This is a genomic window from Arthrobacter sp. NPDC093125 (assembly GCF_044754225.1).
GTDB lineage: Bacteria > Actinomycetota > Actinomycetes > Actinomycetales > Micrococcaceae > Arthrobacter.
In genome coordinates, this window is sequence record NZ_JBIVOQ010000005.1 from 226,736 (window position 1) to 284,406 (window position 57,671).

Here is a 57,671-nt window from a genome sequence, read left to right on the forward strand (position 1 = left end):
TTTAATTTCACCGCGGACATCATTGTTAACACCACGGGTGCCTGGGTGGACCTCACCAACCAGGCAATGGGTGCGGCTTCCGCCTTCATGGGCGGCACCAAGGGCTCCCACATTGTCCTTGACCACCCCGGCCTCCTTGCAGCCTGCGGCGGCCGCGAGATTTTCTTTGAACACACAGACGGCCGGATCGTGCTGATCTACCCCATGGGTGACCGCGTGCTTGTTGGCACCACCGACGTGGACGCCGACATGGCGGAGGATGCAGTCTGCACCGAAGCCGAGATCGACTACTTCTTCGACCTCATCGGCCACGTGTTCCCCGACATTGCGGTGAGCCGGGAACAGATCGTCTACACCTTCTCCGGCGTCCGGCCGTTGCCCAGGCACGATGCCACCCAGCCGGGCTTCGTCTCACGCGACTACCGCATCGAGCGGCGCGCCCCCGAAGCCGGCGGCAGCGGCGCCGTCGTCCTCAGCCTCGTTGGCGGGAAATGGACCACGTTCCGGGCGCTTGCCGAGCACCTCAGCAATGACGTCCTCGCCGAACTGGGCATGGAACGGAAAGTCTCGACGGCGAAACTCGCCATCGGCGGCGGCGCAGGCTTCCCGGAGTCTGAAGCCGGTGTCCAGCACTGGATCAAAGCCCAGATGAGCGGATCGCGCGATGCCGACAGGACCGCCGGCCTGCTGACCAGGTACGGGACCCGCGCCGAGGACGTCATCCGCTACCTCGACGGCGGCCCCGACCGCCTGCTCCGTTCAACCCGGGAACTGAGCACACGGGAGCTGGAGTTCATGGCGGCCAATGAGCAGGTGGGCCATCTCGTCGACGTCCTGATCCGGAGGACATCCCTGGCCTTCCGCGGGCTGGTAACGGGCGAGCTGCTGAACGAGGTTGCCGACATCCTGGCGGAACCGCTCGGGTGGGACGCGGCCAGACGCGCCGCCGAAATAGATCACGCTCAGGAGGTGCTTAAGCGGTACCACGGCGTCGAGGTTCACAGCCTCGTCGCCTAAGACCTGTGCACGGGCAGGGCAGCCCGTGCGTAAGGGGCAGGGGCGGGTCCTGCTGGGCCTGCCACTGCCGCCATCAGGGCCAAATCCCTGGCGGCACAGCCGTCCTTCAAACTCCCGAAGGACTTACAACAGAAAACAAGGAGTCAAAGATGTCTCTTGGATTGGTTTTTCTTTCCGAAGTATTCGGAACCGCCATGCTGACCCTCCTGGGCTGCGGCGTCGTGGCGAACGTCGCGCTCAAGGGCACAAAGGGCAACAACGGCGGTTTCCTGATGGTTACGTGGGGATGGGGCATCGCGGTTTTCGCCGGCGTCTACGTTGCCGCCAGTTCCGGCTCCCACCTCAACCCGGCTGTAACCCTGGGCCTTCTCGTCAACGGCAAGGAGGAGTTTGCCTCCGGCGTTCCGGTTAATGCCGCCTCTACTCTGACCTACTTCGCCGGGGAACTTGTGGGGGCGTTCCTGGGGGCCGTGCTTGCATGGCTGGCGCACAAGCAGCACTTCGACGCGGAGCCCGAGCCGGCGAACAAGCTGGGCGTATTTTCCACGGGTCCTGCCATCCGCTCCACGACGTGGAACCTCATCACCGAAATCATCGGCACCTTCGTGCTGGTCTTCGTGATCCTCACTTTCGGCGGCACCCCCTCGGGACTTGGTCCGCTGGCCGTGGCCCTGTTGGTGGTAGGTATTGGCGTCTCCCTGGGCGGCCCCACTGGCTACGCGATCAACCCCGCCCGTGACCTTGGGCCGCGCATCGCCCACGCCGTGCTGCCCATCAAGGGGAAGGGCTCCAGCGACTGGGGCTATTCCTGGATCCCGGTGGTCGGACCCCTGATTGGCGGCACACTGGCCGGCCTGGCCGGTCTGCTCCCGATCGTGTTCACCGCAGCTACGTGATCCGCACCCGTCAATTCCTGGGCGTTTACTCCTTTTCCGAGCTAATCCACTCCTTCGATCCATTCCGCTACCGATAGATCTACCCGCTACAGACAAGGACGTCATCATGAGCCAATACGTAATCGCCATCGACCAGGGCACCACCAGCACCCGGGCCATTGTCTTCGACCAGACAGGCAACATCGTCTCTTCCGGACAGATGGAGCACGAGCAGATCTTTCCGCAGGCGGGGTGGGTGGAGCATGATCCCGCGGAGATCTGGGACAACACCCGCGAGGTCATCGGCTCCGCGCTGTCCAAGGCGAACCTGACCCGGCACGACATCGCCGCGGTCGGCATCACGAACCAGCGCGAGACGGCGGTGGTCTGGGACAAGACCACGGGCAAGGCGATCTACAACGCCATTGTGTGGCAGGACACCCGGACCCAGCCCATCGTGGATGAACTCGCGAAGGACGGTGGGGCGGACCGCTTCAAGCAGAAGGTCGGTTTGCCGCTGGCCACCTACTTCTCCGGAACGAAGATCAAGTGGATCCTGGACAATGTCGACGGTGCCCGGGCTAAGGCCGAGGCCGGGGACCTGGTCTTCGGCAACACGGACGCCTGGGTGCTGTGGAACCTGACAGGCGGCGTGGACGGCGGCGTTCACGTCACCGACGTCACCAACGCCTCCCGGACCCTGTTCATGGACCTCGATTCGCTGCAGTGGGACGAGGAGATCCTGGGCATCTTCGGTGTTCCGGTCTCCATGATGCCGGCCATCAAGTCCTCGTCGGAGGTCTACGGCACGGTCCACACGTCGCAGCTGCTGCGTGAGGTGCCTGTCGCCGGCATCCTCGGTGACCAGCAGGCTGCCACGTTCGGCCAGGCCGCCTTCGAGACCGGTGAAGCCAAGAACACCTACGGCACCGGCTGCTTCCTCATCTTCAACACCGGCGAGGAGATTGTTCACTCCAAGAACGGCCTGCTCACCACCGTCGGGTACAAGCTGGGGGACGCGGCCCCGCACTACGCGCTGGAAGGGTCCATCGCCGTCACCGGTTCACTCATCCAGTGGCTGCGGGACAACCTGGGCATGATCAGCAGCGCCCCGGAAGTGGAGAAGCTGGCGGCGTCCGTGCCGGACAACGGCGGCGTCTACATCGTTCCGGCCTTCTCGGGGCTGTTCGCGCCGTACTGGCGGTCCGATGCACGTGGAGCCATCGTGGGCCTGACGCGGTACGTCAACAAGAACCACATCGCCAGGGCAGCCCTGGAAGCCACCGCCTTCCAGACCCGTGAGGTGCTGGACGCCGTTAACGCGGACTCGGGCGTTCCGCTGAGCGAGCTGAAGGTCGACGGCGGCATGGTCGCCAACGATGCGCTGATGCAGTTCCAGGCGGACATCCTGGGCGTCCCCGTCATCCGGCCCAAAGTGGTGGAGACCACCGCCCTCGGGGCGGCCTATGCGGCCGGCCTCGCGGTCGGGTTCTGGAAGGATCTCGGCGAGCTGTCCGCCAACTGGTCCGAGGACAAGCGCTGGGAGCCGAACCTGGACACGGAAGAGCGGGAACGGCAGCTGCGGCTATGGAGGAAGGCAGTGACCAAATCCATGGACTGGGTGGACGAGGACGTGAGGTAACAGACAGGTAGCTGCAACGACGGCCCGGTCCCCATGCATTGCACGGGGACCGGGCCGTTTTCTATCACTCAGGTTGCGCTAATCGTCGTCGTGATCGTCATCATCGTCACCGGGCGTCGCGACCTGGGCGCGTGGAGTCTTGGCGTAGACATCCTTGCTCACCGTATACGCGTGATTGTCGAGGCTCAGGGCCTGCCGGTTGATCCCCCGCAGCTGGTCCTTGCTGAGCTTCTTGATCCTGACGAGGTCCATGGTCTCCTGTTCCGCCCCGCCCACGGCTGTCACCCTCACCAGGCCCGTGCCCTGTGAGTAGAACTTCCTTTGATGGCCCGCGCTGGCCGGCTCCAGTGGATTGTATTCGTCGATCACCAGCACGTCCTTGTAGTGGCCGGTGGGGACCCGGACCTGCTGATGCTTCTTCAGAACATCCCCGCAGTCCAAAAAATCAACCTCCGGAGCGTAAGCCTGGACGTAGTGCGGTGCGCTGATCCGGGGCTTGGCCTTCATCGCGATTCCCGCCTGCGCTTTGTCCAGCCCGCTGATGAAGGTGCTGGGGGCACCCACAAACTTTCCGTTCTCGAACTCCTCGGGGTATTCCCCGAACAGCCACACGTCGCCCTGCCGGTTCTGGGCAAAGAAGGCGAGCTCCGACTCCACGAGCTCGCCGTCGCTGTAGTCCCTGTCCCACATCACAACGGTTTTCACGCCGTCCACCACCTTGGTCAGCCCTGTCACGGTGTGGACCACCGTCCGGCTCGTGGTTTCAGTGGCTGTCTTGACGGTGCCGGTGGTCGTATATTGCATGCCCGGTTTCAGTGGAAACCACTTGTTATCGACTTTCGGTTTTTTCGGGAAGGCCGTGCGGTCGAATCTGATGGCCGAGCCGGGACCGCACAGCTCCTCCTGGGGAGCTGCGGCGGCCGCAGCGGCCCGGGCAGGGGCAGCCGCGGCGGCGCCCGACGTCGACGTGACAGTGGCTAAAACCAGCATGAGCGCGGAACCCAGCGCCGTCAGGCGTTTCTTGTACTGGACCATTTTTGCTGCCTTTCTCTCGGGATGTTAGTCGTTGCTGGCAAGGCACGCACAGACCAGGGGAGAGAGGCTGATAGCGCGGGAGGCAGTGGTTGCGGGGGAGACACGGACCGCGCAGGATCTTCGATCCTGCGCCCAGGCAAACAGTCCACTGCAGGCTCCTCAAGCCCAGACCGTTGCCCTGCCCCCATACGCTCTGCTGCACATGGTGGACCTGCCGGGGCTGTTTGGCAATGCCGATTTGCTTCCTTTGTCTCCTTCCTTGGACGCGGACCCTCCGCAGCGGTTCTTCTTCCCCTCTTAGCCGGCTGCTCCACCGGTCGGGCAGAAGCTGTTTCAGCACGAACCCCGCGGAGACGCTAGAGTAGTTTCATGCGTGCGATCCTCCTGCTTAGCTAGCCGCCCGGTACCCCGGATATTCGGACTACCGAGCGGCCGCCCCTCCATGTAGAGGGGCTTTTGTGTGTCCGGGACGGATTCCCGGCAGAGGCGGCAGGGGATCAGACCGTTATGACAGACAGACGTCATGACAGAACAGAAGAGGGCAGCAGTGAGCGTTCAGCCGGAGACCGAAACCGGAGCAACAGCAGGTGGAGCCGAAAGCCCCGAAGAGGGTGCCTACAGCTTCGCGGCGATGGAGGCCCGGTGGCCGCAAGTGTGGGAGGACCTGAAGGTCTTCACCCCCGCGGACGACGGTTCGCGTGAGCGCCGCTATGTCCTGGACATGTTCCCCTACCCATCCGGCGACCTTCACATGGGCCACGCCGAGGCGTTTGCCATGGGCGACGTCGTGGCACGGTATCTGCGCCAGCAGGGTTACGACGTCCTGCACCCCATTGGTTGGGATTCCTTCGGGCTTCCGGCCGAGAACGCGGCCATCAAGCGCAACGCGCACCCGAGCGAGTGGACCTACGCCAACATCGAGACGCAGGCAGCCTCGTTCAAGCGCTACGCCATTTCTGCTGACTGGTCCCGCCGCCTGCACACCTCCGATCCGGAGTACTACCGCTGGACCCAGTGGCTGTTCAAGCGCTTCTACGAGCGCGGCCTCGCTTACCGCAAGGACTCGCCGGTCAACTGGTGCCCGAAGGACCTGACCGTGCTGGCCAACGAGCAGGTGGTCAACGGTGCCTGCGAGCGCTGCGGCACGGCCGTGACCAAGAAGTCCCTGAACCAGTGGTACTTCAAGATCACCGATTACGCCGACCGGCTGCTGGATGACATGTCCGAGCTGCAGGGGCACTGGCCCGAGCGGGTACTGGCAATGCAGCGCAACTGGATCGGACGTTCGGAAGGTGCCCATGTTCGCTTCGTGATCGAGGCGTCGGACGGACGTGCCGAACGCGAAGTCACCGTCTTCACCACGCGTCCGGACACCCTGTACGGCGCCACCTTCTTCGTCGTTGCAGCGGACGCACACCTGGCTTTGGACCTGGTCACCCCTGAACACCACGACGCACTCATGGCCTACCGCGAAAAGGTCAAGGCGCTCTCGGACATCGAACGCCAGTCCACCGAGCGCGAAAAGACCGGTGTGTTCACCGGCCGCTACGCCATTAACCCGCTGAACGGTGAAAGGCTGCCCGTCTGGGCCGCGGACTACGTCCTGGCCGACTATGGCACGGGCGCCATTATGGCTGTGCCCGCGCACGACCAGCGCGACCTCGACTTCGCCAGGGAGTTCAGCCTGCCGGTGCGTGCGGTGCTGGACACCGGCGAGGAGGACCCCGCCGTCTCCGGCAAGGCAACGGCCGGGGAAGGCACGCTCATCAACTCCGGACCCCTGGACGGTATGCCGAAGGGCGACGCGATTCCCGAGGCCATCAGGATTCTCGAGGACCAGGGCACCGGGGAGAAGTTTGTGAACTTCCGGCTGCGCGACTGGCTCCTGAGCCGGCAGCGCTTCTGGGGCACCCCGATCCCCATCATTCACTGTGCCGAGTGCGGCGAAGTGCCAGTACCTGACGACCAGCTGCCCGTCGAATTGCCGTCGGACCTGCGGGGCGAGGCACTGTCGCCGAGAGGCACCTCCCCGCTGGCGGCAGCCGCCGAATGGGTCAACGTCGAATGCCCGAACTGCGGACGGGCAGCCCAGCGGGACACGGACACCATGGACACGTTCGTGGACTCCTCCTGGTACTTCCTGCGCTTCGTCTCCCCGCACTTCACAGAAGGTCCGTTCGATCCGGCAAAGATCAACGAATGGATGCCGGTGGGCCAGTACGTGGGCGGCGTGGAGCACGCCATCCTGCACCTGCTCTACGCCCGCTTCTTCACCAAGGTCATCCATGACATGGGCCTCCTGGCAGCGGACGAGCCCTTCAGCGCCCTGCTCAACCAGGGGCAGGTCCTCAACGGCGGCAAGGCCATGAGCAAGTCCCTGGGCAACGGCGTGGACCTGGGGGAGCAGCTGGACAAGTTCGGCGTGGACGCCGTCCGGCTGACCATGATCTTCGCCTCCCCGCCGGAGGACGACGTCGACTGGGCGGACGTTTCGCCGTCGGGATCAGCCAAGTTCCTTGCCCGCGCCTGGCGGCTGGGTCAGGATGTTGCCAGCAAGCCCGGCGTCGACTTCAGCACCGGCGACCGCGCCCTGCGGTCGGTCACGCACCGCACGATTGCCGACGCTGCGGAACTGCTGGACAACAACAAGTTCAACGTTGTGGTGGCCAAGCTCATGGAACTGGTCAACGCCACGCGCAAGACCATCGACGCCGGAGCCGGCGGCGCGGATCCCGCCGTCCGCGAGGCAGCGGAAGCTGTGGCGGTCATCCTGAGCCTGTTCGCGCCCTACACCGCCGAGGACCTGTGGAACGTGCTGGGGCACCCCGCCTCGGTGGCCAACGCGGGTTGGCCGTCCTACGACAAGGCCTTGCTGGTGCAGGACACCATCACCGCCGTGGTGCAGGTCCAGGGCAAGGTCAGGGACCGTCTCGAGGTTTCCCCCGACATCTCCGAGGATGAGCTGCGCGAACTGGCGCTGGCTTCCGAGAATGTCCAGCGGGCACTGGACGGGCGCGGGATCCGCACAGTCATCGTGCGCGCCCCTAAACTGGTCAACATCGTCCCGGCCTAGGTTCCCTATTCACCGGCCGGGCACCGGCCGCCGGTTTTCCCGGCGGCCGGCCCGATCTGCAGGAGGTGCGCCGTGATCGACCGTGAGCCGGGCGCCTGGCTGTGGCTGAAGGACCATCTGGCCCGCCTCCGCCAAGCCACCGTTCCCGGGCGGGCGCCGTCCTCGGCGGAACCCGCCGTCGTCGTACGCACCGCAGTGGTGACGGACTCCGCCGCCGCGCTGCCCGCCGACTGGGTGCGCGGCATCTCCCTGGACGGCCGGCTCGCGGTGGTGCCCATGCCTGTCATGGTGGGCGAGGAGATCTACGGCGAGGGAGAGGACGACATCGCCGAGACCATCGCGGTTGCCCTCGCGGCGGCCACACCGGTGAAGACGTCCAGGCCATCCCCCGGGCAGTTTGAACAGGCGTACCAGGCAGCAGCGGCGCGCGGCTATGAGTCCGTGGTGTCCATTCATATCTCGGGCGACCTCTCCGGCACGGCCGATGCTGCCCGGATCGCATCCGCCCGCGTAGGGATTCCGGTGGAGGTGCTGGACAGCCGGACTGTAGGCATGGCCCAGGGGCTGGCGGTGCAAAGCGCCGTTGTCGCTGCGGCTGATGGCCGCAACGCCGAGGAAGTCCGGAAATTCGCTGAGGAACGCCTCGCCAAGACCAAGGTCTACTTCTACGTACCGAGCCTGGAACAGCTGCGGCGGGGCGGGCGGATCGGGGCAGCTGCCTCCCTGGTGGGAACGGTGTTCTCGATCAAGCCGATCCTCGCGGTCGACGGCGGCAAGATCGTACCGCTGGAGAAGATCCGTTCCGCGGCGAAGGCCGTTGCGCGGCTGGAGGAGCTCGCGGCTGCTGACGCAGCAGGCAGACCGCCGGGGGAAGCCCGGCTGGCCATCCACCATTTCGGCAACCAGTCCGAAGCCGAGCTCCTCGCCGCCCGGCTGGCCGCCGCCCTGCCGGACATCCCGCCGGCACAGATCAGTGCTCTGCCGGCGGTGCTCGCGGCCCACGCCGGGCTCGGTGTCCTCGCGGTGATCGTCAGTGAGAGCACCGTCTGCGGCGCCGGCGTCCTCAGCCCCGCACCCGAAGCGGAGCCGTAACCGGGCGGGACCTCTGAAGCTGCCCTAACCACGAATCTGCTCTGTCCACGAAACTGCTCTATCCACATAGCCAGAACGCGGCCTGTTGGCCGCTATGACGCCGCTCTTACCGTGGTGGGTATGTCACGCCGGACCACGGGACCTGCAGCCACTGATTCCATGCTGCCTGCCAGTCGCCTGGCCGCCACGCTGGGCCCTGCCCGCGTGGATCCCGCTGAGGCGGATGGTGGCCCGAACGGGCCGCCAGGTCTGCTCGACATGGCCGGCGGAAAGGACTTTTCGTTCGTTGGTGGAGCGGGGGCCAACAGTCCTCCACCCGCTTCCCTCCGCACAGTGCCGGCACGCGTGAGGTGGCGTCTGGGGCTCCGGACTGCGGTGTTGCTGGGCGTCCTGTCGCTGGTGGCCGGCGGATGGTTCTGGTGGCGGGTTGCGACTGCGGTTCCGGAGGTGGCGCCATTGAGCGCCGTCACGGAGGCTGGCATCGCCGACGCCGGAGCCGGTACCACTGCCGGGGAGGATGACAAGGGATCTGCGGGCAGTGCGGGCGACGGCGGGCAGCCCGGATCCGGAGGGGACGGCGCCGGGGACTCCGGGGGTACCGCGGTGGTGCATGTCGCGGGAGCCGTGAAGAAGGCCGGCGTGGTGAAGTTACCCAAGGGGAGCCGCGTCCACGATGCCATTGTGGCGGCCGGCGGTGGAACGGCTGCGGCCGACCTCAACCGGCTCAATCTCGCTTCGGTCCTGGAGGACGGCCAGAAGATCCACGTCCCGCGCCAGGGGGAACCGCTCCAGCAGGAGGCTGCCGCCCCGGGAGGGCAGCCGGCAGGTTCCACGCCGACAGGTTCAGGAACCGCAGGCACCGGATCGGGTGCCTCCGACGGCGGCAGCGGCACAGCCGGGCCCAAGGTCAACCTCAACACTGCCACAGCCGAGGACCTGGACGGCCTGCCGCGGGTGGGGCCTGTACTGGCTCAGCGCATCGTTGACTGGCGCGCAGAGCACGGCAGCTTCAAGGCCGTGGAGGAACTGGACGCCGTCGACGGTGTCGGCCCTAAAATGCTGGAGGCTCTGCTGCCGCTGGTGACGGTCTGACATGGACGGCAACCGGGCACACAGGGTCAGCCGCTGGCACCGTTACGTCGAGGCTGCGGTCCGCGACACGGCCGGGAAGGACCGCCCCGGTGGTGCTGCATCTGTTGATGATGCACCTGCGAACATCCCTGCCGCCGGCGCTCCGGTCAGAGACACTATCGCTTCCAGGGACACTGTTGCTTCCAAGGACACTGTTGCTTCCAAGGACACAGGTGCTTCCAGGGACAATGTTGTTTCCAATGACACGGTCGCTTCAATGCGCCGGCTTGGCTTGCTTCGCCTGAGTGCATTCCGTGACCGGATGCGGTCCCGGCTGGTTCCCGAGGAACGTGCCGCCGGAGATGACGACGCAAGACGGCGCCGGCTGGACCTTCGCCTCGTGCCGGCTGCCCTAGTCGTCTGGGCCGCCGCCGGTGCCGCTCCCTGGTTGGCTCCGGCATGGTTGCTTGGCCTGTGTTTGGTGATGACCGGCGCCGCTGCCCTGGTGCTGGCCGGGACCTTGCGGCAGCGGCGCAGAGCCGGCGTGTCCACAACCGGCACTCAGACTGGTGGCAAGCCCTCGGCCTGCACACCCCCCGCCTGGACGCCCTCAACCTGCAGGCCCTCGGGCCGGAGCTTCCCGCTGACCATGGCGGCAGCACTGTTCCTTGCCGCGGCCACGGCGGCGCACTCAGCCGTCTCATCCGCGCAGCGGCACGAAGGGCCGGTGGCCGCGGCCATCGCTGAGAAGGCATCCTCCCTTGCGGAACTGGAAATCACCGGCGCCCCGCGTGCCCTGACAGCATCTGGCGGTCCAGGCCTGTCATCCCGGTGGGCGGTGAACGCCACCATCAAGTCGCTGAGCACCGGCGGGCAGCTGCTCAGGGCCGACACGGCTGTTGTGATTATGGGCGGGCCCGGCTGGCAGCACGTGATTCCGGGTCAGAAGGTCCGGGCCGCTGGAAAACTCCGTCCTGCCGATCCCGGGCAGGTGGAGGCGGGCCTACTGGCGACATCGTCCTCCCCTCTGCCACTTGAACCGGCCGGTGCCTTGACGGCCGGGCCGGCGTCGCTGGGTCGGGACTTTGCACGGGCAGCCGGCTGGTTGAATCCTGATGCCAGGGGACTCCTGCCGGGCATGGTCACGGGGGATACGGGCAATCTGGACGAACAGCTGGAGGTGTCAATGCAGACCGTGGGCCTGACGCATCTGACTGCCGTGAGCGGCGCGAACTGCAGCCTGATTTTGGGAGCGCTGCTGCTGGCGGCCAGAAGCCTGCGGCTTCCCCGGCTGCCAGCGGCACTCGTCGCCTTGGCCGGCCTGGGCCTGTTTGTGCTCATGGTCGGACCCGATGCCAGCGTCCTGAGGGCCTCCCTGATGGGTGCGATAGCTCTGGTGTCCCTCGCAGGTGGAAGAACCGGCCGTGGCCTGAGTTTCCTCTGTCTTGCGGTGATCGGCCTCCTGCTCATTGACCCTGCGCTCGGCACCAGCTTCGGTTTCCTGCTCTCCGTCCTGGCGACTCTCGGAATCATTCTGCTCGGCAGGCAGATTGTGGGGTGGGTTCCGCTTGCCGTTCCGCGCTGGGTGGCCGCGGGCCTCGCCGTGCCGCTATCCGCCCAACTGCTCTGCGGCCCGGTGGTTGTGCTGCTGCAGCCTCAGTTCGCCACGTATTCGTTGCTGGCCAATGCGCTGGTGGCTCCGCTCGTGGCGCCGGTAACCATCCTGGGCACCATGGCCGTACCGCTTGTTCCGCTGGCGCCATTCCAAGCAGCCGCGCTGATCGGAGCTGCCGGGCTCTTTGCAACAGGGGTGGCTGGAGTGGCGAGGTTTATGGCGGGGCTGCCCGGCGCGGCCCCGCCCTGGCCCGAGGGCCCCTTTGGCATGTTCACCATGGTGCTGTTTTCGGCTCTCACCGTCCTTGTTGTCTGGCTCGCCGCCCGCCCCCGCTGGACGCTGCAGGCGGTTTACGCGGCACACCGCGCGCTGACCGAAGCGCTTGAGCGGAGCGAGCGCCGAAAGCACCCGTCCACGCGGAAGTATGGGTCGACCCGGCAGTACCTGTGGCCCGGCACAGTGGGATCATCCCGCCGTCCCGCGCGCGGCTTGGTGCGGCGGGTGACCCGTGGAAGGCTTAGAATCAGTAGTCCGTACCCCAGGAGGAACCAAGAGTGGCGGCAGCCCAGACGCAACGATCCAAAACGTCGGCGGCCAATTCGGCCACCTGGCGGGACGTGACACCCGCCGGAGTGGTGCTGATCACCGGCCCGGAGGAATACCTCGGCATCCGGGCCATGGACCGTGTCCGCGCACAGGTCCGTGCCGCGGCCCCCGACGTGGAAGTGACGCGGCTCAACGCCGGAAGCTATGAAGCAGGCTCGCTGGCCATGAACGTCAGTCCCTCGCTGTTTGGCGAAAGCAAGCTCATCGAGGTCGAAGGCCTCGAGTCCATGAACGATGCTTTCCTGGCCGACGCCCTGACCTACCTGAAGCAGCCCGAACAGGACGCTGTCCTGGTCCTGCGGCACGGCGGCGGCGCCCGCGGAAAGAAACTTTTGGACGCGGTCAAGGCCGGAGGGTGGCCCGTTGTCGACTGCCAGCCGCTGAAGAAGGACGCTGAGAAGACCGCATTCGTCGTTGCTGAATTCAAAGCCGCCTCGCGGCGCATCGAACCGGACGCGGTGCAGGCTCTCGTGAATGCAGTCGGTGCCAACCTGTCAGAGCTCGCCGCGGCGTGCAGCCAGTTGATCTCGGATGCCTCGACAACAGTGTCGGCAGACACGGTCGAGCGCTACTACGGCGGCCGGATAGAGGCGACGGCATTCAAAGTGGCAGACGCTGCCATGGCGGGAAACGGCCCGCTGGCGCTGTCCACGCTCCGCCATGCGCTGGCCACGGGAGCCGACCCCGTGCCGCTGGTGGCCGCCCTGGCCGCCAAGCTGCGGACGGTTGCCAAAGTAGCCGGGGCCCAGGGGTCATCGGCGCAGATCGCCAAGCAGCTGGGCATGCAGCCGTGGCTTGTGGAACAGGCGCAGCGTGACGTCAGGCGTTGGACGCCGGAGGGCCTGGCCCGTTCCATCCAGGTAACGGCGGAAGCCGACGCCCAGGTCAAGGGACTTTCCCGCGATCCGGTATACGCGGTGGAGCACGCCGTCACCGTCATCGCCACGTCGGCCCGCGGCCGCTGACGGCGGCTGGATTATAGAGGCGGCTGGGTTAAAGAGATATGGCCGGCACCATCCGGTGCCGGCCATAACCATCAGTTCAGTTGAACTGGAAAACCTTAGAGTGCGTTGACCTTCTTGGAGATCGCCGACTTGCGGTTTGCAGCGTTGTTCTTGTGCAGAACACCCTTGCTGACAGCCTTGTCCAGCTTACGGCTGGCAGTAACGAGCGCAGTAGTAGCAGCGTCCTTGTCAGTGGACTCAACGGCTGCGTTGACGGCGCGAATGGCAGTCTTCAGCTCGGACTTGACGGCGTTGTTACGCTGGCGAGCCTTTTCGTTGGTCAGGATGCGCTTCTTCTGGGACTTGATATTTGCCACGTGTGAACTCTCTTTTTAATGCGGAAATGGTCTAGAGGGCTTTCAGGCTGGCCATTGACTGAGCGGCGTGGGGATACCTATGGCGGCCAACCATCAGTGGCCGTCGACCTGCACGGACACACAGCTGTAAATAGTAGCAGAATCCGGGGCGGAAGGGCCATTTGGCGGGTTGCGGCGCGTCCCGGAGCCGCCAGTGCATGGGGATGCTGCATGGCCGGGATGCCGCGGAAGCCTGCGGCCCACCTGGAGCCAGGCGCCGGGCACAGTTCTGAATGTACTGCACGGGGCCCGAACGTGGGAGACTAGAGGTTCAGAAACGCGGCAGCAGCAGGACGGCAGGACATTGCCGGAATGACGCCGCTGAAATGCCAACAGTAAGGACCCTGCGTGTCTCCCATGGCCCGCACCGCCCCGGTGCCCGCCGCGACAGATCCGGCCATCATTCGGAATTTCTGCATCATCGCGCACATTGACCACGGTAAGTCCACCCTGGCCGACCGCATGCTGCAGTTCACCGGCGTCGTGCAGTCCCGCGACATGAAGGCCCAGTATCTGGACCGCATGGATATCGAGCGAGAGCGCGGCATCACCATCAAATCCCAGGCTGTCCGCATGCCTTGGGAACTGGATGGTGTGAACTACGCGCTGAACATGATCGACACGCCGGGCCACGTGGACTTCACTTATGAGGTGTCCCGTTCCCTGGCCGCCTGCGAAGGTGCGGTTCTCCTGGTGGACGCAGCGCAGGGCATTGAGGCCCAGACGCTGGCCAACCTGTACCTGGCCATGGAGAACGATCTCACCATCATCCCGGTCCTGAACAAGATCGACCTCCCGGCCGCCCAGCCCGAAAAGTACGCCGCCGAACTGGCCAGCCTCATCGGCGGGGACCCCGAGGACGTGCTGCTGGTCTCGGGGAAGACCGGCGTCGGCGTCGAGGCGCTGCTGGACAAGATCGTGCGCGACCTGCCTGCACCGGTCGGCGATCCGGAGGCACCTGCCCGGGCCATGATCTTTGATTCCGTCTACGACACGTACCGCGGCGTGGTCACGTACGTCCGCGTGGTTGACGGCATGCTCCACCCGCGCGAGCGCATCCAGATGATGTCCACGAAGGCCAGCCATGAGCTCCTGGAAATCGGCGTCAGTTCCCCGGAGCCGACCCCCTCCAAGGGCCTCGGCGTCGGCGAGGTGGGCTACCTCATTACCGGCGTGAAGGACGTCCGCCAGTCGAAGGTGGGTGACACCGTCACCAACCTCGCCAAGCCTGCCGCGGAATCGCTGAGCGGCTACGCGGATCCCAAGCCGATGGTGTTCTCAGGCCTCTATCCGCTGGACGGCACCGACTACCCTGTGCTGCGCGACGCGCTGGACAAGCTCAAGCTGAACGACGCAGCCCTGATCTACGAACCGGAGACCTCCGCAGCCCTCGGCTTCGGCTTCCGCGTGGGCTTCCTCGGCCTCCTGCACCTGGAGATCGTCCGTGAGCGCCTCGAACGCGAATTCAACCTGGACCTGATCTCCACCGCGCCGAACGTGGTCTACGAGGTCACGCTCGAGGACAAGAACGTGGTCACCGTGACGAACCCCAGCGAGTTCCCCTCCGGAAAGATCAACGAGGTCCGCGAGCCCATGGTGGCCGCGACCATCCTGGCCCCCAACGAGTTCGTCGGTGCCATCATGGAGCTGTGCCAGGGCCGCCGCGGCGTCATGCGCGGCATGGATTACCTGTCCGAAGACCGCGTTGAGCTGCGGTACTGGATGCCGCTGGCCGAGATCGTCTTCGACTTCTTCGATCTGCTCAAGTCCAAGACCCGCGGCTACGCCTCCCTGGACTGGAAGGCCGACGGCGAACAGGTCGCCGACCTCGTCAAGGTGGACATCCTGCTGCAGGGCGAACAGGTGGACGCCTTCAGCGCCATCACCCACAAAGACAAGGCCTACGCCTACGGTGTGATGATGACCGGCAAGCTGCGCGAGCTCATCCCGCGCCAGCAGTTCGAGGTGCCCATCCAGGCTGCCATCGGTTCGCGGATCATCGCCCGTGAATCCATCCGCGCCATCCGCAAGGACGTTCTGGCCAAGTGCTACGGCGGTGACATCTCCCGTAAGCGCAAACTGCTGGAAAAGCAGAAGGAAGGCAAGAAGCGCATGAAGATGGTGGGGCGGGTGGAAGTGCCGCAGGAAGCCTTCATCGCAGCCCTGACCACCGACGAATCCAAGGACAAGGCCAAGAAGTAGTGATGACCGTGGCCGGAATCTCCGGAGGCCGCACACATGCCTAGCGTTCTTCCCCTGGGTGACCCGGCTCCGTCGGACGGCCTGCTGCCGCAGCAGGCGGCGGACGGTGCAGCCGACCGTGCCTTCGGGCTTTATGTGCACATCCCGTTCTGCGCGGTGCGCTGCGGGTACTGCGACTTCAACACCTACACCGCAACCGAACTCGGCGGCGGTGCTTCCCAGGACGCCTACGCCTCCACCGCCATCTCCGAAGTGGACTTTGCCGTGCGGGTCCTCGAGCAGTCGGGCCTGCCTGCCAGGAAGCTGCGCACGGTGTTCTTCGGCGGCGGAACGCCAACGCTTTTGCCGGCAGAGGACCTGGCCAGAATCCTTGGCGCGGCCATAGACCGGTGGGGGATCGAACCGGGTGCCGAAGTGACCACGGAGGCCAACCCGGACTCGGTCACGCCGGAATCCCTGCAACTGCTCGCCGACGCGGGCTTCACACGGGTGTCCTTCGGCATGCAGTCCGCGGTGCCCCGCGTGCTGAAGGTCCTTGACCGCACTCATAGTCCGAGCCGTGTCCCGCTTGTGGTGCAGTGGGCGCGCGACGCGGGGCTCGCGGTCAGCCTGGACCTGATCTACGGAACGCCGGGGGAGTCCCTTGAGGACTGGCGCTATTCCCTGGAAACCGCCTTGTCGTACCAGCCGGACCACATCAGCGCCTACGCGCTGATCGTTGAGGACGGCACCAAGCTCGCCGCCCAGATCCGCCGGGGTGAAGTACCCGGAATCGACGACGACGACCACGCCGACAAATATGAACTCGCCGACCAGATGATCACCGACGCCGGGCTCCGATGGTACGAGGTCAGCAACTGGTCCGCCACTGCCGAACAGGCATGCCGTCACAACCTGGCCTACTGGCGCGGGGATGACTGGTGGGGCGTCGGACCCGGCGCCCACTCGCACGTCGGCGGTGTCCGCTGGTGGAACGTGAAGCACCCCACCGCCTACGCAGGCAGACTCGGTTCCGGGGTGTCGCCCGCTGCCGGCCGCGAGACCCTCGATGCCGGAACCCGTGCAATGGAACGGATCATGCTCGAGGCCCGCCTGGCTTCAGGACTCGCCGTCAGCACCCTGTCGGACCAGGGGAGGCATGCAGTTGCAGGCCTTATTGCCGACGGGCTCGTGGAGCCTGCCGAGGCCTTCCGGGGCAGCCTTGTCCTGACGCTCAAGGGACGCCTGCTCGCTGACGCCGTGGTCCGCAGGATCCTGCCGGACTAGCGCTGGGCCCACGCCCGCAGGGTTCCCTGGCCGAGCTTACGAGGCTAGGGTGCGCTGGGCCCACGCCCGCAGGGTTCCCTGGCCGAGCTTGCGAGGCTAGGGTGCGGGTGGGGATTACTTGATCCAGCGGAGGTTGTACGGGTACCGGTGCGGCTGGCCCCGGTTCACGTGGATGCCGGCCGAGACCGAGAAGCACGTCAGTGCAATCCAGATCAGGGTCGCGAGCACGGCGAAGATGTTGCCCACCACCGGAAGGAGCACCAGGAGGTTGGCCACGACAGCCGCGATGGTAGGCGGCAGGGTGAAGTTGAGGGCTTCCTTGGATTCCTGGGCTGTGAACGGGCCACGGTCCTTGAAGATCAGATAGATCAGCAGCGCCGGCACGCAGCCGAGGATGCCGCCGAAGTGCGACAGGGTTGCCCACTGGCGGTCTTCGCTGGCGGTCAGCGGAAGCGCATTCGCAGGCACGCCATGGTACTGGGGCCGGTCAGGGCCGGACTGGAGGTCCCTGCGGTCGCGAGCGTCGTCTGCCACGGTATGTCTTCCTTAAACGTACGTTGGTGCGGTGTTGCCGGTAGTTCAGGTTCGCGGCCGGCCGGCAGAACCGGGACGGCGGCAGCGCGAGTGGCGCCCTTCCAAGAATACTGGGTCGCGAACGCATTGGACGACCGGCTCCCCGGTCAGCGGATTACGGACAGGGCGGCAACCGCGGCCTCAGCTAGGGCACCGTAAGGAAGTCGATGACTTCCTCCACCCTGCCCAGCAGGGCCGGTTCGAGATCGGCGTAGGTGCGGACCGCCCCCAGCAGCTTCTGCCAGCCCAGCCCGATGTCTTCCTTCGTCTCGTGCGGCCAGCCAAAGGCTGCGAGGATCCCGGTCTTCCAGTCGGTGCCGCGGGGGATCACGGGCCACTGTGGGATGCCGAGGACCGACGGCCGGATCGCCTGCCACACGTCCACGTAGGGGTGGCCCACAATGAGAACATTTCCCGCCGCGCCGGGAGAGGCCATGACGGCGTCCGCGATGCGGGACTCCTTGGAATCGGGGACCAGATGGTCCACGAGGACTCCCAGCCTGCGGCCGGGCCCCGGGCGGAACGCCGCCACGGCGCCCGCCAGATCGTCAATGCCGTGCAGGGGCTCGACGACGATGCCCTCCACCCGGAGGTCATCACCCCAGACCTTCTCAACGAGTTCGGCGTCGTGCTTTCCCTCAACCCAGATGCGGCTGGCCTTGGCCACCTGGGCGCGCTGGCCCTCGACGCGGACGGACCCGGAGGCCGTCCGGCCGGGCGGAACCAAGCCTGCCTTTTTGGCGGCCGGCGCAGGAGGCATCAGCCGGATGGGCCGGCCTTCCAGCAGGAACCCGAAACCGAGTTTGAAGGAGCGTGATTTGCCGCGCCGGTCCTCAAGGGCCACAACGTGCATGCCGCCTGACTTCTCCACCCGGACCACAGCACCCACCCAGCCGGACTGGACATCTTCAAGCACCATCCCGCGCTCGACTGGAACCTCGGGCAGCTCGTTCTTGGCGGGCGCTGAAATTTCCTGCGGGCCCCAGGACTGGTACTGCATCGATAACACCGCTTTGCACTAGGAGTCGGCCGCCCGTCACAGGAAAGGCCTCCGGCGGACACGGCTCCGGATTTCGCCCGAAGCGGTACCAATGCTAACAACGGGCGGACTCATATTAGACTTGTTAGCACTTAGGGATGTCGAGTGCTAACCATGACGCCGGGCAATGCCCTGCTGGTGCCCAGGAACGGTCGATCGGAGGTGGATTGTGAGCGAACCGCGCAAGCTTGAAGTGCTGCGCGCCATTGTCGAGGACTACGTTCATTCCCGCGAACCCGTGGGATCCAAGGCGCTTGTTGAGCGCCACCACCTGGGCGTTTCCAGTGCAACCATCCGCAACGACATGGCAGCCCTGGAAGATGAGGGACTCATTACTGCACCGCATACCAGCGCCGGCAGGATTCCCACTGACAAGGGGTACCGGCTGTTCGTTGACCAGATCTCGGCTGTCAAGCCGCTGTCTGCCGCTGAGCGGCGGGCGATCCAGTCACTGCTGGAGGGCTCCGAGGATCTCGACGACGTCCTTGACCGTACGGTAAGGCTCCTGGCGCAACTGACCAACCAGGTCGCCGTCGTGCAGTATCCGCACCTGAGCCGGGCCGTGGTGCGGCACATCGAATTCGTTCAGATGGCGCCCCGCAAGGTCCTGATCGTGCTGATTGCCGACTCGGGGAAGGTCGAGCAACGTGTCATCGACGTCGGCCAGGAACTCAGCGATGATGCGCTGACGTCACTCCGCACCCGCTTCCTCACCGGCCTTGCCGGCACTCCGCTGACCCTGCTGCCCCAGCACTCGGCGGCTGTCGTCGCAGGCTGCGCCCCCAACGAGCGCCCTGCGGCGCACGCCCTGAGCAAGGCCCTCGAAGCGCTCTCGCACAGCAGCCGGGAAGACCGCATGGTCATGGCCGGCACGGCCAACCTCGCGCGGTCCAATGTCGACTTCCCGCTCAGCATCGGCCCCGTACTCGAGGCGCTCGAGGAGCAGGTGGTCATGCTCCGCCTCCTCAGCGAGATGGCCCAGGACCACCGCGGCATCGCTGTCAGCATTGGACGGGAAAACCCCTACGACGGCCTGGCCGAGGCGTCGGTGGTCGCCACCGGCTACGGGCCGGACGCCACCGCCAAGGTCGGCATCCTCGGGCCCACCCGCATGGACTATCCCACCACCATGGCCGCCGTTCGAGCGGTGGCCCGCTACCTTTCGAGGATTCTCGGCCCGTAACCGCACGGTCCGTGACCCCGGCACCCCAGGCACCATAACCAGGAGAAGATACAGACTTGAGCAGCCACTACGACGTTCTCGGAGTCTCCCCGGAAGCCACCGGAGAAGAAATCAAAAAGGCCTACCGCAAGCTGGCCCGTACCCTGCACCCGGACGTCAACCCGGGCCCGGAGGCTTCTGACCGCTTCAAGGCCGTCACGCACGCCTACGAGGTGCTTTCGGATCCGCAGAAGCGGCGGGTCTATGACACTACGGGCAACGAGAACGGCACGGACAACGGCTTCGGCGGGGGCAGCTACGCTGGCCAGGGTTTCGCGTTCCAGGACATTTTCGACACCTTCTTCGGCGCCGGCGGCACGGCCGGCCCCGCCTCACGCGTCCGCCGCGGACAGGACGCCCTCATCAGCGTTCGCATCGACCTGCGCGACGCCGTCTTTGGCGCGAACAAGAAGCTCGAGGTTGACACCGCCGTCGTCTGCCCCACCTGTGAGGGTTCCTGCTGCCGTGAAGGCACGCATCCGGAGCGCTGCGACATCTGCGGCGGCAGCGGCCAGGTGCAGAGGGCAGTCCGCTCCATCCTCGGCCAGGTCATGACGTCCGCGCCCTGCGGCTCCTGCGAAGGCTTCGGCACCGTCATCAAGGATCCCTGCAACGAGTGCAGCGGCCAGGGCCGCATCCGCAGCCGCAGGTCCCTGACCATCAAGGTTCCTGCCGGCGTCGCCACCGGTACCCGGATCCAGCTGTCCGGACAGGGCGAGGCGGGCCCGGCCGGCGGACCGGCAGGTGACCTCTACGTCGAAATCCGGGTCAACAACGACCCGACGTACGTCCGCGACGGCGACGATCTGCACGCCACCCTGCACATCCCCATGACCGCCGCCGCGCTGGGCACCGAACTGAGCCTGGACACGTTCGACGGAAAGCAGGACATCGACGTCAAGGCCGGAACGCAGTCGGGTGAGATCATCACCCTCCGCGGCCTGGGAGTGACGCACCTGCGCGGTTACGGCCGCGGTGACCTCAAGGTCCATCTGCAGGTTGAAACACCCACGAAACTCGATCCCGCCCAGGAGGACCTGCTGCGGCAGTTGGCCAAGCTCCGCGGCGAGCAGTACTCCGAGGGCAAGTTGGCCGCGAGCGGCGGCGTTTTCGCGAAGCTCCGGGACCGCTTCGGTAACCTGTAGCGGTGAGCAACCCGGTATTCTTTACGCCCGCAGGCTCCTTGGATGAGGTACGCGAGGGTTCGCTGTTCGTGCTGGACGGTGCCGAAGCGCGGCACGCCGTGACAGTCAAGCGGCTGGCCGTGGGGGAGCCTGTGGACATTGCCGACGGCGCCGGGCGGCGCCTCACGGGCACGGTCACCAAGGTGGCGCCGGCGGTACTGACCGTCGAATGTTCATCCGTCACGGCGGAGGACCGCCCTGCCGTCCGCCTGGTGCTCGTCCAGGCCCTGGCCAAGGGCGACCGCGATGAACTGGCGATCGAGACTGCCACGGAGCTGGGCATCGATGCGGTAATCCCGTGGCAGTCCGACCGGTCGATCGTCCGATGGAAGGGCGACAGGGCTGCCAAGGCCCTCGGCAAGTGGCAGTCGGCGGTCTCTGCCGCGGCCAAGCAGGCCCGGCGGGCCTGGATCCCCGGGGTGCGTGCCGCCGTCGACACCTCCGGCCTCGTGAAGCAGGTGGAGGACGCCGCGCTGGCCGTGATCCTCCATGAAGACGCCGTCAGGCCCCTGCGCGGAGTGCTGGAGGCGTGGCAGGAAGCCGGGCGCCAGAATCAGGACCCCTGCGACGTGCTGCTGATCGTCGGGCCGGAAGGCGGCATTAGCCCGCGGGAAGTCACGAAGCTTTGCAGCGCCGGGGCGGTCACTGCCCTCCTGGGACCGCACGTGCTCCGGTCGTCAACGGCCGGGCCGGCCGCCGTCGTCGTCGCAAGTGATGTCCTGGGCCGCTGGTAGCGGCACAACAGGCTGCCGCATCAGCGCCGACTGTCACTAACGTCCGCGGCTAATACAGCTAGCGGACTGAAAAGCCCCTGGTGTCTACATTGGGCTCGTTATCGGGCCGGCTGGGATCAACCTGGGAGACGCGGATCTCGTAATCGCCGGGCGCCAGCTTCACGGTGACGCTGAAGATGCCCGACGCCTCGGCCTCTGTGGCGGCCGTGGCCTCGCCGTCCAGGTACTTCTCTTTCTCGCGGTTCTCCTGGACTTTCAGGATCTGCCATTGCAGCTTTCCGCCGGGAACGGTGTTGCGGCCGTTGATCTTGACGCGGCCGTCGGCAACCTCGACGCCTTCCTGGGGATCGATGATCCACACCGGAGCGACCATGCCCACACTGCGGGGCATCGGTGCGCCAAGCTTGACGTGCTTAAAGGCGTGGTAGTCCGTATGCCCGTCCACAAGGATCACGACTTCAAGCTGCTGGGCGGCGTCGACCAGGCCGGAGCTCGCTCCCGCGGCGGTCGCCGTATACACGAGCTGCTGGATGGCGCGCTGCGCCATGTCCGCGTCCAGATTGCTGTTGAAGGCATCGGCGGAAACATCAACCGTGATGACGTTCGTCCCCGAAATGGAGGTGGCGAGGTTTTTGGGGTTCTGCCAGGGGGTGAAGAAGTCAGGGTCCAGGGGAGCCTCGGACATCATGGCCCGGAGCGCCTTGGTGATGGGGTTGTCCTCGCCCGGGACGTCCCTGAACTCGCGGTAGAGGTAGACGTCCGAATTGCTTCGGCCGATCCAGTACACAGGAGCCTTGTTGGAGGACTGCATCGTTTCCAGCGGTGCGCTGGTGGTGGGGGCGCTGTCGACGCCGTTCGACAGCCGGGTCTGTGTGGGGCTGCCGGCAGTGGGTGCGGCTGGGCCGGGATCGGCGATACATCCTGTCAGGAGCAACGTGGCAGGAAGCAGCCCCAGCAACAGCGCGGAGCGCATCCGCCCGGCTACCGCGGTCCGGCCGGTTGATCCTGGCTTCCTGATGTCCTTGCTCCTTTCGCTATGGCGGGGACTGCCTGTCGGGTCGCCGCAGGCAGCGGCATTCACAGCTGCTGCGGGCAGGGCTGAGCCATGTCCGCCAGCTGTAATTCCAGCATGGCACAAGGCCCGGCAGCGCCAGCCCGATCCGGTACCGGGCGGCCGAACTGCAACGGGAACGATATGAGGCCGATACAAACTTGATACCAAATCCCGGGAACCCGTTACGGAATCTGAAGGCCTGCGCGGCTGCGTCCGGCGGTAGGCAGGGCTTTGCGCTGGCGTAATATGGAAGGACGCTTAAGAGATAGTTCGAAACTGGAGGGAATCCCAGGCCTGCCGGCCGGCACCATGACTGAATCAGCAAACGGAAAGCGTCGCCTCAACACGGGGGACCGCACCGCGGGTGACTTCCCGCATACTCTGCCAGGAATCCGAACAGAGGTGGTCATCTTCGACAACTCTGATCAGATGGTGCAATCTCTCGGCAGCCACGACGAAGCCCTCCGCTTCATCGAAGAGCAGTTCCCGGCCGTCAGCTTCCATGTCAGGGGCAATGAGCTCTCCATCAGCGGACCCGCTTTGGACGTTCCCCGCATCATGCGGCTCCTTCATGAAGTGCGGGGCCTGGTCGCCCGTGGCACGGTCATCACTCCGGCAGTGCTGCAGCAGCTGGTACTGATGCTGCGCAGCCAGTCGCTGCAGAATCCCGTGGAAGTCCTGACCCACGACATCCTGTCCAGCCGCGGCAAGACCATCCGGCCCAAGACCCTTAACCAGAAGAACTACGTGGACGCGATCGACGCCAACACTGTGATCTTCGGCATCGGGCCGGCCGGCACGGGCAAGACGTACCTTGCTGTCGCCAAAGCAGTGCAGGCCCTGCAGCAAAAGGAAGTCAACCGGATCATCCTGACCCGTCCCGCGGTGGAGGCGGGCGAGCGGCTCGGGTTCCTGCCGGGAACGCTCAGCGACAAGATCGACCCCTACCTTCGGCCGCTGTACGACGCGCTGCACGATATGATCGACCCCGAGTCGATCCCGAGGCTCATGGCGGCCGGCACCATCGAGGTGGCGCCCCTGGCCTATATGAGGGGCCGCACGCTCAACGACGCCTTCATCATTTTGGACGAGGCACAGAACACCACGCCCGAACAGATGAAGATGTTCCTGACCCGCCTGGGCTTCGGCTCCAAGATGGTGGTCACCGGTGACGTCACCCAGGTGGACCTCCCGTTCGGAACCCGCTCGGGCCTGCGGATCGTCGAAAACATCCTGCAGGGCATCGACGACGTCAGCTTCTCGGTCCTCGACGCCGCGGACGTGGTGCGCCACCGGCTCGTGGGCGACATCGTCAACGCCTACAGCATCTGGGATGAAGCCCAGCGGAACCGGGTCAAGCACGCTGCCACCCGGGACGCCCGTCAGACAAGCGAGGCGCGGCAGGCCAGCGACGCCCGGCAGGCAAGCGGCGCCCGGGAAAAACGGGGGGAACACGCGTGAGCATCGAAGTGAACAACGAATCGGGCGTCCAGGTGGACGAGGCCCAGCTGGTCGCCCTGGCCCGGTTCATCTTCGAGCAGCTGTACATCCATCCCCAGGCGGAGCTGTCGCTCCTGCTCGTGGATGAGCCAGCAATGGAGAAACTCCACATCGAGCTGATGGACGAACCCGGCCCCACCGACGTGCTCTCCGTCCCCATGGACGAGCTCACCCCCGGCACCCCGGACAAGCCGACACCGCAGGGGATGCTCGGCGACATCGCCATCTGCCCCCAGGTGGCGGAAGTCCAGGCACGCGGCGCCGGCCACTCCACCCAGGACGAGATGCTGCTGCTGACGACGCACGGCATCCTGCACCTGCTGGGCTATGACCACGCGGAACCCGAAGAAAAAGCAGAAATGTTCGGCCTGCAGCGCGAGCTGCTCGCGGCGTTCACCGGCAAAGAAGCTCCTTCCGAGACCATCCAGTGACGTCCCTGCTCCTTGTCTGCATGGCGCTGGTGTTCCTGGCTGTCGCAGCATTCCTGACGGCAGCGGAGGCGGCATTCAGTCTTCTCCCGCGGCACGACGCCGAACAGGCGCTCCTGAAGAGCCGCGGCACGGCGCTGCGGCGCATCCTGGACCAGCCCATGACGCACATGCGTGCGCTCAGGTTCTGGCGCATCTGGTTCGAGACTGCCTCGGCGGTTGCCGTCGCGGTGTTGTTCTACAGCCTGTTGGACAATGTATGGCTCGCCGGCCTGGCGGCAACGGGCATCATGGCCGTCCTGGGCTTTGTGATCGTCGGAGTGTCGCCGCGCCAGTTGGGCCGTTCCCACTCCGCCGGCGTGGTGCTTTATTCGGCGTCGATGGTCAGGTTCCTTGCCTGGGTCCTCGGCCCCATCCCCGCCTGGCTGGTGCGGCTTGGCAGTGCGGTGGCGCCCGGTTCGCCGGGCGGAGACGACTCGTTCTTCAGCGAGGAAGAGTTCCGTGAGCTCGTGGACCGGGCCACCGAATCGGACGTGATCGAGGACAACGAGGCCGAACTCATCCAGTCCGTTTTCGACTTCGGTGACACCCTGGTCCGCTCCGTCATGGTCCCCCGCACGGACATTCTGAGCATTGAGGCCGGTTCCAGCTTGCACCATGCCATGTCGCTGTTCCTCCGCTCCGGATACTCAAGGATCCCGGTCATCGGTGAAAACACCGATCAGATCCTCGGAATCATCTATCTGAAGGACGTGGCGGCGGTGCTTCACAACCTGGCGCCGGGCGAGGAGCCTCCGCTGGTTGATGAGCTTGCCCGCGAAGTACGCTACGTTCCCGACTCCAAGCCCGTGAGCGACCTGCTGCGCGAACTCCAGAAGGAGTCCACGCACGTCGCTATTGTCATCGACGAATACGGCGGAACGGCCGGGCTGGTCACCCTCGAAGACCTGATCGAGGAGCTGGTGGGCGAGATCGTGGATGAATATGACACCGAAAGCGCCGAAGCAGTGGACCTGGGCGACGGCACGTTCCGTGTGAGCGCCCGGATGAGCATTGACGACCTCGGCGAACTCTTTGACCTCGAACTTGACGACGACGAAGTGGATACCGTGGGCGGCCTGCTGGCCAAGGCCCTGGGCCGCGTTCCGATCGTGGGCAGCACCGTTGAGGTCGACGGAGTATCGCTGCGGGCCGAGCGTCTTGAAGGCCGCCGCAACCGCGTCAGCCACATCATTGCGGCCGCCGTTCCAAAAGGCGCCGTTCCAAACGATACTGACCTTGAAGACCTTCTCGACGAGGCAGAACACATGCAACAGGGAGTTCCACGTGAGCAAGCAGAATAAGGCCGACGGCGATGCACCCTTTGGCGGTTACCGCGCCGGGTTCTCGGTCCTGGTAGGCCGGCCGAACGCCGGGAAATCGACGTTGACGAACGCCCTGGTGGGCCAGAAGGTGGCCATCACCTCCGCGAAACCGCAGACCACGCGCCACACCATCCGGGGCATCGTGCACCGGGAGGACGCCCAGCTGGTCCTGGTGGACACGCCGGGCCTCCACCGGCCGCGCACGCTGCTGGGGAAGCGCCTCAACGACCTTGTGGCAGACACACTGGCCGAAGTGGACGCCATTGGCTTCTGCATCCCGGCCAACGAAAAGATCGGCCCGGGCGACAAGTTCATTGCCGCCCAGCTTGCAGCTGTGGGCCGCAAGCCGGTGATCGCCATTGTCACGAAGGCGGACCTCGTTGACAAGCAGGCACTCACAGAACAGCTGCTGGCCGTCGCCGCGCTGGGACGGGAAGTCCTCGGCGAAGAAGGCTGGAAAGACATCGTGCCGGTCTCGGCTACGGACGGTTTCCAGGTGGGCACGGTGACCGATGTCCTGATCAGCCACATGCCGCCGTCGCCCCCGCTGTACCCCGACGGTGAGCTGACGGATGAGCCGGAAGCGGTCATGGTGGCGGAGCTCATCCGCGAGGCCGCGCTTGAAGGCGTCCGGGACGAACTGCCGCACTCCCTGGCCGTCGTCGTCGAGGAGATCGTGCCGCGTGAAGGGCGGGACGAGGACAAGCCGCTCCTCGACGTCCGCGTGAACCTCTACGTGGAACGCCCCTCCCAGAAGGCCATTATCATCGGCAAGGGCGGAAGCCGGCTGCGGGAGGTCGGCACGAACGCACGCAAAGGCATCGAAGCCCTGCTCGGGACGCGGATCTACCTCGACCTGCACGTCAAGGTCGCGAAGGACTGGCAGCGGGACCCCAAGCAGCTCGTGAAGCTGGGATTCTAGCCGCCCTGTTCGCGCCCTCCGGGTCCGGGCGGCGCGGGCCGGAGCGTTCCGTGCCCAGCGGCGTTCCGCAGTCCCTAAGGCACAATCCGCCGCGCCCGGCGGGCCGGTCCCGGCGCCGCTTCCGGGGTTTTCCCAGACTCGGCAACTAAAATAGGGCGGATTTCATTTTTAGAGGAAGGTACACCCTGTGGTGCTACGCCGCGACAACCGCGCACAAGGGCCAGGCACACCCGCCCGGTCCGAGCCAGCTGCCCGGCATGCCGCAGACGCCCGCGTGGGCGCTGCCCGGCATTTGAACATGCGCCACATGCCCGTGTGGCTGAAGGTGACAACCGCCGTCGTGTCCCTTGTCCTGCTCGGAGGCCTGGCGTTTGCCGGCTACTGGTACTTCAGGCTGCAGTCGAACATTTCGTCGTCCGCCCTCGGCGCGGGCAGCAACAAAACCGACTCCGTGGACGACGCGACCGGACGGCTCCAGATCCTCATCCTGGGATCCGATACCCGGGACGGCAAGAACGCGGACTACGGCACGGCGGATGATTCCAAGGGCTACGGCAAGTCGGACGTCATGATGCTCATGGATATCTCGGAGGACAACAAACGCGTCAGCGTTGTCAGCTTCCCCCGGGACCTTCTCGTGGACATCCCGGAATGCACCGACCAGAAGACCGGCAAGAAGTACCCTGCGCGCCAGGACGTGATGATCAACGAGGCCATGGGTGAAGCCGGTATCGGCTGCGCAGTCGACACCGTGAACAAGCTCACCGGCCTCGAGGTGGACCACTTCATGATGGCCGACTTCAACGCCGTGAAGGAACTGTCCAACGCCGTCGGCGGCGTGGAGGTCTGCATCAGCGACGCCGTCTACGATCCCGACTCCCGGCTCCGGCTGCCCAAGGGCAAGTCCCAGGTGCAGGGTGAGCAGGCCCTTGCCTTCCTGCGGACCCGCCACGCCTTCGGCAACGGTGGAGACCTCGGCCGCATCAAGGCCCAGCAGGGGTTCCTGTCCTCCCTCACCAGGAAGATCAAGGATGACGGCACCCTCTCCGATCCGGTGAAGATGCTCAACATCGCCGACGTCGTGACCAAGAACCTGACGGTCGACGACGGGCTGTCCTCTGTGCCGGCCATGATCACCATCGGCAACCGGCTCAAGACGATCGACGTCGGCAAGGTTGCCTTCGTGGCCGTGCCGACCGTTCCGGCCGCCAGTGACCCGAACAGGCTTGATCCCGCCCAGCCGGCAGCATCCCAACTCTTTGAAGCCCTGAAGAAGGACATCGACCTCACGGACCCCGAGGGCAAGGAGAAACCGCCGGCGACGCCGAAGCCAAGCACCAGCCCGACGCCGACAGCCAAGCCGACGCCTACGCCTTCCGTGCCGCCCTACGACAAGTCCCTGCAGCTCGTGACGGTCGCCAACGGCTCCTCGGTGCCGACCAGGACCCAGGAAATCGCCGAAGCGCTCATCGCGGGCGGATTCACCCAGGTGGGCCAGCTCGAGGCCAGCCCGGTCGAGACGACCATGGTGTACTACGGGACCGACTTCGCCGACGTGGCAGTGGACGTCGCTGCGCTGTTCGGCATCCCGGCAAGCCGGGTGCTGCCGTCGGAAGGCGTCGCGGGAGTCCAGGTCTACCTGGGTGCCGACTTTGCCTCCGGGTCCAAGCTCGGCAAGACATCGGTTCCCAAGGACATCGTGAACCAGACGGCCAAGGATGCGACCTGCCAGACGGCAAACCCGGAACTGATCGTCCAGGACGCCGCGGGCTAACCACGCAAGAACAAGCCGGAGGGCCTGACTACAACGAAATGCCGGGCCAACCATGTGGTTGGCCCGGCATCTTTGTACCCCGGCTATGTTCGCAACGGCGGACGTCCGCTTCCTACCAGATGCTGACGCGCTCCTCCGGCGGCATCCACATCCCGTCCTGCTCCGTGACGCCGAACGCGGCGTGGAAGGCATCCAGGTTCCTGGCGATGGTGTTGGTGCGGAACTCGTTGGGGGAGTGCGGGTCGGTGGCCAGCCGCCGGATGGCTTCCTCCCCGCGGATGACCTGGCGCCAGCAGGCGGCCCACGAGGCGAAGAACCGCTGTTCTCCGCTCAGGCCGTCCAGGACCGGTGGCTCCTGCCCGTTCAGGCTGAGCCGGTAAGCCTTGTAGGCGATGGTGAGCCCGCCAAGGTCGCCGATGTTTTCCCCAAGCGTCAGCCGTCCGTTGACGGTATGCCCGGGGGCTGCGTAGGGGGAGAGGGCGTTGAACTGCTCAACCAGCCGTCCCGTTAGCGCCTCGAATGCCTTCCGGTCATCCTCGGTCCACCAGTTGCGGAGTTCGCCGGTGCCGTCGAACTGCGAGCCCTGGTCATCGAACCCGTGGCCGATTTCGTGGCCGATCACGGCTCCGATACCCCCGTAGTTGACCGCGTCATCGGCGTCGGCGGTGAAGAACGGCGGCTGCAGGATTGCCGCCGGGAAGACGATCTCGTTCAGCATCGGATGGTAGTAGGCGTTGACGGTCTGGGGCGTCATCAGCCACTTGTTGTGGTCCACGGGCTTGCCCACCTCGTCCAGGTGGCGGTCGACGTCGGCGTTATGGGCGCGTTCGACGTTACCCAGCAGGTCCGACGGGTCAACGGTGACGGCCGAGTAGTCGATCCACTCGTCCGGGTAGCCGATCTTGGCGCGGAAGGCGCCCAGTTTGCGCAGGGCTTCCGCCTTCGTTTCCTCGCCCATCCACGGCAGGTCCGTGATGCTCTGGCGGTAAGCCTCGATCAGGTTGTCCACGAGCGTCTGCATGCGGGCCTTGTGGGTCTCCGGGAAGTGCCGGGCAACGTAGATCTGCCCCACAGCCTCACCAAGAGCCGCTTCGACGACGGCGACGCCCCGCTTCCAGCGGTCCTTGTTCCGGGGCGTACCGCTGATCCGGGTGCCGTAGAAGGCAAAGTTGGCGTCCACGAAGGCCGGGGACAGGTACGGGGCGGCTGCGTTGATGACCCGCAGCGCGAGCCACTCCTGCCACACGGGGAGCGACTCGGAGCTGAGGAGGGCGGCAGCACCGGTGAAGAAGTCCGGCGTGCTGACCACCATCTCCTGGCGCTTGTCCGGAACGATGTCTGCGGCTTCAAACCAGGTGTCCAACAGCGGAAACAGCTCACGTGCCTCGTCCGCGGACTTCAGGTTGTAGGTCTTTTTCGGATCGCGGAGGGTGACGTTGTCCCAGTGGTGGGAGGCCAGTGCCGTTTCAAGGGCCACAACCCGGGCCGCAGCATCCTCGGAATCCGGGATGCCGGCCAAGGTGAACATTGTGCCCACATAGTCGCGGTACGACTCCACGATCGGCGCGAACTTCTCCTCGCGGTAGTAGGACTCGTCCGGGAGCCCGAGGCCGCCCTGGCCGGTGTACAGCAGCACCCGCTCGGGATTTCCCGCATCAGGAGCCGGGTACAGGTAAAAGAGGCCGGACACATCGGAGCGGAACAGGCGCCCGGCCAGCGCCACAAGGTCGCTGATGCTGGAGGTCGCAAAGACGTCGGCAAGCCGGGCACGGATCGGTTCCATGCCCTTCGCTTCTGCGGCGGGCTCGTCCATGAAGCTGTTGTAAAGATCGCCGATCTTGCGCTCGATGCCGCTGGCCGCCTCACCCTTCGCGGCCGCTTCTTCGATGATTTCCCGAACCGCCAGTTCCGCGCCGTCACGCAGCGCGGTGAACGTACCCTCCAGCGGGCGGTCATCCGGAATGGTGGTGCTCTTGAGCCACGCCCCGTTCACGTGCTGGTACAGGTCATCCTGCGGCCTGGCACCGTGGTCGAAATTGGACAGGGCAATCCCCGAATGTGGCACAGAAGCTCCTTCAGTGACGGGCTGCTGCCGGCGCTGGCACCGGTGCAGCGTCTGCATGGTGGACGTTGCGGGAGGTGTTGCTCCTTCATCTTACGCACCCGTGTTACTGTGAAACGGTGCGTGCAGAACTGCTTCTTCTTAGCTGCCGCGGCGAGGCCTCAGACGCGATCTAGCGCAAGGCCCACCCTCGCTGCGGAGTTTGTGTTGCCCGGCCACCCTTTCACTCTTGATTCACAGAAAAGGCCACGATAGTAATGCGAAACGCACAGAAGCCCTCCGGAATGCCCGTCCACCGCTACATCCCGTTCCAGGACCAGATCAAGGTCGAAGTGCCTGACCGCACCTGGCCGGACAAGGTCATTACCAAGGCCCCGCGCTGGTGCGCCGTTGACCTGCGCGACGGTAACCAGGCGCTGATCGATCCGATGAGCCCGGCCCGCAAATTGAAGATGTTCGAACTGCTGGTGCGCATGGGCTACAAGGAAATCGAAGTCGGCTTCCCTTCCGCTTCGCAGACCGACTTCGACTTCGTCCGGCAGCTCATCGAGGGCAACCACATTCCGGATGACGTCACCATTCAGGTCCTGACGCAGGCCCGTGAGCACCTGATCGAGCGGACCTACGAGTCGCTGGTCGGCGCCAGGCAGGCGATTGTCCACCTGTACAACTCCACCTCGGTCCTGCAGCGCCGCGTCGTGTTCAACCAGGATGAGGACGGCATTTTGGACATCGCGCTCCAGGGCGCCCGGCTGTGCAAGAAGTACGAAGAGACCCTGGCGGACACCCACATCACGTACGAGTACTCACCGGAGTCCTTCACCGGCACCGAACTCGAGTACGCCGTGCGGGTCTGCAACGCCGTCGCAGATGTTTTCGAGGCCTCCGCTGACCGCCAGGTGATCATCAACCTGCCCGCCACCGTTGAGATGGCCACCCCGAACGTTTACGCCGACTCCATTGAGTGGATGAGCCGCAACCTCCACCCCCGCGAGGGCATCATCCTGTCCCTGCACCCGCACAACGACCGCGGCACCGGGGTCGCAGCTGCCGAGCTCGGCTACATGGCCGGCGCGGACCGCATCGAGGGCTGCCTGTTCGGCAACGGCGAACGGACCGGCAACGTTGACCTCGTGACGCTGGGGCTGAACCTGTTCGTCCAGGGCATCGACCCGATGATTGACTTCTCCAACATTGACGAAGTCCGCCGAACCGTGGAGTACTGCAACCAGCTGCCGGTGCCCGAGCGGGCCCCGTACGGCGGCGATCTCGTCTTCACCGCGTTCTCGGGCTCCCACCAGGACGCCATCAAGAAGGGTTTCGAGGCCCTCGAGAAGGACGCCGCGGCCGCCGGAAAGGACGTTGCCGACGTCACCTGGCAGGTCCCGTACCTGCCGGTTGACCCGAAGGACCTGGGGCGCAGCTACGAAGCGGTGATCCGCGTCAATTCCCAGTCCGGCAAGGGCGGTGTGGCCTATCTGCTGAAGAACGAGCACAACCTCGACCTGCCGCGCCGTGCCCAGATCGAGTTCTCCGGCGTTATCCAGCGCCGCACGGACACCGTGGGCGGCGAGGTCAGCGCCGCGCAGCTGTGGCAGGTGTTCCAGGACGAGTACCTGCCCTCCGACTCCGCCGACCGCCAGTGGGGCCGCTACTCGCTGGGAACGGTCAAGACCGAGACCGACGACAACGGGTTCATGACGCTGCACACCACCCTCTCCGTGGATGGCGTCCAGGTCCAGCGGACCGGCACCGGCAACGGCCCCATCGCAGCGCTGCTGGACATCCTCGGCCAGGACGGCGTGGATGTCCGGGTGCTGGACTTCAGTGAACACGCCCTGTCCGAAGGCGGCAACGCCCGCGCCGCTGCGTACGTGGAGTGCGCCGTCGGGGAGCGCGTGCTGTGGGGCATCGGCATCGACCCGAACACCAGCATGTCCTCGCTGAAGGCCGTCATTTCGGCCGTGAACCGCGCCGTCCGGGACGCCCAGGAGGCATAGCCTGCGGGTCCAGGCATGATGTGCAGGTGCGCCGCCGCTTTGCGCGGCGGCGCACCTGCATCCCGGAAAGCAGGGTTTTCCGGGGGAGAGTGCGAAGATTAAGCGTGGTCCAACAGTCATTTGCAGCGCGTGCCTACCGCGATGAGGCCGTGGTGCTGCGCACCCACAAACTGGGCGAGGCGGACCGCATCATCACGCTGCTGACCAAACACCACGGCCAGGTGCGGGCGGTCGCCAAGGGCGTGCGCCGCACCAGCAGCCGGTTCGGTGCCCGGCTTGAGCCCTTCATGGTGGCGGACCTGCAGCTGGTCGCCGGCAAATCCCTGGACATCGTCACCCAGGCCGTCGCGAAGGGCGCGTATGGCGGGAACATCGCGGCAGACTATGCCAGTTACACCGTCGCCGCCGCCATGACGGAAACCGCAGAAAAGCTGACCGACGTCGACGGCGAAGCCGGCACCGCCCAGTACAACCTGCTCGTGGGCGCACTGGCGGCACTGAGCCGCGGGGACCACACCCCCGAGCTGATCCTTGACTCCTACCTGCTGCGCGCCCTCGCCACGGGCGGGTGGGCGCCGAGCTTCACCCACTGTGCCCGCTGCGGAGCGGCGGGGCCGCACAATGCTTTCTCCGCCCCGCTGGGCGGCATGGTCTGCGGAGACTGCCGTCCCCCCGGCTCAGCGGCCCCTGCCGCCGAAACGGTGGCGCTGCTCGGCGCCCTGCTGACCGGCAACTGGACGACGGCGGATTCCTCACTGCCGCTGCACCGCCGGGAGGCTGCAGGCCTCGTGGCCAGTTACCTGCAGTGGCACCTTGAACGTGTCCTGAAATCCCTCAAACATGTGGAGCGTACCTGACAGTGTCCTTGGGAAAGAAGACCACCCCCGCCCGGCGCCGGACCTCTCCGGTGGTCCGCCCCTATCCGCATCCTTCCGGGGCCGTCGTCCCTGCAATCCCTGAGGAATTCGTTCCCCGGCACGTCGCCATCGTCATGGACGGCAACGGGCGCTGGGCGAACCAGCGGGGACTGCCCCGCATCGAGGGCCACAAGGCGGGGGAGCCCGCCCTGCTTGATGTGGTGGCCGGTGCCATTGAGCTCGGCATCAAGTACGTGACCGTCTACGCGTTCTCCACCGAGAACTGGCGGCGCTCCCCGGAGGAAGTGCGGTTCCTCATGGGGTTCAACAAGGAAGTGCTGCGCAGGCAGCGGAACCAGCTGGACGAGTGGGGCGTGCGTATCCGCTGGTCCGGCCGCCGGCCGAAGCTGTGGGGTTCGGTGATCCGCGAGCTGGAGGAGGCCGAGGCCTACACGGCCGGCAACAGCACCTGCACCCTGACCATGTGCGTCAATTACGGCGGCCGTGCTGAGATCGCCGACGCCGTCTCGGCCATCGCCGAAGACGTTGCCGCCGGACGGCTGAAGCCCGGTTCTATCACCGAGAAGACGATCCAAAAGTACCTCGACGAACCGGACCTTCCCGACGTCGACCTTTTCCTCCGCAGTTCCGGAGAGCAGCGGCTGTCCAACTTCATGCTGTGGCAGTCGGCGTATGCGGAGTTCGTTTTCCTGGACACCCTGTGGCCGGACGTGGACCGCCGGACCCTCTGGGATGCCGTGGGCATCTACGCCAAGCGGGACCGGCGGTACGGGGGAGCGGTCGACGCTGCCCCCGACGCCGGAGCGGCTGCCCACCAGCCAGGCTAGGTGTCCCCGGCCTCCGTGTAGCCGCGGATCCACCGCTCCAGCCGGCGGTAGGCGTCGGCGCGCACCTCGGCGCGGGAGAGGAAGACGTCGTGCAGGGCGCCGTCGATACGCTCTACCGTCACGCTGCTGCCTAAAGACAATGCCCGGACGGCGATGACGTGGACGTCCAGCACAGCATCGGCGCTCCGCATCTCCTCCCGCCAGAAGGGGCCGGTGGAACTGGCCCCGGAGATCAGCACCAGGATAGGGATCCCGATGCCCAGCCCGCGGGCAACCTGGGCATGGCCGGCGAGGACGGCGCTTAGCCAGCCGGCGCGGACCGGAAACGCCATGGGCGGCCGGTACCGGTCGTCCAGAGCCCATTCTCCCTCAGCGGAGCTGCTGATGCTCCGCCAGTAAAAGCCCCGCTCGGGCAGGCGGAGCACGGCTTCCGGCTTCAGCCGGGCCAAGGGCTCCACCATGGTCCACGCAGCCCGGCGGCCCAGCGAACTTCCGTGCATTTCCAGCCAGGGACTGTTCAGCACCAGCTGTGACACCACGCCCGGGTTGCGGCTCACCCAGAGAGCCGCCACGAGCCCGCCCGTGGAATGCCCCATCAGGACCAGCTCAAGCGGCTCCGCAGGCTCCGCCTCCCGGATCATGCCCACGGCCGTAGTAATTTCAGCGTCGTAGTTTGAGAGGTCGGCAACGTAGCCGCCATGCTCTTCGGGCTGCAGGCTGCGGCCATGGTTGTGCATGTCCAAAGCAAAGAAGGAGAAGCCCTGGCTGTGCCAGAAGCGCGCCAGCTCGGTGTTGAAAAAGTAGTCGCTCCAGCCGTGCAGGAACAGCACCGCCCGCCGGGCGGGGCGCCTGCTGTCCTGCGGCGGGTGGCGCTTCGTTTCCTGGAGCGGGGTGTATCGGACGAGTGTGGCGGTCCGTGTAACGCCGTCTGCGCCCACGGCATCAAAGGCATGGGACTCGAAGCCCTCGCCGAGGATGTCGTGCTGCCACTTCATGGCACCAGCCTAGACGTTTCGCAGTCGCGAGTGCCGTTTGGTGTGCGCTGATTGGATTTGGTTCGTGTTGGTCCAGTCTGGGTCCGTTTGGGCTACACCGGTTTGGTCCGGACTGCCCTGAGACGGAAAACTAGAGGCATGCGCGTATACCCCACTTTCTTCAGGCTGGCCTTTTCATGGATGGACGCCGAGCGCGCCCACAAGATCGGCTTCAAAGGCATCCGGCTGGCCCATACCACCGGAGCCGGCCGCCTGCTGGCCCCCTTCACGGCGCCGCCTGCCTCCCTGCAGACCCATGCTTTCGGACTCACCTTCCCGTCGCCGTTCGGGTTGGCCGCCGGTTTCGATAAGGAAGGCCACGGCATTGAGGCCCTGACCGAGCTCGGCTTCGGCCACGTCGAGGTCGGCACCATCACCGGCCAGGCCCAGCCCGGCAACGAACAGCCGCGGCTGTTCCGGCTCATCGAAGACCGCGCGGTAATCAACCGCATGGGATTCAACAATGACGGCGCCGGAGCTGTGGCTCCCCGGCTCAAGTCAGCACGGGCGGCCCTGCAGCGGCGCCATCCCAAGGTGCGGCCGCTCATCGGCGTGAACATCGGTAAGAGCAAGGTGGTGGAGCTGGAGGACGCTGTGGATGACTACCGCATCAGCGCCCGCAGCCTCGCTCCCGCCGCTGATTACCTCGTGGTTAACGTCAGTTCGCCCAACACTCCGGGACTGCGGCTCCTGCAGAATGTCGAAACCCTCCGGCCGCTCCTGGCTGCGGTGGCGGAAGAAGCGGACAAGGCGGCAGGCCGGCATGTGCCCCTCCTGGTGAAGATCGCCCCGGACCTCAGCGACGAAGATATTGACGACGTTGCCAGGCTGGCGCTGGATCTGGGCCTGGACGGGATCATTGCCACGAACACCACTATTGGGCGTTCAGGACTCCGCTCAGACTCCGGCAGGGTCGAGGCCTGCGGAGCCGGCGGCCTCTCCGGCGCGCCCCTGAAATCCCGTTCTTTGGAGGTGCTGCGGAGGCTGAGTGACGCCACGGACGGTAAGATCACACTTGTTTCAGTAGGCGGCGTCGAAACGGCACAGGATGTCCAGGAGAGGCTGGATGCAGGGGCCACCCTCGTTCAGGGCTACACGGCCTTCCTCTACGAGGGACCCTTCTGGGCGGCCCGCATCAACAGGGAGCTGGCCAAGGCGCGGGCGTAGCTGCTGACCCAAGTTACTGACGCCGGCGGACAACAGCGGCGTCAATGCAAGCAGCCCCCGGCGGTAGTAACTGCCAGGGGCTGCTTCGTTGTATCAGGTTCCGGGCAGGCACCCGGAAAAACCGAAAAGCGGGGTTAGGACGGGTACTGGCCGCGCCGGACCTGGGGCTTGGGGAGGCGGAGCTTCCGGAACTGCAGGGAGCGCATCGATCCGTACCAGACCGTGCCACGCTCCACCTCGCCGAACTTCGCCGCGAGCTTCTTGCGGAGTTTGCGCGACAGGATAAACACGTCCACGAACACGGCCAGGAACATCACCCAGAATCCGCCGAGGACGTAGATCATCTGCTCGCTCGTGGACGGAACCACCAGGGAGACGATCACGAAGATCAAAGCACCGAACATGAGGTACTCGCCAAGGCTGAACCGGGCATCCACGTAATCGCGGGCGAACCGCTTCTGCGGACCCTTATCCCGGAGCGGGAGGAACCGCTCGTCACCCGTATCGAGGGCCTGGCGCATCTTCAGGCGCTGCTCCTGCATGGCGGCGCGCTCTGCTGCCTTGGAAGCCTTGCGGTCCTCGGGCACCAGGGGGCGCCTGCGAGCAGCTTCCTGATCCTTGCGCCTGGGTGTGGGCGTTCCCTTGCCTGCGCCGGCCTGCCGGGCCGCTGCATCAGCAGCCTGCTGGTCTACTATGTCCTGCGCCGATGGCGCTTCCTTTTTACGTCCAAACACCAAAACAGAATACCCTGCAGCGCCCGGCAGCCTGTTATGGGGACAGCGAAGGGCCCGCCCCTGAAAGCAGGGGCAGGAACGTGCGGCACCGGTAGTGTTTTGCCATGACTTCAGCATCAGCGGCCATTCCGCCTCAGTCCGACAGTGCGGTTGCCGACATCGACGCCCTCCGCTCCGCTGTCACCGCCGGCTTTGACACCACCATGTCCCGGCTGAAAGATCTGGTCGGTATCCCCGGCATTGCCTGGGCCAGCTTCGATCCTTTGGACCTGGATCGAAGCGCGGACGCCGTCGCCACGCTGGTGCGCGACGCCGGCTTCTCGGACGTCCGGATCCTGCGGTGCGGAAAAGCGGACGGAACGCCGGGAGGACCGGCCGTCGTGGCCCGGCGGCAGGCTGCCCCGGGCAAGCCGACCATCCTCCTTTACGCCCACCACGACGTGCAGCCCCCCGGCGAAAAGGCACTGTGGGAAACGGAGCCGTTCGTCGCCGTCGAACTCGGTGGGCGGCTGTACGGCCGCGGCGCCGCCGATGACAAAGCCGGCATCATGGCACACCTTGCTGCCTATGCGGCAGTAACGGAGGTCCTGGGCGAAGAGTTCGGGCTCGGAGTGACGTTGTTCTTTGAGGGGGAGGAGGAAGCCGGTTCACCGACCTTCCGCACCTTCCTGGAAACCCACCGGGAACTGCTCCGTGCCGACGTCATCATTGTCGCTGATTCCAGCAACTGGAAGGTGGGCGTGCCCGCGCTGACTACGAGCCTCCGGGGACTCATCGACGGAACCATCGAGGTGCAGGTCCTGGACCACGCTGTTCACTCCGGTATGTACGGGGGTCCGGTGCTCGACGCTCCAACGCTGCTGTCACGCCTCATTGCAACCCTGCACGACGACGAGGGCAGCGTGGCCATCGACGGGCTGGTGGGCTATGACAAAGCCACCGTGGACCTTACCGAGGCTGAATACCGGGCGGACGCCTCGGTGCTCGACGGAGTGAAGTTGGCCGGCACCGGAAGTATCGCATCGCGCATGTGGACCAAACCGGCCCTGTCCATCATCGGGTTTGATGCCCCGGCAGTAGAGATGGCCTCAAACACGCTGTTGCCGCGGGCACGGGCCAAGTTCAGCCTCCGGCTGGCTCCCGGTCAGGTTCCGGCTGAAGCCATGGAAGCGGTGCGGCGCCATGTCCAGGTCCACGCGCCGTTCGGGGCGAAGGTTGTCTTCACCCCGGGGGAGAGCGGCAACTCCTATCTGGCCGACACATCATCCGCGGCGGCAGGATTTGCGATGTGGGCGCTAGGAGAGGCATGGGGTGTGCCGGCCGTGGAAATGGGAATCGGCGGCTCCATTCCCTTTATCTCAGATTTGACCGAGGTGTACCCGGAAGCGCAGATCCTGGTTACCGGGGTCGAGGACCCGGACTCCCGCGCCCACTCCGCCAACGAATCACTCCACATCGGGGACTTCCGTAACGCTGTGGTGGCGGAGGCGCTGCTGTTGGCCCGCCTTAACAGCGAGGGTCTGGACTGACTTCTCTGGCCAGGGCCAGCCTTTTCTAGGCTTGGCCGGGCAGTGGAAGAAGGTTGCCTGCTCGTTCCGGGAACAAGTAGTGTTCGGCCATGGTTACGCCTGAGGTTAGAGCTACGCGTCCGAGCGACGTAGCATTAGCTATAGCCCATACCGTTTTTGTAGGGCAGGCGCCGTTCACGCGGGGCTGCCAGGACCGTCGTTAGAAGGTAGGCCAATGAGCACTACGACCAATGAAAACAGCACTGAATCAAACGGCACCGCCAGTGCCGAACTGGCGACCCACGAGGTTCAGCTGACCGACGTTGCCGCAGGCAAGGTCCGCAGCCTCCTTGAGCAGGAAGGCCGGACCGACCTCCGCCTCCGCGTCGCCGTGCAGCCTGGCGGTTGCTCCGGTTTGATCTACCAGCTCTACTTCGACGAGCGCCTCCTTGACGGGGATGCCGTACGTGACTACGACGGCGTTGAGGTCGTCGTCGACAAGATGAGCGTGCCGTACCTCAGCGGTGCCAGCATCGACTTCGAGGACACCATTTCGAAGCAGGGGTTCACCATCGACAACCCCAACGCCGGCGGGTCCTGCGCCTGCGGCGATTCATTCCACTAAGCGGGCCTCGCAGCCCTTCCTCACCCTGTGGCGGGGGGGGGGGGGGGGGGGGGGCCCCCCCCGCCGGCGGGGGGGGGGGGGGGGCGCGGGGGGGGGGGGGGGCCCCCCAACCCCCCCCCCCCCCCCCCCGGCCCCCCCCCCCCCCCCCCCCCGGGGGGGGGGCGCCCCCCCCCCCCCCCCCCGCCACACTGATGAGGACATGTGGGCGAAAACGCGCGGGGAGCGGTAAGCTCTACACCGAGTAGTAAAACTCTTTTCGTGTGCCCGGGACGACGAAGGCCGCCCGCAGGCAACAGCAACAAGTAGGAAGGGCCGTCTGTGAGTTCGCAGAACCGAACCGGCAGCCGACGCAAAAAGATCGCTAAGATCACTGGCTTGGCAACTGCCGGCGCGTTGGTTTTGACTGGATGTTCGCCATTGGTAGAGAAGGGGTGGCTTCCGACCGAGCGCGGGACCACCAGTAACACCGACCGGATCATGGACCTGTGGGTCAACTCATGGATTGCCGCGCTCGTAGTGGGCATCATTACCTGGGGCCTGATCGTCTGGTGCCTCGTTGCCTACCGGCGCCGCAAGGGCACTGTTGGTTTCCCGCGGCAGACCAGCTTCAACCTTCCTCTGGAAGTTTTCTACCTGACCATTCCGCTGTTCATGGTGCTGGTGTTCTTCTACTTCACCGACCGCGACCAGCAGGCGATCGATGACCGCTCGCAGCCGGCCGACGTCGTCGTTGATGTCCGCGGCAAGCAGTGGGCCTGGGACTTCAACTACAAGAAGGGCGAGGTCATCCAGGAAGACGTCTACGAAGCCGGTGTGCAGGCGCACCTGACCGGCGAGGCCGTCGACAAGGAAAAGCTCCCCACGCTTTACCTGCCCGTCAACAAGTCCGTTGATGTGGAACTGAATGCCCGCGACGTCATCCACTCCTTCTGGGTCCCCGCCTTCCTCCAGAAGCGCGACATGATCCCGGGCAAGACCAACTACATCCGGTTTACGCCCACCAAGGAAGGCACCTATGACGGAAAGTGCGCCGAACTCTGCGGCGAGTACCACTCCGAAATGCTTTTCCGCGTGAAGGTTGTCTCCGAGTCCGAATTCCAGGCGAAGATGAACCAGCTGCGCCAGGACGGCAACACGGGCCTGCTCGGCGAAGAGTATGACCGCAACCCGAGCCTGTCCGAATCGAAGTAAGGGGAGCGACGTGGCTACTTACACTCAATCCGCCGGGATCCTTGAAGCTCCCGTAGTTCCAAAGTCCAAGGGACGCATTGTAGTCAACTGGATCACCTCCACTGACCACAAGACCATCGGGTACATGTACCTGATCGCGTCCTTCGTGTTCTTCTGCCTCGGCGGCGTGATGGCGCTGCTCATCCGTGCCGAGCTGTTCGAACCCGGTATGCAGATCCTGCAGACCAAAGAGCAGTACAACCAGATGTTCACCATGCATGGCACCGTCATGCTGCTGATGTTCGCCACCCCGCTCTTCGCCGGGTTCGCGAATGTCATCATGCCGCTGCAGATCGGTGCCCCGGACGTCGCCTTCCCGAGGCTGAACGCCCTGGCATTCTGGTTCTTCCTCTTTGGCTCCACCATCGCGGTGTCCGGCTTCATCACCCCGCAGGGTGCGGCGTCGTTCGGCTGGTTTGCCTACGCGCCGCTGTCGAACACGACGTTCAGCCCCGGTGTGGGCGGTGACCTCTGGGTCTTCGGCCTGGCACTGTCCGGTTTCGGCACCATCCTTGGTGCGGTCAACTTCATCACCACCATCATCTGCATGCGGGCCCCGGGCATGACTATGTGGCGGATGCCGATCTTCACCTGGAACACCCTCGTGACGGCCATCCTCGTCCTGATGGCGTTCCCGCCGCTGGCCGCTGCCCTGTTTGCACTGGGTGCCGACCGCCGCTTCGGTGCTCACATCTTTGATCCGGAAAACGGCGGTGCCGTCCTGTGGCAGCACCTGTTCTGGTTCTTCGGCCACCCCGAGGTGTACATCATCGCGCTGCCGTTCTTCGGCATCGTCTCGGAGATCTTCCCGGTCTTCAGCCGCAAGCCGATCTTCGGCTACAAGGGCCTTGTCTACGCGACGATCGCCATCGCCGCTCTCTCGGTGACCGTGTGGGCGCACCACATGTACGTCACCGGCGCTGTGCTGCTGCCGTTCTTCGCGTTCATGACCATGCTCATCGCGGTCCCCACCGGTGTGAAGTTCTTCAACTGGATCGGCACCATGTGGCGCGGATCGCTGACGTTCGAGACCCCGATGCTGTGGAGCATCGGCTTCCTCATCACGTTCCTCTTCGGCGGCCTGACAGGCATCATCCTGGCTTCCCCGCCGCTGGACTTCCACGTCTCGGACTCCTACTTCGTGGTGGCGCACTTCCACTACGTGGTCTTCGGCACCGTGGTGTTCGCGATGTTCGCCGGCTTCTACTTCTGGTGGCCGAAGTGGACTGGCAAGATGCTCAACGAGCGCCTCGGCAAGATCCACTTCTGGCTGCTGTTCCTGGGCTTCCACGGCACGTTCCTCATCCAGCACTGGCTCGGTGTGGAAGGCATGCCCCGCCGCTACGCTGACTACATGATCGAGGACAACTTCACCTGGATGAACCAGTTCTCCACGATCTCCTCGTTCGTCCTGGGCGCATCCCTGATCCCGTTCTTCTGGAACGTGTACATCACGGCCCGCAGCAGCGAAAAGGTCCTCGTGGACGACCCCTGGGGCTTCGGGGCCTCTCTCGAGTGGGCCACGTCCTGCCCGCCGCCGCGGCACAACTTCACGTCGCTGCCGCGGATCCGCTCGGAGCGCCCGGCGCTGGACCTGCACCACCCTGAGCTCTCCCAGTCACACACCATTGAGTCACCGGCACCGGCAGCAGCTGTGCTCGGTAACGCCGATCAGAAGGACGCCTCGCAGTGAAGATCGAATCATGGATATTTGGAGCCGGAGTCTTCTTCTTCGTACCGGTCGCCCTGATTTACGGCTTCCTCACCAACTGGTCTGAGTGGGTTGGTGTCCTGGGCATCCTGCTCGTCGGCGGCCTCGCCGGCATGATCGGTGCCTACCTGGGCTTCACCGGCAAGCGGGTCGGGCTGCGTCCCGAGGACCGGGCGGATGCAGAGATCCACGAGGGCGCCGGCGAACAGGGCCACTTCAGCCCCTGGAGCTGGTGGCCGCTGGTGCTCGGTCTCTCCTGCGCAACGGGCTTCCTCGGCCTTGCTGTGGGTTTCTGGATCGTGTTCATCGCCGCGGGCATGGCGGTTGTGGCACTGATCGGCTGGGTGTACGAGTACAGCCGCGGCGACCACGCCCACTAGGCCTTCTGAACCGGCCGTACTGACGGCAGATATTACGACGGCGGGCCCCCACCATAAGGTGGGGGCCCGCCGTCGTCATTGGTGCCTTAGGTGCTTATTAAGGTGTTGCCGGGGCTTTTGGCGTCTGTGCTGCTTGTGCTGCCAGGAGTTCGGCAAGGCCGGCCAAGGCGTCCTCAGCCTCGCTGGGGGTACGGCCAGCCGGCAGGGCTTCCTCCGCGATTCCCAGTTCCACTTCACACCCGCAGTCGAAATCGGCGGTCATGACCTCGAGCAGGGACCGGGCATCCACGGCGTCGGTGCCGGCCTTGCTGATGGTCACCGGCAAGCCGGTCTCGGTCACGGCGCGGACGAATTCCGCCGCGGGGCGGGCATGCAGGCCGATGGCCGCTGTCACTATTGCCTTGCGTACTGGCAATGAATACTCCTCTATCCGGGCGGCGTGATGCCGCCGCCTGTAACACGTTCGCCCTTAAGAATATCCTCGCGACTCATCCGGCGGCGCCTGCACCGCCTCCTGGTCTAGACCTCCCGCCCAGTTGGCCTAATCTTGGAATGTGAACAATTTCAGCAGGAGCACGCATGGCTGCTAGTGCTGCGGCCATTGCCGGCGAGATCGACCGGAAAAGCGGCGTCCCCATCTACATCCAGCTCCGGGAAATCCTCCGGACGTACATCGCTACATCCTGCCCGCCGGGATCCGCCCTTCCTTCCGAGCGGGACCTCGCGGAGCGGTTCAGCCTTGCGCGCATGACAGTACGCCAGGCCATCGACGCTCTGGTGGGGGAGGAAGTCATTGAGCGTGTTGTCGGCCTAGGAACCTTCGTCAGGAAGCCGAAGCTGGACCTCCAGGTCAAGCTCACCTCATACAGCGAGGAGATGCAGCGGCGCGGCATGGTGCCTGCAGCAAAGGTGCTGAGCTTTGAGCAGATCGCCGCGAGTGCCTTCCTCGCCCGTGAACTGCAGCTGGAGGAGGGAACACCGCTGGTGCGGTTCAGGCGGCTGCTGCTGGCCGATAACGAGCCCATGAGTGTGGACGAGAACTTCATCCCGGCCCACCGCGTGCCCGGGCTCCTGGACGGGGAGCCGCCCACCTCGCTGTACAACGTGCTGAGCGAACAGTACGGCCTGGTGATGGAGTGGGGCGAGGACATGATTGAAGCCACCGCAGCCTCGCCCTCCACCGCCCGGCTGCTGAATGTCGAGATCGGGTCGCCCCTGCTGAAGATCCAGCGGCATGCGTTCGTCGCCCGGGCCATGGTGGACTATTCGGTGTCCTTCTACCGTGCTGACCGCTACAAGCTGTGGGTGCCGCTGCAGCGCCCAGGCGTCCGGCCCACGCGCAACTACGCCTCCGGGTACCGCAACGCCTGACCTGGCCCTCTAGAAAGGTCTGCAAACGGCCGCACGCCAGGTTCTGCTGCGTTGTATCCACGGCATGCGTGGCGGCCGCGCCGATGCAGAGGAATCCCGGTGCCAACGACAAAGGAAGCCCGGTCCCAAGGGGACCGGGCTTCCTTACATCAGCAGCCCGAAGAGCTGGAGAGGATGCTGCTAGTGGCTGAGGGTCTTCTGTCCCTCGCCGGCTTCAACGGCCTCGTGGTGGCCGTGGCTGGCTGCCAGCTCGGCAGGAGTCGCCGGGGCGACCCTGTCCTCGAAGAACCAGCGGGAGAGCGCTGCGCGGCGCTTTTCCTTCTTGGTGACGACGCCGTGCTCGTTCGGCTCGGCCGGCAGCGGAGCCGGCGACTCGAAGCCTACGAGCTTGTAGCGCTTGTACTCGTCGAGCGGAGCGTGAACCTCAATGAACTCACCGTGCGGAAGGCGCACGATACGTCCGGTTTCACGTCCGTGCAGGGCGATCTCACGGTCCTTCCGCTGCAGCGCCAGGGCCACGCGCTTGGTGACTACGAAGGCGATGATCGGGCCGAGGAAGAACAGCGCGCGCAGCCAGTACGTGACGTCGTTCAGGGAGACCATGAAGTGGGTCGCGATGAGGTCGGAGCTGGCTGCAGCCCACATGACGCAGTAGAACGTGAACCCAGCCATGCCGATCGCCGTCCGGGTGGGAGCGTTGCGCGGACGGTCCAGAACGTGGTGCTCGCGGTCGTCCTTGGTGATCCAGCGCTCGATCCACGGGTACATGAACAGGACGGTGAAGACGATGCCTGCCGGCACCAGGGCCGGAAGCAGGACGTTCAGCGTCAGCACGTAACCAAAGATGACGTACTCGAAGTGGAAGTCGCCAAGGACACCAGGCATCAGGCGCAGCGCACCATCAACCCAGCCGATGTACCAGTCAGGCTGGGTGCCTGCGGAAACCGGGGAGGGATCGTAGGGGCCGTAGTTCCAAATCGGGTTGATGGTGAAGAATGCGGCCATCAGCGCAATGACACCGAAGACGATGAAGAAGAATCCACCGGCCTTGGCAGCGTAGACCGGGCCAAGCGGGTAGCCGACGACGTTGTGGTCGTTGCGGCCCGGGCCGGGGTACTGGGTGTGCTTGTGCACGACCACCATGAAGAGGTGCAGGACGATCATCAGGAGGATCAGTGCCGGGACCAGCAGGATGTGGAGGACGTACAGGCGGCCGATGATCATCGTGCCCGGGAACTCCCCGCCGAAGAGGAAGAAGGAGATGTACGTGCCGATGACGGGAATGGACTTGATCACGCCGTCGATGATGCGCAGGCCGTTACCGGACAGCAGGTCATCGGGGAGCGAGTAGCCGGTGAAGCCGGCAGCCATGGCCAGGATGAGCAGGACGCCGCCCACCACCCAGTTCATTTCACGGGGCTTGCGGAACGCGCCGGTGAAGAACACGCGGAGCATGTGCACGGCGATGGAGGCCACGAACAGCAGGGCTGCCCAGTGGTGGACCTGGCGCATGAACAGGCCGCCGCGGACGTCAAAGGAGATGTCCAGCGAGGAACTGTACGCCACCGACATTTCGACGTTCTTCAGCGGGGTGTACGAGCCGTTGTAGTGCGTTTCGGCCATGGACGGGTCGAAGAAGAACGTCAGGAACGTTCCGGAGAGCAGCAGGATGACAAAGGAGTACAGTGCCACTTCGCCGAACATGAAGGACCAATGGTCCGGGAACACCTTGCGGCCGAATTCGCGGAGAATTCCGGAGCCGCCGACACGTGCATCGACGAAGTCGGTTACGCGTCCGACCTTGGTGTTGGCTACATAAGCGGGGGCTTTAGCTGTTGATGCTGCGCTCATGCTGATCACGCTCCCAGTAACTTGGTCCTACGGGTTCTTTGAAGTCGCTGGTAGCGACCAGGTAACCCTCGTCATCAACTGCGATGGGCAGCTGGGGGAGAGGGCGGCTGGCGGGGCCGAAGATGACCTTGCATTCCTGGGTGAGGTCAAAGGTCGACTGGTGGCACGGGCACAGCAGGTGGTGCGTCTGCTGCTCATAAAGGGCAACGGGGCAACCGACGTGGGTGCAGATCTTGGAGTAGGCAACGATGCCGTTGTAGCCCCAGTCCTCACGGCCCGCGGAAGGGTTGAGCTTTGCCGGGTCGAGGCGCATGAGCAGCACGACGGCCTTGGCCTTCTCGTTCAGCTTGCCTTCATGGAGATCGTTGAGGCCTTCCGGGATGACGTGGAAGGCGGAGCCGATAGTGACATCCGAGGCCTTGATGGGCGTGCCGTCGGGGTCACGGGCGAGGCGCTTGAGCTTGTCGCCCTCGGGTGCCCACAGGGTGTGGGCGAGCTTGTCATCGGGGCGGGGACCCAGGTCGCCGAACACCGCGAGTGCCGGCAGCGGGGCAAGTGCCACAGCGCCGAGCAGGGTGTTGCGGATGAGGGGGCGGCGCTTGATGCCGGTTTCCTCAACGATGTCATCGACGATCCGGACAGCTGCCGCGCGGTCATCCTCTTCGCGGATGGCGTGGCGCTCTTCGGAGACCTCGTGGTCCGGCATGAGGGCCTTGGCCCAGTGTACGATGCCGGTGCCGATGCCGAGCATGGCAAAGGCCGTTCCCAGGCCCAACAGGGCATTCTGCAGCCTGATGGTGGCGATCGTGGAGTCATCGCCCAGATCGATGGCGAAATACGCCACCAGGAAGATCACGGTGCCAACGACCGACGTGCCGAACAGCGCGGCTACCTGCCGTTCTGCTCGCTTTGCGGCCTTCGGGTCCGTGTCAGCCAGGCGCAAACGATGCGGAGGAATTCCAGGGTCCTGGAACTTCTCCACCTCATTCTGACCAGCCGTAGCTACGGTGCCCGAGTGGATCGGACTGCCGTCACTATGGTTGCCCATGATTCGCCTCATCCTTCTCTCGTCTCGGCGGTGCCGAGTTAGTGTTCAATTTCAAACCCGCTGAAACGGTCAGCAGGACATTTCTTTGGTGCGGCCTGCGCGTCCTAGGACGTGCGGGACGTCAGCCAGATGGTGAAGGCGATGATGACGCCAAGGCCTGCAATCCAGACAAAGAGGCCTTCGGACACCGGGCCGAGGGCTCCAAGGTCAGCGCCGCCGGGGGAGCCGGTGCTCTCGATCTGCTTCAGGAACGTGACGATGTCGCGCTTGCCTTCGGGGGTGATGTTGGAGTCACTGAATACCGGCATGTTCTGCGGACCGGTCGCCATTGCCTCGTAGATGTGCTTGCCCGAAGTGTCGGCCAGGGCCGGAGCGAACTTGCCGCGGGTCAGTGCGCCGCCGGCTGCCGCAGCGTTGTGGCACATGGCGCAGTTGGTGCGGAACAGCTCGCCGCCCTTGGCTGCGTCACCCTGTTCGTCCAGGAGGGCAGCTTCGGGGATGGCCGGGCCGGCGCCCAGGGAGGCGACATAGGCCGAGAGCTGGTGGGTCTGCTGCTCGTTGAACTGGGCAGGCTTCTCGTATGCCTGGGGGCCGTTCATCTGCATGGGCATGCGGCCGGTACCAACCTGGAAGTCGACGGCAGCGGCGCCGACACCTACCAGGGACGGACCGTCTTGCGTACCGCCGGCACCCATGCCGTGGCAGGTGGCGCAGTTGGCTTCGAAGAGCTTTTCGCCTTCCTCGACATCACTGGCGCTGAAGTTGGTGGTGCTGGCCTTCGCCTCGTTGACGGTGGTGGCAACGGCGTACAGCCCACCAGTGAGGAGGAGGCCCATCAACAGCAGCGCAATGGCTGCCAGTGGGTGACGTCGCTTCTGCGAGAGTGCCTTCACGTGGTGGTTCCTTTATTCGATCGTGCGTCGGCTCCGGGAGCCGCTTCTTGAAAATCAGTCTCTTGTGGAAGAGCCAAGTCTTGATTACTTGAGGACATAGATGACCAGGAAGAGGCCAATCCAGACGACGTCCACGAAGTGCCAGTAGTACGAGGTGACGATCGCCGAGGTTGCCTCGAAGTGACCGAACTTCTTCGCGGCGAAGGAGCGGCCCATGATGAGGAGGAATGCCACGAGGCCGCCGATGACGTGCAGGCCGTGGAAGCCGGTGGTCATGTAGAAGGCCGAACCGTAGGCGTTGGACGAGAGCGAGACGTGCTCGGAGACGAGCATCGCGTACTCCATCGTCTGGCCCGCCACGAAGAAGGCGCCCATGAGGAACGTCAGGGTGAACCACTCGTTCATGCCCCAGCGGGTGAACTGCAGCGGACCGCCGCTGCGTCGCGGCTGGAGCCGTTCCGCGGCGAAGACGCCCATCTGGCAAGTGAAGGAGCTCGCCACTAGGACGATCGTGTTAACGAGCGCAAAGGGGAAGTTGAGCTTGGCCGTCTCTTCAGCCCACATCTGTCCGGAAGTGGACCGGAGCGTGAAGTACATGGCAAAGAGACCGGCAAAGAACATCAACTCGCTGGACAGCCAAACTACGGTTCCGACGGAAACCATATTGGGGCGGTTCAGCGTGGGGTGCGCCGGGGTACTGGGGGCATGGGTCGCAGATGTCACATAGACATTATGTCTGTAAAACTCCGTCCTGCCCAACGCAAACCGCCTTTTGCGGGGACTTTTTCTACAAAGACGCGAAATCGCGCAGAAAAGTTCCGGGATGGGTTCACATTGGTCTTTGGAAGCCGCGGCTCGATAGCATCGGGAGGTGACTTCACAGGTATCGGCACAGGCGGCGGGTAACACTTGGCCGCGTCTCATCTCCGCCCTGATTGACGGCAAGGACCTGACGGCGGACAGCACGGCCTGGGCCATGGGCACCATCATGTCGGGCGAGGCCACACCTGCGCAGATCGCCGGTTTCCTTGTGGCGCTGCGGGCCAAGGGTGAAACGGTGGACGAGATTGCCGGCCTGGTTGAAGCCATGGTGGCCCACGCCAAACCCATCGCCATCTCCGGCGAGAAGCTGGACATCGTGGGCACCGGCGGTGACCAACTTAACACTGTGAACATCTCCACCATGGCGGCGCTCGTCTGTGCGGGAGCGGGCGCCAAGGTGGTCAAGCACGGCAACCGCGCGGCGTCGTCATCTTCCGGTTCGGCGGATGTGCTGGAGGCGCTCGGCGTCCGTCTGGACCTGCCCATCGAGGGTGTGGCGCGCTGTGCCGAAGAGGCCGGAATCACGTTCTGCTTTGCCCAGGTGTTCCATCCGTCCTTCCGCCACACCGCTGTTCCCCGGCGTGAACTTGCCGTCCCCACCGCCTTCAACTTCCTTGGCCCGCTCACCAACCCCGCCAGGGTGCAGGCTTCGGCGGTCGGCGTCGCCAACGCGCGCATGGCCCCGCTGGTGGCCGGCGTGCTGGCCAAGCGCGGCAGCCGCGGACTCGTGTTCCGTGGCAGCGACGGGCTGGACGAGCTGACCACCACCGGTCCGTCAACCGTGTGGGAGATCCGAGACGGCGAAGTCACCGAACACCTCTTTTCGCCGGCGGAGCTCGGGATCCGTCAGGCGACGGTGGAGGAGCTCCGGGGCGGGGACGCCCAGGCCAACGCCGCCGTCGTCCGCGACGTGCTCGACGGCGCGGCGGGGCCGGCGCGGGACGCCGTCCTGCTTAACGCCGCCGCCGGCCTCGTGGCCTTTGACCTTCAGGCGGAGGGAACGCTGGCCGAGCGCATGCAGCGCGGCCTGGAACGGGCTGCCACGTCGATTGACTCAGGCGCGGCCGCCGCGGTCCTCGAGAAATGGGTCGGCCTGACCCAGGCATAGCCCGCCGCCGCTCAGCCTTGGCTCAAGGGAGCCGCTAATTCGCCCCCACCGGCACAGTTGCCGGGTGCCCGAGCGGGATGACGTGGGGTCGGCCGTCGGTGGGCTCGTTCACCACCTGGGCGTCGAGCCCGAACACGTCCCGCAGCAGCCGGGGCGTGACCACGTCGGCCGGGGCTCCCTGCGCCACGATATTCCCGTCCTTCATGGCCACGATGTGGTCCGAGTAGCGGGCGGCCAGTGAGATGTCGTGCAGCACCATGACAACCGTCCTGTTGTGCCTGCGGTTCAGCCGGCGCACCAGTTCGAGGACGTCCACCTGGTGGGCGAGGTCAAGGTACGTCGTGGGCTCGTCCAGGAGGATGATTCCGGTCTCTTGCGCCAGGGTCATGGAGATCCAGGCCCGCTGCCGCTGGCCTCCGGAGAGATCCTCCAGGGGTGTGTCCGCCAGCTCTGCGATGTCGGTGGCCCGAAGGGCGTCGTCCACCACCGTTTGATCCTCCAGCGAGAACTGCTGGTACCACTTCTGCCGGGGGTGCCTGCCGCGGGAGACCAGGTCCGCCACAGTGAGTCCGGAAGGCGCAGTGGGCGTCTGCGGGAGGATGCTGATCCGGGTGGCGATATTCCGCGTGGACTGTTTGCCCAGCGGCACGCCGTCCAGCAGCACGTCGCCGGAACGCGGCGTGAGGAGTCTGCCAAGGCCCCGGAGGAGGGTGGATTTGCCGCAGCCGTTTGGACCAATGATTGAGGTGACCTGCGCCTCCGGGACCGTCAAAGACAGGTTGTGGATGATGCTGGGGCCGTCGTAGCCCAAAGTCAGGTTCTCGGCCCGCAGCACTGCCGTCGGTTCCGTGGAATTCTTCAACTCAGCCTCCGCTGGTACTTCAGGATCAGATGGATCAGGAACGGCGCGCCGAGAACGGCGGTGGCGACGCCGACCGGCAGGGGCGCGCTGAGCGCGTTGGCCGAAATGGTGTCGGCCAGCAGGACGAACACAGCCCCGACCAGGGCTGACACGCCAACCGGGGGAACGACGCCGGCCGTCAGGGATCTGGCGATCTGGGGGCTTGCCAGTGCCACGAAGGCCACTGGACCGGCCGTGACGGTGGCGACTGATGCCAGCAGTACTGCAATGCTCAGGACGGTCAGCCGCACAGCGCCAATACGGGTGCCGAGGCCGACGGCGGTGTCCTCGCCGAAGCTTGTCAGCAGCAGCCACCGGCCGCTCACGACGGCGGCTGTGATGAGTACTGCGGCGCTCAGTGCCATCGGCTGCACCGTGGTCCAGTCTTTGCCGTTAAGTGAGCCGGTCATCCAGGTCAGAGCCTGCGCGGCGCTGGTGACATCACCCAGTGTCAGAATCCATGTGGTGAGGCTGGCCGCGAAGCCCGAAATCCCCAGCCCGGCGAGGACCAGCCGGTAGCTGTCCAGGCCCCGCCGGTAGGCGAGCAGATAGACCGCGACCCCGCTGAGGATGCCTGCAGTGAGCGCGGCGGCCGGCATGCCCACGGTGGCAGCGATCCCGCTGAGGCCTGCATGTCCTCCGCCTGCGATGACCAGGACGGCCACTGCGCCGAGCGATGCTCCTGCTGTCACGCCTAGCAGGTCCGGGCTGGCAAGGGGGTTACGGGCAACGGTCTGGGTAATGGCGCCGGCCGCGGCCAAGCACGCTCCGACGAGCACCGCAGCCACCATGCGGGGGGCCCGGAACTCAGTGACGGCCAGGTATGTCCGGGGGCTGGATGCGTCGCCGAACAGTGCCCGAAGGACGTCCGGATACGGCAGTGGGGTTCCGCCAAAGGCAGTGTGCAGCGCCATTGCTGCGACCAGTCCGGCCGTCAGCAGGGCAGCCACCACCATCAGCCGCAGGTTCAGCCGAATGGAGACAGGACCCAGCCGCAGAGCCCGGATGGAGGCAGCGCTGCTCTGTACTGTTCGGGTCCGCTGTTCGCCGGGCCGCTGCCCGCCGTCGATCACCGTCATAGTGTCGCCAGCCTGCGCCGGCGGGCCAAATGGACGAAGAAGGGGGCGCCCACCACGGCGAGGACCACTCCCACAGACAGTTCGCCGGGGCGGGCTATGACCCGGCCAGCCGTGTCGGCCAGCAGCAGGAGCGTCGCCCCGGTCACTGCCGACAGCGGAATCAGCCAGCGGTAGTCCGGCCCGGTCAGGGCGCGGGTGATGTGGGGGACAAGCAGGCCGGCGAAGGCAATGGGGCCGGCCATCGTAACCGCTGAACCGGCAAGGAGGGTGACGGCGGCAATGCCGGCGGCCCGCGCCCCGAACACGGAGATACCCAGGGCGACGGCGGTATCCGCGCCGAGGGCGAGCGCATTCAGGGACCGGATGTTGAGCAGGGCCAGAACCGCCCCCAGGCAGATGAAGGGCCAGATCACTGCCAGCACATCGCTGCGTCCCGCCAGGGAGCCGACCTGCCAGAACCGCAGCGTCTCCAGGGCCTGGTCGTTGAGCAGGACTATTCCGGCCACCAGGCCCGAACACAAGGCCGTCACCGCGGCCCCGGCCAGGACCAAGGTCACCGGGGTAGCGCCGTGCCGGGCAGCCGATCCGATGGCAAAAACCAGGATGCTGGCGGCAAGGGCGCCGACAAAGGCAAGTAGCGCCTGGGTCAGCGCAGGCACCTCACCAGCTAAAGCCGTAACGGCCACGATGGCCAAGGCGGCCCCCTGGTTGATTCCCAGCAGTCCCGGATCGGCAACAGGGTTGCGCGTATGCCCCTGAATCAGGGCTCCTGCCAGCCCGAGGCAGACGCCGGCGCACACCGCCAGGACGGTCCGTGGCCATCGGAGTTCGCGCACCGTGACATCCATCACCGAGCCGTCCGGGGTGAACAGCGCGTGCCAGACCTCCTGCAGGGAGGACGGCTGCCCTCCGATACATGTGCTCAGGACGGCCGCGGCGAACAGCGCCGCCGCGGAGGCCGCCAGCCACCGCAGGCGTGACCGGCTGCCGCGGTGCGCTCTTCGCGCAGGCGGAAACGGTGATTCCGTCCGCACCGGCACAGCCGGAGCATCGGCCGGATCCAGTATTTTCACGTGGTCCTTCTATTACGTCAGTCATGTGTGATCTATTTCGCCAAACCCTGCTACAGTCTACGGCAGACCTAGGTAAGCCTTGCCTAATAAGTCGATCTCCCCGTCACATTGTTTGAAAGCGACACAGTGAAAACACGCATCCTCAAGACATTCAGCGCCGCCGCCGCCGGCCTCACGCTGCTCGCCACGGCCGCCTGCGGTTCCCCCGCAGCCAGCACGGCATCGAGCACGTCCGCGCCCGCACAGTCGGCCGGATACCCGCTGACCATGGAACACACCATGGGTTCCACGACGATTGAGTCAACTCCCAAGCGGGTCGTAGCGCTGGATCCCAGCTACATCGACGCGGCTCTCCTGCTGGACGCAGACCTCGTCGGCTACGTGCAGTACCGGCAGGACCCGAAAGCACCGTTCGCGCCGTACCTCGGCGACGTCGCCGAGGCCACGAAGGAATCGGTAAACGTGGGCACCCTGGCCGAACCGAACCTGGAAAAGATCCTCGAACTGCAGCCGGACCTCATTGTTTCAGCGAAGGTGCGCCACGAGGCCCTCTACCCGCAGCTGTCCAAGATCGCGCCCACGATCTTCTCCGAGAGCACCGGGCCCACCTGGAAAGAGAACGTCGTGTTCCTCGGCGAGGCGCTCGGCAAGAAGGTCAAGGCCGAAGAACTCGTCAAGGCTTACGAGGACAGGGCGCAGAAGGTCGGGGCTGAGATCCTCAAGAAGCAGCCGGACGCGACGTACTCGTTGGTGCGCTTCACCGGGGGAGACACTGCCCGCCTGTACTCGTCCAACTCCTTCATCGGCGAAATCATGACGGACATGCGCATCCCGCGCCCCAAGGACGCCCCGGACTCTACCGAGGAAATTTTCGTCCCGCTGTCGGCTGAGCAGATCCTGCAGGGGGACGCCGGTTTGGTCATGGTGAGCGCGTTTACGCCTGCCGGCCCTGAGGGTGACAAGGCACGCGCGCAGCAGAAGGCTTTCGAGTCCAACCCGCTCTGGAAGCGGCTGAAGGGTGACGTTGTCGCCGTCGACGACGGAACGTTCCTCGCCTCGGTGAGCATCCAGGGTGCCCACGCGGTCATCACAGACCTCGCCAAGCACTACGGCGTGGACCCGCACCTGCCGTAACAGATCAAAAGCGGCGGCCGGCGGAACTGATACAGGTTCCGCCGGCCGCCGCTTTTTTCGTGCGCGCGCCGCCTACTCGAATCCAAGCGAGAACGCTGCGTCCAGATCGTGCTGGGAGTACGCGCGGAAAGCAATGTGTGTGGTCGTGTGCACCACTGCAGGAACCTTTGAGAGTTTGTCGGCAATGACATCAGCAAGTTCATCGTGCTGCGAGACACGGGCAACCGCGATCAGGTCCCACTCGCCGGTGACGGAATACACCTCGCTGATGCCCGGAATGGCGGAGATTTCTTCGGCCGTTTCGGGGATGCGGGAAGCGTCGGTTTTGATCAGGACGAATGCGGTGACCACTGGTAATCCTTCCGGATCGTTGCGCTCCGGCAGAGCGGTATGCCTGCCGTGGTGCCAGCCTATTACATCAGGCCTTGGCGCCGTGACCGGCGAAGGCGCAGGATTCCCAGCACGAGCAGGCGGTAGCCAAGGAGCAGCACTGCGAGGCTGATCAGCGCCACGATGACGAACGGCAGCACCACCGTCTGCCCCGTCGCCGCCCGCAGAGCCATGCCGATCCCAACGGCGCCGAGCCATACAGCCACGCCTGCCGGCCACACTGCCAAGGGTCCTCGCCAGAGCCGCAGGGCAACCCAGCTGACGGCGGCACCTGCAAGGAAGGGCCACGCCGTCAGCAGGACGCCGGTAAGGACGTCGCCGCGGGCGTGGGCGTCACGGCCAATGGCGGCGAACAGCATGATGAGCAGGGCATCCGCCGCCGCGGCGCCGGCGATGGCGGCCACCGGCCGCGGGGCGGAATTCTCAGTCGAAGGCATAACTTCGAGCCTAGCTTCTTCCGCCGCCGGCGTTTGAAGGCTACGCTCAACCGGCACGGTCGGCAGTGCAGCTGACCGGCTTCGAAGGATTCGGGGAGAGGGAGCAGCATGCAGAAGATCAACGCCTGCCTTTGGTTCGACAACCAGGCGGAAGAGGCCGCCGAGTACTACGTCTCCGTCTTTGACAATGCCAAAATCACAGGCATTTCGCGCTTCGGGGAGGGCGCACCCGGCCCGGCGGGCCAGGCCATGGCGGTGGAGTTCGACCTTGAAGGCCAGAAGTTCCAGGCACTGAATGGCGGGCCGGCGTTCTCCTTTACAGAGGCAGTGTCCTTCGTGATTGACTGCTCCTCCCAGGATGAGGTGGACCGGTACTGGAATGCACTGAGCGACGGCGGAAGCGAGGGCCGGTGCGGCTGGCTGAAGGACAGGTACGGGGTCTCGTGGCAGATCGTCCCGTCAGCGCTCGGCGAACTGCTCGGCGGGCCCGATTCCGCCGGTTCCCAGCGTGCCATGCAGGCGATGCTGGACATGAAGAAACTGGACATAGCCGAGCTGCAAAAGGCGTACGACGGCGGCTAGTCCCCATCTGCTGAAGGGCGCGCGGCAGGTGCGGTGGTTTTCCGGACGACCAGTCGCGGCTTCAGCCTTTCGTTGCGCTGCGGCCGCGCGGGCTCGGCCATGCGGTCCAGGAGCAGGTGTGCGGCCCTGACGCCCACGTCACGGCTCACTGGATCCACTGTGCTCAACGACAGGTGGCCCATGGCGGCAAGGTACGTGTTGTCGTACCCGACAATTGAGAGTTCTCCAGGAACGTCAATCGACCTGGCGTTGGCGGCGGCCAGGGCGCCCACGGCAAGGATGTCGTTGGTGGCGAAAACCGCTGTCGGTGACTTGCCGCCGTCGATCAGCCTGCCCAGAGCCTCGTAACCGGCCTGCTCAGTCATGTCCGTTTGCAGCACCCGGATGTACTCCTGCAGTCCGTGGCGCTCCATCGTCTCCCGATATGAGGCCGCCCGGACAGCAGCCGGGCCTGTGGGGGCTGTCAAGAAGGCTATGTCCCGGTGCCCCAGCCCGATCAGGTGTTCGACAGCCTGGCGCGCGCCATCGGCGTCGTCGTTGGACACGCGGTCCGCAGCCGGGAGCTCGAGGGCCCGGGCTCCGACCACCACTGCCGGCGTATGCGTGGCCGCGCGTGTGAGGTCATCGTCGGCCCGGATCTCACCCGCGATGACAAGCCCGTCAACGCGCATTTCCATGAAGGGGGAAACCGGGCTTTCCCCAGGGCGGGCGAGGTAGCGGGGGTCTCCGAGCACCATCCGCAGGTTTCGTTCCCCAAGCACGGACTGCAGGCCGTCGAGCAGATCGACGAACCAGGGGTTGGCCAGGTCGTCGAGCAGAACTCCAACGATGCGCGTCCGTCCACTGGCCAGCGAACGGGCGGCATTGCTGGGCCGGTAATCCAGTGCTGCCACCGCGTCTGCAACTGCCTGCCGTTTGGGTTCGCTGACCTTCGGCGAGCCCCGCAATACCAGCGAGACCAGGGCGCGGGAAACACCGGCCTCCCGCGCAACGTCTTCTATAGTGGGGCGCCTGGCTGCTCCCTGACTGTTCACTTCGCTCCCCGGCACTGGCCACTTCCTGCGGCAAGCGTACCGCGGAAGGACCGGCGGGCCTGGGAGGCCCGCCGGTCCATCCGCGGTCTGCCGGCTGCTACCGGCCGCTGTGACTCACGTCTTCCGCGATGCCTGTTACGGCGTTGTCGCCTTTTCCCCGGAAGCGGCAGGCGACGCGATGACAGGCAGGCTGCCGGTGCGGAAGTGCACTTCCAGTTCTTCCAGCGAATGACCCTTCGTTTCCGGGACGAACTTAGCCACGAAGACGAGCGAAACAATGTTGACGAGCACGAAGACCGTGAAGGTGCCCGTCGAACCCAAAGCGACCACCAGAATCGGGAACAGGAACGAGATGGCAGCGTTGACCGTCCACAGGGCGAAGACCGCGATTCCCATGGCGAAACCGCGGATGGCCAGCGGGAAGATCTCCGAGAGGAGCAGCCAGACGCAGGTGCCGATGAAGCACTGCACGAAGGCAACAAACAGCATCATGGCGGCGAGGATGGTGTAGCTGACCACGTCTGACTGCGGCAGCATGAAGACGACGGCGAGCAGCGCCTGGGAGGCGACGACGCCGGAGAAGCCGATGACCAGCATCCGCCGGCGTCCGACGAAGCCCAGCAGCCAGATGCCCAGAATGGTCATCAGCACTGATGTCAGGCCTACTGCCACGGTTGCGACCAAAGATGCGCTGACTCCCAGTCCGCTGCGCTCGAGGATCGACGGTGCATAATAGTTCACGGTGTTGATGCCCGTGGCCTGTTGGACCACGGCGAGACCGATGCCGATCCACAGCAGCTTGCGCATCCACGGATTCTCCTTCAGGTCGCGCCACGCATGGGAGCGCTCGTTACGTGCGGCAGTGGCGGCCTGAACGATTTCCTTGTACTCAAAGTCTGCCTCTTCCGGGCTGCGGCTCAGGTCCAGGATGCGGCGGCTGTCAGCGAAGCGGTCCCGGATGGCAAACCAGCGGGGTGATTCGGGCAGGATCAGCATGCCGATCAAGAGCGCAATGGCGGGTATCGACGCAACGCCCAGCATGAGTCGCCAGACCTCCGAGTCATGGATGAGGGCGTCCAAAAGGGCGTTGATGGCGAAGGCGAGCATCTGGCCCGTCACGATCATGAGTTCATTAATGGTCACC

At 65.4% G+C, this 57,671-nt stretch carries 51 protein-coding genes (2 of these 51 running past the window's edge); 31 read left to right on the forward strand and 20 right to left on the reverse strand.

The features are described from left to right. The 3 genes from ACIP9X_RS12695 to glpK all read left to right on the forward strand — a co-directional run. Positions 1-1,017, forward strand: partial view of a glycerol-3-phosphate dehydrogenase/oxidase gene (locus tag ACIP9X_RS12695; RefSeq protein WP_400480093.1) — the 3' portion only. 774 nt of this gene lie to the left of the window's left edge; 1,017 of the gene's 1,791 nt are visible here — the last part of the coding sequence; its start codon lies beyond the left edge, outside the window; it ends in the stop codon at positions 1,015-1,017. A gap of 149 nt (positions 1,018-1,166) precedes the next feature. Further along, the gene (locus tag ACIP9X_RS12700; RefSeq protein WP_400480094.1) at positions 1,167-1,913 is read left to right on the forward strand and encodes an MIP/aquaporin family protein; all 747 of its coding nucleotides are present in this window, start codon (positions 1,167-1,169) and stop codon (positions 1,911-1,913) included. Positions 1,914-2,019: 106 nt separating this feature from the next. Continuing rightward, complete coding sequence (gene glpK / locus ACIP9X_RS12705) at positions 2,020-3,534, forward strand: glycerol kinase GlpK (protein WP_400480095.1); 1,515 nt, start codon at positions 2,020-2,022, stop codon at positions 3,532-3,534. Positions 3,535-3,612: 78 nt separating this feature from the next. On the opposite strand, the gene ACIP9X_RS12710 is transcribed toward glpK, so the two are convergent. Next, on the reverse strand, positions 3,613-4,569 hold the full coding sequence (locus ACIP9X_RS12710) for a hypothetical protein (protein ID WP_400480096.1): 957 nt from the start codon (positions 4,567-4,569) through the stop codon (positions 3,613-3,615). A gap of 547 nt (positions 4,570-5,116) precedes the next feature. Here ACIP9X_RS12710 and leuS point away from each other — a divergent pair. From leuS to holA, 5 genes are all read left to right on the forward strand, one after another. Continuing rightward, on the forward strand, positions 5,117-7,642 hold the full coding sequence (gene leuS / locus ACIP9X_RS12715) for a leucine--tRNA ligase (protein ID WP_400480159.1): 2,526 nt from the start codon (positions 5,117-5,119) through the stop codon (positions 7,640-7,642). Between the two features lie 72 nt (positions 7,643-7,714). Beyond that, positions 7,715-8,734: a DegV family protein gene (locus ACIP9X_RS12720; RefSeq protein ID WP_400480097.1), complete on the forward strand. Its 1,020-nt coding sequence runs from the start codon at positions 7,715-7,717 to the stop codon at positions 8,732-8,734. Positions 8,735-8,854: 120 nt separating this feature from the next. Then, positions 8,855-9,826 carry a ComEA family DNA-binding protein gene (locus ACIP9X_RS12725; RefSeq protein ID WP_400480098.1) on the forward strand — a complete coding sequence of 324 codons (972 nt, stop codon included), beginning with the start codon at positions 8,855-8,857 and terminating at the stop codon, positions 9,824-9,826. A 1-nt stretch (position 9,827) separates the two neighbouring features. Next, a complete protein-coding gene (locus tag ACIP9X_RS12730) occupies positions 9,828-12,041 on the forward strand; it encodes a ComEC/Rec2 family competence protein (RefSeq protein ID WP_400480099.1) in 2,214 nt (737 codons plus the stop codon). Beyond that, on the forward strand, positions 11,975-12,991 hold the full coding sequence (gene holA / locus ACIP9X_RS12735; protein WP_400480100.1) for a DNA polymerase III subunit delta: 1,017 nt from the start codon (positions 11,975-11,977) through the stop codon (positions 12,989-12,991). The genes ACIP9X_RS12730 and holA overlap by 67 nt, the downstream gene beginning before the upstream one ends. A gap of 95 nt (positions 12,992-13,086) precedes the next feature. On the opposite strand, the gene rpsT is transcribed toward holA, so the two are convergent. Then, entirely contained in the window at positions 13,087-13,347 is a 261-nt protein-coding gene (gene rpsT / locus ACIP9X_RS12740) for a 30S ribosomal protein S20 (protein WP_400480101.1), read from the reverse strand. A gap of 387 nt (positions 13,348-13,734) precedes the next feature. On the opposite strand from rpsT, the gene lepA reads away from it, so the two are divergent. Together lepA and hemW are read left to right on the forward strand one after the other, a co-directional pair. Further along, positions 13,735-15,588, forward strand: coding sequence for a translation elongation factor 4 (gene lepA / locus ACIP9X_RS12745; RefSeq protein WP_400480102.1), 1,854 nt, complete (start codon positions 13,735-13,737; stop codon positions 15,586-15,588). A 36-nt stretch (positions 15,589-15,624) separates the two neighbouring features. Continuing rightward, complete coding sequence (hemW, locus tag ACIP9X_RS12750) at positions 15,625-16,854, forward strand: radical SAM family heme chaperone HemW (RefSeq protein ID WP_400480103.1); 1,230 nt, start codon at positions 15,625-15,627, stop codon at positions 16,852-16,854. A gap of 114 nt (positions 16,855-16,968) precedes the next feature. Here hemW and ACIP9X_RS12755 read toward each other — a convergent pair whose 3' ends face one another. Together ACIP9X_RS12755 and ACIP9X_RS12760 are read right to left on the reverse strand one after the other, a co-directional pair. Further along, positions 16,969-17,388: a DUF4870 domain-containing protein gene (locus ACIP9X_RS12755; RefSeq protein WP_400480104.1), complete on the reverse strand. Its 420-nt coding sequence runs from the start codon at positions 17,386-17,388 to the stop codon at positions 16,969-16,971. A gap of 184 nt (positions 17,389-17,572) precedes the next feature. Next, the gene (locus ACIP9X_RS12760) at positions 17,573-18,427 is read right to left on the reverse strand and encodes a DUF3097 domain-containing protein (RefSeq protein ID WP_400480105.1); all 855 of its coding nucleotides are present in this window, start codon (positions 18,425-18,427) and stop codon (positions 17,573-17,575) included. 208 nt (positions 18,428-18,635) lie between these two features. Here ACIP9X_RS12760 and hrcA point away from each other — a divergent pair, with 208 nt between their 5' ends. The 3 genes from hrcA to ACIP9X_RS12775 are packed head-to-tail and all read left to right on the forward strand — an operon-like array spanning position 18,636 to position 21,606. After that, entirely contained in the window at positions 18,636-19,649 is a 1,014-nt protein-coding gene (hrcA, locus tag ACIP9X_RS12765) for a heat-inducible transcriptional repressor HrcA (RefSeq protein WP_400480106.1), read from the forward strand. A gap of 56 nt (positions 19,650-19,705) precedes the next feature. Further along, on the forward strand, positions 19,706-20,833 hold the full coding sequence (dnaJ, locus tag ACIP9X_RS12770) for a molecular chaperone DnaJ (RefSeq protein WP_400480107.1): 1,128 nt from the start codon (positions 19,706-19,708) through the stop codon (positions 20,831-20,833). A gap of 2 nt (positions 20,834-20,835) precedes the next feature. Next, a complete protein-coding gene (locus ACIP9X_RS12775) occupies positions 20,836-21,606 on the forward strand; it encodes a 16S rRNA (uracil(1498)-N(3))-methyltransferase (protein ID WP_400480108.1) in 771 nt (256 codons plus the stop codon). A gap of 58 nt (positions 21,607-21,664) precedes the next feature. Here ACIP9X_RS12775 and ACIP9X_RS12780 read toward each other — a convergent pair whose 3' ends face one another. Then, complete coding sequence (locus ACIP9X_RS12780) at positions 21,665-22,579, reverse strand: GerMN domain-containing protein (RefSeq protein WP_400480109.1); 915 nt, start codon at positions 22,577-22,579, stop codon at positions 21,665-21,667. A gap of 390 nt (positions 22,580-22,969) precedes the next feature. On the opposite strand from ACIP9X_RS12780, the gene ACIP9X_RS12785 reads away from it, so the two are divergent. The 5 genes from ACIP9X_RS12785 to ACIP9X_RS12805 all read left to right on the forward strand — a co-directional run bounded on the left by ACIP9X_RS12785 (position 22,970) and on the right by ACIP9X_RS12805 (position 28,648). After that, complete coding sequence (locus tag ACIP9X_RS12785) at positions 22,970-24,121, forward strand: PhoH family protein (protein ID WP_400480110.1); 1,152 nt, start codon at positions 22,970-22,972, stop codon at positions 24,119-24,121. Then, positions 24,118-24,591, forward strand: a complete 474-nt coding sequence (gene ybeY, locus ACIP9X_RS12790; protein ID WP_400480111.1) for an rRNA maturation RNase YbeY — start codon at positions 24,118-24,120, stop codon at positions 24,589-24,591. Before ACIP9X_RS12785 ends, ybeY begins: the two co-directional genes overlap by 4 nt. Then, the gene (locus tag ACIP9X_RS12795; RefSeq protein WP_400480112.1) at positions 24,588-25,931 is read left to right on the forward strand and encodes a hemolysin family protein; all 1,344 of its coding nucleotides are present in this window, start codon (positions 24,588-24,590) and stop codon (positions 25,929-25,931) included. The genes ybeY and ACIP9X_RS12795 overlap by 4 nt, the downstream gene beginning before the upstream one ends. After that, positions 25,915-26,874 carry a GTPase Era gene (gene era, locus ACIP9X_RS12800; protein ID WP_400480113.1) on the forward strand — a complete coding sequence of 320 codons (960 nt, stop codon included), beginning with the start codon at positions 25,915-25,917 and terminating at the stop codon, positions 26,872-26,874. The genes ACIP9X_RS12795 and era overlap by 17 nt, the downstream gene beginning before the upstream one ends. A 187-nt stretch (positions 26,875-27,061) precedes the next feature. Further along, entirely contained in the window at positions 27,062-28,648 is a 1,587-nt protein-coding gene (locus tag ACIP9X_RS12805; RefSeq protein ID WP_400480114.1) for an LCP family protein, read from the forward strand. A 112-nt stretch (positions 28,649-28,760) separates the two neighbouring features. Here ACIP9X_RS12805 and ACIP9X_RS12810 read toward each other — a convergent pair whose 3' ends face one another. Then, positions 28,761-30,713, reverse strand: coding sequence for a M13 family metallopeptidase (locus tag ACIP9X_RS12810; protein ID WP_400480115.1), 1,953 nt, complete (start codon positions 30,711-30,713; stop codon positions 28,761-28,763). Positions 30,714-30,967: 254 nt separating this feature from the next. Between ACIP9X_RS12810 and leuA the strand changes: the two genes are divergently transcribed. From leuA to ACIP9X_RS12825, 3 genes are all read left to right on the forward strand, one after another. After that, positions 30,968-32,710: a 2-isopropylmalate synthase gene (leuA, locus tag ACIP9X_RS12815; RefSeq protein ID WP_400480116.1), complete on the forward strand. Its 1,743-nt coding sequence runs from the start codon at positions 30,968-30,970 to the stop codon at positions 32,708-32,710. Between the two features lie 104 nt (positions 32,711-32,814). Beyond that, entirely contained in the window at positions 32,815-33,567 is a 753-nt protein-coding gene (recO, locus tag ACIP9X_RS12820) for a DNA repair protein RecO (protein WP_400480117.1), read from the forward strand. A 2-nt stretch (positions 33,568-33,569) separates the two neighbouring features. Then, positions 33,570-34,415, forward strand: coding sequence for an isoprenyl transferase (locus ACIP9X_RS12825; protein WP_400480118.1), 846 nt, complete (start codon positions 33,570-33,572; stop codon positions 34,413-34,415). Here ACIP9X_RS12825 and ACIP9X_RS12830 read toward each other — a convergent pair. Next, on the reverse strand, positions 34,412-35,410 hold the full coding sequence (locus tag ACIP9X_RS12830) for an alpha/beta hydrolase (protein WP_400480119.1): 999 nt from the start codon (positions 35,408-35,410) through the stop codon (positions 34,412-34,414). The genes ACIP9X_RS12825 and ACIP9X_RS12830 overlap by 4 nt on opposite strands. Before the next feature lie 138 nt (positions 35,411-35,548). Here ACIP9X_RS12830 and ACIP9X_RS12835 point away from each other — a divergent pair, with 138 nt between their 5' ends. After that, a complete protein-coding gene (locus ACIP9X_RS12835; protein ID WP_400480120.1) occupies positions 35,549-36,616 on the forward strand; it encodes a quinone-dependent dihydroorotate dehydrogenase in 1,068 nt (355 codons plus the stop codon). A 134-nt stretch (positions 36,617-36,750) separates the two neighbouring features. Here the strand turns inward: ACIP9X_RS12835 and ACIP9X_RS12840 are convergent, their stop codons facing one another. Next, complete coding sequence (locus ACIP9X_RS12840) at positions 36,751-37,350, reverse strand: DUF3043 domain-containing protein (RefSeq protein WP_400480121.1); 600 nt, start codon at positions 37,348-37,350, stop codon at positions 36,751-36,753. A 104-nt stretch (positions 37,351-37,454) separates the two neighbouring features. Here ACIP9X_RS12840 and ACIP9X_RS12845 point away from each other — a divergent pair, with 104 nt between their 5' ends. The 5 genes from ACIP9X_RS12845 to ACIP9X_RS12865 all read left to right on the forward strand — a co-directional run bounded on the left by ACIP9X_RS12845 (position 37,455) and on the right by ACIP9X_RS12865 (position 42,804). Continuing rightward, complete coding sequence (locus ACIP9X_RS12845) at positions 37,455-38,879, forward strand: dipeptidase (protein ID WP_400480122.1); 1,425 nt, start codon at positions 37,455-37,457, stop codon at positions 38,877-38,879. A gap of 214 nt (positions 38,880-39,093) precedes the next feature. After that, positions 39,094-39,483, forward strand: a complete 390-nt coding sequence (locus tag ACIP9X_RS12850; RefSeq protein WP_400480123.1) for a HesB/IscA family protein — start codon at positions 39,094-39,096, stop codon at positions 39,481-39,483. A 318-nt stretch (positions 39,484-39,801) separates the two neighbouring features. Beyond that, positions 39,802-40,674 (forward strand): cytochrome c oxidase subunit II, encoded by an 873-nt coding sequence (gene coxB, locus ACIP9X_RS12855; protein WP_400480124.1) that lies wholly within the window; start codon positions 39,802-39,804, stop codon positions 40,672-40,674. 10 nt (positions 40,675-40,684) lie between these two features. Further along, complete coding sequence (ctaD, locus tag ACIP9X_RS12860) at positions 40,685-42,406, forward strand: cytochrome c oxidase subunit I (RefSeq protein ID WP_400480125.1); 1,722 nt, start codon at positions 40,685-40,687, stop codon at positions 42,404-42,406. Then, the gene (locus tag ACIP9X_RS12865) at positions 42,403-42,804 is read left to right on the forward strand and encodes a cytochrome c oxidase subunit 4 (protein ID WP_400480126.1); all 402 of its coding nucleotides are present in this window, start codon (positions 42,403-42,405) and stop codon (positions 42,802-42,804) included. Before ctaD ends, ACIP9X_RS12865 begins: the two co-directional genes overlap by 4 nt. A gap of 97 nt (positions 42,805-42,901) precedes the next feature. Here ACIP9X_RS12865 and ACIP9X_RS12870 read toward each other — a convergent pair whose 3' ends face one another. Then, positions 42,902-43,219 carry an HPr family phosphocarrier protein gene (locus tag ACIP9X_RS12870; protein WP_400480127.1) on the reverse strand — a complete coding sequence of 106 codons (318 nt, stop codon included), beginning with the start codon at positions 43,217-43,219 and terminating at the stop codon, positions 42,902-42,904. Positions 43,220-43,383: 164 nt separating this feature from the next. Here ACIP9X_RS12870 and ACIP9X_RS12875 point away from each other — a divergent pair, with 164 nt between their 5' ends. Next, complete coding sequence (locus ACIP9X_RS12875; RefSeq protein ID WP_400480128.1) at positions 43,384-44,175, forward strand: GntR family transcriptional regulator; 792 nt, start codon at positions 43,384-43,386, stop codon at positions 44,173-44,175. Between the two features lie 180 nt (positions 44,176-44,355). Here the strand turns inward: ACIP9X_RS12875 and ACIP9X_RS12880 are convergent, their stop codons facing one another. The 4 genes from ACIP9X_RS12880 to ACIP9X_RS12895 all read right to left on the reverse strand — a co-directional run bounded on the left by ACIP9X_RS12880 (position 44,356) and on the right by ACIP9X_RS12895 (position 48,726). Further along, positions 44,356-46,026, reverse strand: a complete 1,671-nt coding sequence (locus tag ACIP9X_RS12880) for a cytochrome bc complex cytochrome b subunit (protein ID WP_400480129.1) — start codon at positions 46,024-46,026, stop codon at positions 44,356-44,358. Beyond that, positions 46,004-47,074 (reverse strand): Rieske 2Fe-2S domain-containing protein, encoded by a 1,071-nt coding sequence (locus ACIP9X_RS12885; RefSeq protein WP_400480130.1) that lies wholly within the window; start codon positions 47,072-47,074, stop codon positions 46,004-46,006. Before ACIP9X_RS12885 ends, ACIP9X_RS12880 begins: the two co-directional genes overlap by 23 nt. A gap of 104 nt (positions 47,075-47,178) precedes the next feature. Further along, complete coding sequence (locus tag ACIP9X_RS12890) at positions 47,179-47,967, reverse strand: c-type cytochrome (RefSeq protein WP_400480131.1); 789 nt, start codon at positions 47,965-47,967, stop codon at positions 47,179-47,181. Between the two features lie 84 nt (positions 47,968-48,051). Then, the gene (locus tag ACIP9X_RS12895; protein WP_400480132.1) at positions 48,052-48,726 is read right to left on the reverse strand and encodes a heme-copper oxidase subunit III; all 675 of its coding nucleotides are present in this window, start codon (positions 48,724-48,726) and stop codon (positions 48,052-48,054) included. Between the two features lie 112 nt (positions 48,727-48,838). Here ACIP9X_RS12895 and trpD point away from each other — a divergent pair, with 112 nt between their 5' ends. Beyond that, positions 48,839-49,897 (forward strand): anthranilate phosphoribosyltransferase, encoded by a 1,059-nt coding sequence (trpD, locus tag ACIP9X_RS12900; protein ID WP_400480133.1) that lies wholly within the window; start codon positions 48,839-48,841, stop codon positions 49,895-49,897. Positions 49,898-49,931: 34 nt separating this feature from the next. Here the strand turns inward: trpD and ACIP9X_RS12905 are convergent, their stop codons facing one another. From ACIP9X_RS12905 to ACIP9X_RS12915, 3 genes are read right to left on the reverse strand one after another with little or no spacing between them, the layout of a single operon-like run. Next, positions 49,932-50,759, reverse strand: a complete 828-nt coding sequence (locus ACIP9X_RS12905; RefSeq protein WP_400480134.1) for an ABC transporter ATP-binding protein — start codon at positions 50,757-50,759, stop codon at positions 49,932-49,934. Further along, on the reverse strand, positions 50,756-51,877 hold the full coding sequence (locus tag ACIP9X_RS12910) for a FecCD family ABC transporter permease (RefSeq protein WP_400480135.1): 1,122 nt from the start codon (positions 51,875-51,877) through the stop codon (positions 50,756-50,758). Before ACIP9X_RS12910 ends, ACIP9X_RS12905 begins: the two co-directional genes overlap by 4 nt. After that, entirely contained in the window at positions 51,874-52,950 is a 1,077-nt protein-coding gene (locus ACIP9X_RS12915) for a FecCD family ABC transporter permease (protein ID WP_400480136.1), read from the reverse strand. Before ACIP9X_RS12915 ends, ACIP9X_RS12910 begins: the two co-directional genes overlap by 4 nt. Positions 52,951-53,076: 126 nt before the next feature. On the opposite strand from ACIP9X_RS12915, the gene ACIP9X_RS12920 reads away from it, so the two are divergent. Then, positions 53,077-54,084, forward strand: coding sequence for an ABC transporter substrate-binding protein (locus ACIP9X_RS12920; protein WP_400480137.1), 1,008 nt, complete (start codon positions 53,077-53,079; stop codon positions 54,082-54,084). 72 nt (positions 54,085-54,156) lie between these two features. On the opposite strand, the gene ACIP9X_RS12925 is transcribed toward ACIP9X_RS12920, so the two are convergent. Beyond that, on the reverse strand, positions 54,157-54,435 hold the full coding sequence (locus ACIP9X_RS12925) for an Lrp/AsnC family transcriptional regulator (RefSeq protein WP_400480138.1): 279 nt from the start codon (positions 54,433-54,435) through the stop codon (positions 54,157-54,159). 62 nt (positions 54,436-54,497) lie between these two features. Then, positions 54,498-54,911: a DUF3054 domain-containing protein gene (locus ACIP9X_RS12930; RefSeq protein ID WP_400480139.1), complete on the reverse strand. Its 414-nt coding sequence runs from the start codon at positions 54,909-54,911 to the stop codon at positions 54,498-54,500. Between the two features lie 108 nt (positions 54,912-55,019). Between ACIP9X_RS12930 and ACIP9X_RS12935 the strand changes: the two genes are divergently transcribed. Further along, the gene (locus ACIP9X_RS12935; RefSeq protein WP_400480140.1) at positions 55,020-55,493 is read left to right on the forward strand and encodes a VOC family protein; all 474 of its coding nucleotides are present in this window, start codon (positions 55,020-55,022) and stop codon (positions 55,491-55,493) included. Here the strand turns inward: ACIP9X_RS12935 and ACIP9X_RS12940 are convergent. Further along, positions 55,490-56,527 carry a LacI family DNA-binding transcriptional regulator gene (locus ACIP9X_RS12940; protein ID WP_400480141.1) on the reverse strand — a complete coding sequence of 346 codons (1,038 nt, stop codon included), beginning with the start codon at positions 56,525-56,527 and terminating at the stop codon, positions 55,490-55,492. The two genes, ACIP9X_RS12935 and ACIP9X_RS12940, sit on opposite strands and share 4 nt — an antisense overlap. A gap of 135 nt (positions 56,528-56,662) precedes the next feature. Continuing rightward, positions 56,663-57,671, reverse strand: partial view of a sugar porter family MFS transporter gene (locus tag ACIP9X_RS12945; RefSeq protein WP_400480142.1) — the 3' portion only. The gene runs 440 nt beyond the window's last position; 1,009 of the gene's 1,449 nt are visible here — the last part of the coding sequence; its start codon lies off the right edge, out of view — the gene reads right to left on this strand; its stop codon occupies positions 56,663-56,665.

Coding starts and splice junctions, on each gene's coding strand:
- ACIP9X_RS12700 (WP_400480094.1), top strand. CDS start 1,167: ATGTCTCTTGGATTGGTTTTTCTTTCCGAAGTATTCGGAACCGCCATG.
- glpK (WP_400480095.1), top strand. CDS start 2,020: ATGAGCCAATACGTAATCGCCATCGACCAGGGCACCACCAGCACCCGG.
- ACIP9X_RS12710 (WP_400480096.1), bottom strand. CDS start 4,569: ATGGTCCAGTACAAGAAACGCCTGACGGCGCTGGGTTCCGCGCTCATG.
- ACIP9X_RS12725 (WP_400480098.1), top strand. CDS start 8,855: ATGTCACGCCGGACCACGGGACCTGCAGCCACTGATTCCATGCTGCCT.
- ACIP9X_RS12730 (WP_400480099.1), top strand. CDS start 9,828: ATGGACGGCAACCGGGCACACAGGGTCAGCCGCTGGCACCGTTACGTC.
- hemW (WP_400480103.1), top strand. CDS start 15,625: ATGCCTAGCGTTCTTCCCCTGGGTGACCCGGCTCCGTCGGACGGCCTG.
- ACIP9X_RS12760 (WP_400480105.1), bottom strand. CDS start 18,427: ATGCAGTACCAGTCCTGGGGCCCGCAGGAAATTTCAGCGCCCGCCAAG.
- ACIP9X_RS12780 (WP_400480109.1), bottom strand. CDS start 22,579: ATGCGCTCCGCGCTGTTGCTGGGGCTGCTTCCTGCCACGTTGCTCCTG.
- ACIP9X_RS12785 (WP_400480110.1), top strand. CDS start 22,970: ATGACTGAATCAGCAAACGGAAAGCGTCGCCTCAACACGGGGGACCGC.
- leuA (WP_400480116.1), top strand. CDS start 30,968: ATGCGAAACGCACAGAAGCCCTCCGGAATGCCCGTCCACCGCTACATC.
- ACIP9X_RS12830 (WP_400480119.1), bottom strand. CDS start 35,410: ATGAAGTGGCAGCACGACATCCTCGGCGAGGGCTTCGAGTCCCATGCC.
- ACIP9X_RS12835 (WP_400480120.1), top strand. CDS start 35,549: ATGCGCGTATACCCCACTTTCTTCAGGCTGGCCTTTTCATGGATGGAC.
- ACIP9X_RS12845 (WP_400480122.1), top strand. CDS start 37,455: ATGACTTCAGCATCAGCGGCCATTCCGCCTCAGTCCGACAGTGCGGTT.
- ACIP9X_RS12850 (WP_400480123.1), top strand. CDS start 39,094: ATGAGCACTACGACCAATGAAAACAGCACTGAATCAAACGGCACCGCC.
- ACIP9X_RS12875 (WP_400480128.1), top strand. CDS start 43,384: ATGGCTGCTAGTGCTGCGGCCATTGCCGGCGAGATCGACCGGAAAAGC.
- ACIP9X_RS12880 (WP_400480129.1), bottom strand. CDS start 46,026: ATGAGCGCAGCATCAACAGCTAAAGCCCCCGCTTATGTAGCCAACACC.
- ACIP9X_RS12885 (WP_400480130.1), bottom strand. CDS start 47,074: ATGGGCAACCATAGTGACGGCAGTCCGATCCACTCGGGCACCGTAGCT.
- ACIP9X_RS12910 (WP_400480135.1), bottom strand. CDS start 51,877: ATGACGGTGATCGACGGCGGGCAGCGGCCCGGCGAACAGCGGACCCGA.
- ACIP9X_RS12930 (WP_400480139.1), bottom strand. CDS start 54,911: ATGCCTTCGACTGAGAATTCCGCCCCGCGGCCGGTGGCCGCCATCGCC.
- ACIP9X_RS12935 (WP_400480140.1), top strand. CDS start 55,020: ATGCAGAAGATCAACGCCTGCCTTTGGTTCGACAACCAGGCGGAAGAG.